This window comes from Pedobacter frigidisoli, assembly GCF_004331675.1.
GTDB classification, from domain to species: Bacteria; Bacteroidota; Bacteroidia; order Sphingobacteriales; family Sphingobacteriaceae; genus Pedobacter; species Pedobacter frigidisoli.
In genome coordinates this window covers 115344-173014 of sequence record NZ_SJSN01000008.1, presented here as the reverse complement: position 1 = coordinate 173014, position 57671 = coordinate 115344, and the positions used below count along the sequence as shown (strand labels likewise).

The following is a 57671-nucleotide window of genomic DNA, read 5'->3' as shown; positions in this document are numbered from 1 at the left end:
CCACATTTTTGGTCAGGTCATTTTCCGTTAATCCATCAATGTCTTTCTCTGAAAAAGTTACGGCATACACGGAATCATCATCTGCTAAAACGGTTATTTTGCCAATAGGCGATTCGAGGGTTGATGCATATTGATTTTTCATTTGTTGGCCGCAGATTCGCAGATTTCCTTTTACAATTATTTAAAAATTAATATTATAAATAATCTGCGAATCTGCGGCTAAAACTTTAAACAAAATTACAACAATCCAACAATTTACCCTCGCAATATTTATCAATAAAAGTATCTTTGCGGTTATGCAACTGGCCAAAGAGGTTAAATATTTAATCCACAAGGAAGTACTGTTAGAGTGGCGTTCCAAATATACCATCAACGGTGTATTGTTATATGTGGTTTCAACAATTTTTACCTGCTACCTTTCTTTTGTAAGCCTTGGCGATAAGCTAGCTTGGAATGCCTTATTTTGGATAATCATCCTTTTTGCTTCAATTAATGGCGTATCTAAAAGCTTTTTGCAAGAAACCAAAGGGCAGCAATTATACAGTTATATTTTGACAAGTCCTGCTGCGGTACTTATCTCGAAAACAGTTTATAATACCATTTTGATGCTCGTTTTAACCACGATAGCATTGGGATTTTACACTTTGGTTTTCGATTCTTTTACGCCGCCCGATTTACTTTTGTATTATGTTGCCGTTGTAATGGGTAGCATCAGTTTTTCAACAGTTTTTACAATGGTTTCGGCTATTGCCAGTAAAGCGGGTAATGGCGGAATGTTGATGGCAATTTTGAGCTTTCCAATCATCATTCCTGTGCTTATTCTGTTAATAAAATTAGCTAAAAATGCTGTTGATGGCTTGCCATGGGAGAATAGTTACGATGAAATTGGGATGTTGGTGCTTGTGAATATACTTACCGTTGCAACCTCTTTATTGTTATTTCCTTACCTTTGGAGAGATTAAATAGAATGATAGAATGAGTGAATGATATAATGAGAGGGAAAAATTCTCTAATTCAAAATTCGCTCATTCAATAATTATAACTTATGAATAAAACTTGGTGGAAAATTTTAGGGTCAGTGCTGGTAATTTATACTGCAATTGCAGGTTTATTGCTTGGCGTACCTCGTTTGCCTATTTTAAATGAATCAATCAGGAATTTATATTTCCACGTTCCGATGTGGTTTGCCATGATTGTATTGTTCTCGATTTCTGTTTTTTACAGCATCAAATCGCTAAGTTCTAAAAGTGAGATTGATGATATGAAAGCAGTAGAAAGCGTAAATGCAGGCATCATTTTCGGTCTTTTAGGTTTAGTAACGGGTGCCATCTGGGCGAAATATACTTGGGGTCAGTTCTGGAGTTTCGACCCGAAACAAAACTTTGCAGCCATTTCCGTTTTACTATATTTTGCTTATTTAATTCTTCGCAATGCGATAGATGAAGAACAAAAAAGAGCTAAAATTTCAGCCATTTACAATATTTTTGCTTTCCCAATGATGGTAGTTTTACTTTTCGTTTTACCACGTTTAAAAGATTCATTACATCCTGGCAACGGCGGTAATCCTGGTTTTAACAGTTACGATTTAGATAGTCGGATGCGCATGGTGTTTTACCCTGCATGTTTAGGCTGGATATTAATTGGTTATTGGGTTTACACCATCCGTTTCAGATTACGTTCAATTGAGAACAAACAACAACATAATTAAGGCGTAAAGCTAAAAGACCAAAGCTGAAAGCTAAAAGCTACCCAATAGCAACTGGCTAAACATTTCAACATCAAAACATTTCAACACACAACAGAATCAAAATGAAAAAGATATTATTCTCATTGATATTAATGCTTACTACCGTACAATTATTTGCTCAAGATAATGGTGTAGAAATGGCTGATAAATTGCGCAGCGATGGTAAAATTTACGTTGTTGTTGCTTGCATAGTCATCATTTTGCTTGGTTTGTTGGCTTATCTATTTTCTATAGATAAAAGATTAAAAAAAATAGAAAAAGAAAACCTACCTAAAAACTAACTTTAAACAGTTTAAACCTATTTTTCTTATCAAAACTGATTGGTGTTGGCTGTACACTAAGTGTTTTTTCATTTGGATATATGCGGTTTTTTTAGGCAATTTTGCGGCATACTAAATTCATAAAAAATAAATAATGGCTAATCTAGCAGACGAGAACAAGTTTTTTGCAGATGTATGCAAGAACTTTGACAGTGCGGCTCAATTCACCAATCATCCGGAGGGTTTATTGAACCAGATTAAAGCGTGTAACAGTGTGTATCGTTTCCAATTCCCAATTCGTCGTGGAAATGGTTTCGAAGTAATCGATGCCTGGCGTGTAGAACACTCGCATCACATGAGCCCAACCAAAGGTGGTATTCGTTATAGCGAAATGGTTAACGAAGATGAAGTTATGGCACTTGCAGCCCTAATGACATACAAATGTGCCATCGTAAACGTTCCTTTCGGTGGTGCAAAAGGCGGTATTAAAATCAACACCAAACAATATAGCGTTGCCGAGTTAGAAACCATCACTCGTCGTTATACTACAGAATTAATTAAGAAAAATTTTATCGGTCCCGGTATCGATGTTCCTGCTCCTGATTATGGTTCTGGTGAACGGGAAATGAGCTGGATTGCAGATACTTACATGACTATGAACCCTGGTCAGCTGGATGCTTTGGGTTGCGTAACTGGTAAACCAATTGCGTTACACGGTATCCGCGGACGAAAAGAGGCTACCGGTCGCGGTGTTGCTTATGCCGTGCGTGAGTGTGTGGATGTTGCTGAAGATATGGCTAAAATTGGCTTGAAAGCTGGTTTGGGTGATAAACGAGTAATCGTTCAAGGTTTAGGTAACGTAGGTTACCATTCTGCTAAATTCTTGGCTGAATTCGGTGCAACCATTGTTGGTCTTTGCGAATTTGAAGGAGCAATTTACAATCCTAACGGCTTAAACGTTGATGAGGTTTTTGCTCACCGTAAAAATACTGGTTCAATTTTAGGTTTCCCTGGTGCAACTGATTTCAAAAACTCGATGGAGGGTTTAGAGCAAGAGTGCGATATCCTGGTTCCAGCAGCTTTAGAAAATCAGTTTACAGAGTTGAATATCCGTAACATTAAGGCAAAAATTATTGCTGAGGGTGCAAACGGACCAACTACGCCAGAGGCAGAAGCCATTTTTACCGAAATGGGTGGTATGATTATTCCGGATATGTATTGCAACGCCGGTGGTGTTACGGTTTCGTATTTCGAATGGTTAAAAAACCTTTCTCACGTAGCTTTTGGTCGTATGGAAAACCGTTACGCGGCTAATTCGAATGCGAATTTAATCAACACTTTAGAGAATTTAACAGGTAAAACTATTCTTCCAGAGCATCGCTTAATGATTGTTAAAGGTGCATCAGAAATGGAATTGGTAAACTCAGGTTTGGAAGATACCATGATTCATTCTTACCACGAAATTCGTGAAACACTAAAAAATAAACCAGCCACTCAGACTTTGAGAACTGCAGCTTTTGTTAATTCAATTGATAAAATCGCCGTTTCTTATATGAATTTGGGAGTTTGGCCTTAGTCGATTAGTCGTCATTGCGAATCTCGATTTTTCTTCGAGATGTAGCAATCTTATTAGAAAGCGTTGTGGAGATATCTACAACGCTTTTTTGTTTTGGAAATGTACGGCTCTGTGTTTTGTAGGGTTGGCTTAGCCCCGCTTTCGTTCCAATCTTTTTAAACTTCTGTCATTCTGAGGAACGAAGAATCTGTTTCATCGGTTGCAGATGCTTCGTTCCTCAGCAAGACAATAATAATCAGGGTTGCTGCAAGAAAAGTATTTCCACATTAATCGGGTTTAGAAACAATGGTCAGCTTAGCAATGTTCCTTAAAATGGCCATCGTTTTGGCCCTAGTGGAGAAATATTCGGATTAACTTCAAACGCCGACAAAAGATTTCCTGCAAATAAAAGGTTCTATTTCAGCATTTTTTATCGATTAAAGCCCTGAAATAAATTCAGCCTAACGGCTCTTCAGCATCAAAACCCTTTCAGCAACTGATAAAGTGAATTGATATCCTTATTAACCAATTCAAGCTTTCCATCAACCTTGATTTTGCCATTTTCAATAACTTTTCCTTTTATATCTAACCGGGATAAACTCTTGAAAGAGTTGGTAAAAAAGGGTAGGCTAATTTGTTTGTTTACCTTAATAAAATCGATGTTTATGGAAAGGAAATCATTGCTAGGTAAATTATTCTTATCGGTCTTATCGTATTTTTTTGTGCTTAAAGTAAGTTGCTTAGTATCACCTCCTACAAAAACTTTATAAAGCGGAAATACTGCTTTATTTACCAATGCAGTGTCTTGTTTGATAATATTTTTTTGATTGAGGTAATTTTTCAATCCTACCGCATCGGCGCTGATGTTCAGTATGAATTTTGGAACCGCCCGTTTCTGCAGACTTATTTTTTCGACCTTTTCGAAATCGTCATTGTATTCGTAAGTTATAACAGAATCTGTTTGCTGAGTAGTATTTATCCATTCAAAATCGAGGTAACCCTTGTAATATTTCAATAAACTATCACGTTCTAAACTGGCATTTTTGAGTTTGTAGGTTTTATTATCAGCTTTTGCGAAATTGGCATTTAACCAAAAACTCACTGCGCTTTCGGTATTGAATTTTCTATAAAACGGTTTTTTTGCTGGAATAATAGTCTTTGATAAGAATTCATTATCAAAGTTGATTTCTCCGTTCTCGAAATTAATATATCCTTTATTATCCTTATCTATAAATGCCAAATGGTCGGTCGATTTTTTTATCACATTAAACTTGCTATCGCCAACTTTAATAAAATTCCTTTCATTTAAAATGTCCTTGAGAACAGTTTCAAATTCATCTCTTTGTGCGGTTATTACGATGGCTGCATATTCATCATTAAAAAGGATGGTGAAATTTTTAAGGTTATTTTGCGCCAGGTTTAATCCCGATGCTTTAGTGATATTAAGCTTTAAGGTATTCCTGATAAAATTTGAGAATTCTTGAAAATCACTAATCGCTAACCTCGAAAATATAGCGGTTTTAGGTTTTCCTTCAATGGTGTAGCAGTAAATACTTGCTGGGATTTTAAGACCTGTATCAAATTTGTTTTCTTTGTTTTCAGCGGTGGCTTTTTTATCCAATTGGAAATAAAAACCAGGGTTTGAAATCATGTTAGCTGCCAAACTCTTGTAAATTTCATCAATACTAATTTTTACCAAGGAAGTAGCGTTTTTAGGAATGGAAACTTCATTGGCTTGATATTGCCTGTATTTAAAAGTTCCTACAAAAAAAATAAGCAGCAATAAAACTATCACTGCTGTTATTTTTAAAAATTTCTTCATCAAAACCTAAATATTACTTTTTTATTTGAACCACCCCCAACCCCTCCTTGAAAATAAGGAGGGGAGTAGCGTAGTTATTATGCTTTTTTCTGCAAATATTTATGAATTAGGGTTCAAACCACAACACATAATTTTAACTCCACATTTTCTATTTCACTGTTCTACTCCCCTCCTAATTTAGGATGGGCAGGGGTGGTTAGCTTTTGGAATTCTTTAATAGGTTAATAAATTTCTATTTCGCTGCGTTCTCAATTAAAGAGAACAAATACTTCAATGCATTTTCATGCCCATTTGGGATTTCTGCACAAATATCTGCTGATACCATATTTCCTTTAATCGGGTTCGATATCATATACACATTACCCATTTTGCCTAAAGTTTCATTAAACTTTTTAGCCGTTTCTTCGCCGCCAATTTCTTCAGTTGGTACTTTGCCGACTAAATTTTTTGCATTAAACAAAAAGCTAAAATTGTTTTTAGCCAATAAAGTTTTGTGGGCTTTGCTAATTGAAGTGTTAAAACTATTGTTGCTAATGCTTTGCATTTCAGTTAGTGAGTTGCCAAAAAATACAATTCCATCTTTTATCATAAAGTAAATATCAACTGGACTTTTCTTCTCCTCAATTTTGTAAATGTTATTGTTAACCGTTACGTAATTTTTGTTGATTCCGTATTTTATCAACTTGTTCATCAGTCGGTTATCTTCAGAAGAAAACATGAAAAGGAAATCAGGCAAAGTTTCTTTTTTTGTTTTGGTTACCTCTTTTTGTTTATAATCATCATCGTATTCGTAAGTTGTGTAGGTAACATCTTTTGTGTTTAAACCATTGATAACGAATAAAGCATCGCCTTTAATTACTTTGCTTACAGCCTCTTCATCTAATAAAAGAGAAAATAAATCAGTTCCTAACTCAATTTCCTCTTCCATGTTTTTTCCTAAAAATGAGCCATAAGTTTGTTTCATCAGTTTAGGAAACTCTTCCAAATAAGCCTTGGTATCAATTGAATAGCCCATAAAGCCGATTGCTTTTTCGCTGTTTACATATTTTAGAAAGTTTTTGTTCAACTTTCTATTCATAATTTTCTTGTAAGCATCAGCTTGTTCCTTGGCTAATTCTAATCCTGTCGAAATACGGAAACTCTTATCATCCATAAAAAGCTTTGCATTTAAGCTGCCGTAACCTTGCATTAAACCAGCTTTTCCATAAGTGCCAAACTCTGGTGCAATAGAATTATAAACCTCCTGCAAACTCGATACCCAAAGTTCTGCAATGGCTTTATTATCTAAACTTGCGGTGTAAGATTTATTGGTTTCAATAGATTCGTAAGTCGAATTGAAAATTTTATCAGCCTGTGCAGTCATCCATACAAAAGCCAATTGCTTTTTCTTGGCATCTTGCTCGGCTCTTTCTTTTTGATATTCGTCGTATTGATCATCTGGTTTCCCAGTTTGAGTCATTTCCATGGTGCTGTCAATAGCATCTTGATCTCCCATTATGGGCGAATCAGTTATTTCCACTTCAGTTACTTCCTCTGTTTTTTTAGGTTTGATGATAACTTTTTTCTTCGCGGACTTCTTTTTGGCTGGTTTTTTCTTGGTTGATTTTGTTGCTTTAGTCTTACTCTTATTAATTGTTTGCTTTTTTAGCGGAGGATGAACTTTCCAGCCTTCAGCTACAGGCGGAGCTACAACTTCCACAACAGGTTCGGTTGTGCTAACCATAGCAGAATCTGTAACCATAACCGCACTATCAGCCATGGCAACATCATCATAATTGTTTTGATACCTAATTTCCTTTATTCCATAACGGGCAGAATTTATAGAATCGGCAAAAAAAGAACTTTTAATGCTTCCGGTAACAAAGTACATCATGCTATTATTCCACTTAATAATGCTTGAGCTATCAGGTAAAATCATTGTTCTCACATCGCCCTCTGTTTTGATTTTCTTATCCTTATCGTTAATGAGTTTTTCAAATTTTGTAGCATCTTTCAACGGAATCAGAAAGCAGTTGTAAGTAATACTATCGCTTAACTGATTGAAGTAATACATGTTTTTCTCTAAGTTTATTCCGAAATCTTCAATGCTGGTGAAGTTTTTATCGAGCGATTTAGAAGTTTCGGTTAGTAGTTTTTTGCCCACAAATGATTCATTAAAATCTTTAACAAACATCAGTTTGAAAACATTATCGCCTTTAATTGTGGCAACAGTGAATGCGTTGGCAGGAATTTTTTTAGCTAAATCCTGAGCGTAATTTAGCTTGGCAAGAAATAGGAGGGAGATTGCAATTAGAATTTTCTTCATGTTATTTAGATAGTTGTATTTGATTGGAAACGTTAATTTTCCCGTTTATTAAATCCATAATGCTGCTTTTAAACATCACGGCTTTTTTCGATTTTGATAGGTTTGATGCCGGATTGGTGGTACTTGTTACAGGAGATTCGAACCGATAAACGCTGGTGTAAGTTGCGCCATTAAAAACAGCCTTATCCTTGCTTTTTAATTTATTGAATTCTGTTTTTGTTGTATTGGTCGCTTGGTATTTTCTGCTAAAGGTTTTTGTAGCCTTATTATAACTGTAAGATGAAGTATTGGTCGCCTTTATTTTTTGCTGGGCTAAAATGTTTTTGGTGATGTTATTGATATTGGAGACATCTTTAAAAGTGAAACCAATTGTGGCAATGTAATTATTGAAATCGCTGGTGCTTTTTACGTTTGTAATTCCTGGTGATTTTTTGAGATAAGCAACTGCTTCGTTCAACTCTTGCTGAATTTTCTGCTTACTGGGCACTTTGTAACCTTGCACACTATCTAAAAGCATTACTGATGCAACTTTGGTTTTGCTCTGACTCAAATTTATAGTAAGTACCACATCGCCAGTGCCATCGTTTCGCATGGTAATTTCCTCAATAACCTCAAAACAAGAGCTTAAAATGGGTATTAAAACTATCAATAATAAAAGCTTGTAGAACTGCTTAAGGTTCATATTAATCTAATTTATGTTTTACTTGGGATGTAAATGAGGAATGATTATCTGATGTTTCAAACATAATAATTTAAGGTTGAATTTTGATATTTTTATGTTGAACATTTAGTTTTTAATGCTGTGACTGCGTTAACGATAGAAGTGACATCTCCCGATATCTAGAATCGGGAATACAGCTTTGATAGATTTTTTTTAAAACGCCCAAAATTAATTTATAAAAGTCTTTTGTTTTCCCTCCTAATCATCAGCTAATTGTCAATATAAAGACAAGAAAAATGTTAATAGGCGTTCGCTAAGTCGATTTTTCTATCTTTGTTGCCAGCTTTTACAACAACATATAAAATGAAAAAAAGTGCAATTATTGGGCTCATCACCATTGCGATTTGCGTAGGAATCTTATTTAGCTTAAATGCAAATACCGATACTTATTCTAATTTCAAAGAGGCTACCGCTTCTCAAAAAGAAGAACACGTAATGGGTTATTGGGATAAATCTCAAGGTACTTATTATGATGCCGTTAAGGATGCCAATCATTTCTCTTTCCACATGAAAGATGAAAAGGGCGAAGTTCGTGAAGTAGTTTACAGCGGAACTAAACCTCAAGATTTCGAAAAATCGGAAAAGCTGGTTCTTATCGGAAAAATGGATAAGGATAAATTCTATGCCTCGAAAATTTTAATGAAATGCCCATCTAAATACAACGATAACCTTGTCGAAATTAATAAAGATGGTAAAGTTGATGAAGTAGGTAAGTACGGCGAGAAAAAATATAATTAATTTAATGGATATTCAATTTGTAGGCGAAAACCTGTTACCGGGTAAAATCGGACAGTTTTTTATTGTGTTGGCGTTTAGTGCATCGTTACTTTCAACTATTGCATATTTTTTTGCCAGTCGCAAAGAAAATTTAGAAGATAAAACTTGGAGAAACCTCGGTCGAATTGGATTTCTGGTGAATTGGGCCAGTATTTTTGGTATCGGTATTACCTTATTTTATTTAATTCTTGGTCATTATAACGAATATAGTTACGTTTATTGGCACTCCTCAAAAGAATTACCTGTTTATTATATTGTTTCTGCTTTTTGGGAGGGACAAGAGGGTAGTTTCTGGCTTTGGGCATTTTGGCAATCTTTTTTAGGTGCGCTTTTAATTTGGAAAGCCAAAACTTGGGAGCGCCCGGTGATGACAGTTGTGGCATTTTCGCAAGTGTTTTTAACATCGATGTTATTAGGTGTAGAAATTTTCGGCGAAAGAATTGGTAGTTCACCATTCATTTTATTAAGAGATTCTCTTGATTTAAAATCGATGGCGCCCGTGGTTTTTGCTAACCCAGAAAATTTCTCTCACTATTTAAAATTTATTACCGATGGAAGAGGCTTAAATCCATTATTGCAAAACTATTGGATGGTTATTCACCCGCCAACATTGTTTTTAGGGTTCGCCAGTATGGTTGTTCCTTTTGCTTATGGCATTGCTGCCCTTTGGCAAAAACGATATAAAGAATGGATTAAACCTGCAATGCCTTGGACGCTTTTTGCGGTTATGGTTTTAGGAACCGGAATTATTATGGGTTCGTTTTGGGCTTATGAGGCACTAAATTTTGGTGGTTTCTGGGCATGGGACCCTGTAGAAAATGCATCGCTAATTCCCTGGTTAACCTTAATAGGCGCTGTCCACGTTATGATTGCTTATAAAAATACTGGTCATGCTTATTTTACTGCAATCGCATTGGTTTTCTTAAGTTTCTTATTGGTACTTTATGCATCATTTTTAACTAGAAGCGGAATTTTAGGCGATACATCCGTTCACTCATTCACCGATATGGGAATGTTTGGTCACTTGATATTGTACAACGTCGTATTTGCCATTTTAGCCATCTTCTTAATTGTTAAAAGATGGAAAGAATTACCGATTACAACTAAAGATGAGGAAACTTATTCACGCGAATTTTGGATGTTTATTGGTGCTTTAGTCGTTACCATTGCTTGTATTCAAGTCATTTTTTCAACTTCTGTTCCGGTATTTAACAAAGCTTTTGGTACGAAATTTTCGCCACCAATTGATGCCGTTAAGTATTACAATCAGTGGCAGGCACCATTTGCAGTTTTGATTACGTTGATTTCTGGTTTCTCTCAATACTTAAAATACAAAAGAACTGATCCAAGGAAATTTTACAGCAGCCTAGTTTCGGCAATCTTATTTGCTATTGTTTTAACAGCAGGTTTAGTATATGTTACTGGTATTTACACCAACACCATGTATATTTTAATTACATTTAGTTGTTTGTTTGCCGTGCTTTCCAATGCTGCAGTTTTATATCAGGCTTTCGGTGGTAAAGCAAAGTTGGCTGGTTCGGCTGTTGCACACATTGGTTTTGCTTTCTTGCTTTTGGGTGCATTAATTTCAGCAGCTACTAACAAGCCAATATCTATTAATGCGAATAATTTTATTCCCGTTAAGGATTTTGAAAAAACTGAAAAGCCTGGTGAAAACATCATGTTATACAAAAACGAACCTAAAATAATGGGCAAGTACACCGTAACTTATGTAGCCGATACCACTGAAGCGCCAAATACTATTTATACACTTAATTTTAAGGTTGTTGATAAAGAGGGTAAGGTAAAAGAAGATTTTAACTTGCATCCACACGTTCAGGATAATGAGAAAATGGGCTTAATTGCCTCTCCAGATACTAAACATTATTTAACTTATGATGTGTACACTCACATTACAAGTGCCGCAATAAAGCAAGAATCACATGATGATCATGAAGGTCATTCTGATGATGAAAACTACAAAGCACCAAGAATTGTTAAAGTTGCAGTAGGAGATACGATCCATACATCAAGCGGAATTGTAACAGTAAAGGCATTGAACAATAAACCGGTTGCTAAAGATTTAGCGCTTGGTCAAGGAGATTACGCTGTAGGTTTACCTATAGAAATTAACGCTGCTGGAAAAATTTATAATACAGAGCCTATCTTTTTAATCAAAGGAAATAACACTTTCGATTTTGCCCGTAAGTTAGATGAGCTGGATTTGAAATTCCGTTTCTCGAGAGTTTTACCTGATGAGAAAAAAGTGGAGCTTCAAATTTTTGAGAAACCGCAACAAGCTAAAGATTGGGTAGTTTTCAAGGCGATCGAATTTCCATTCATCAACTTATATTGGGCGGGTACGATTGTGATGGTGATAGGTTTCTTAATCTCGATTTTTAGAAGAAGAAAAGAGGCGAAAGTAGCTTAACAATGGATATCGTTTTATTAGGTTCGGGAAACGTTGCTACACATTTAGCTAAGGCATTAAAAGCCAAAAGTGAAAATGTAATGCAGGTTTATAGTCGTAATTTAATAAATGCCAATTTACTTGCCGATGCTATTGAAGCACAAGCGATTGATGATGTATCGAAAGTTGATCAAAATGCAGATTTGTATATTATCGCTGTTAAGGATGATGCGATTGAAAGCTTAGCCTCGGCATTGAAAAATGTAAAAGGGTTAGTTGTTCATACTTCAGGCACAACCGATATTAAGGTGATTTCTGCTCACGTAAAAAACGCTGGAGTATTTTATCCTCTGCAAACTTTCTCTAAAGCTAAGGCTGTTTCATTTGATCACTTACCAATTTGCATTGAGGCTGAAGATGAAAAACAATTGGAAGTTTTAAGAAATTTAGCGACCAAATTAAGCAATCAGGTTTATGAATTGGGTGGCGATAAACGTAAAGTATTACATTTGGCTGCAGTTTTTGCCTGTAATTTCCCCAATCATTTATATGCTTTGGCAAACCAGATTCTTGTAGAAAACGATTTGGATTTTAATATCATCAGACCATTAATAGCTGAAACTGCAGATAAGGTAATGAGCAATCTGCCTGAAAATGTGCAGACTGGTCCAGCAATTCGGAACGATGAAACCACTTTAAATAAGCATTTAGGTCTGTTGAATAACATGCCTGAATTGCAAAACATTTATCAAACATTAAGCGATAGCATAAAATTAACGCTGAAATAGCGTAACTACGGCTTTTGCTTATTACTTTTGCAACACAAATTATGAGTATTTTTAAACTGAAAATAAATTTCGAGGAAGCAGATCACGAAGCTATAGAATTACCAATAGCTGCTGGAGAATCTGTTTTGGATGTTTGTCTGGATAATGGAATAGACCTTCAACACAACTGTGGCGGCGTTTGCGGTTGTAGCACATGCCATGTTTACGTAACTAAAGGCATGGATAATATCGAGGAAATTTCTGATAAGGAAGAAGATTTTATAGATAGGGCAGTGCGACCTAAAATAACTTCCCGCTTAGGATGCCAATGCGTGGTAATTAACGGCGATATAGAAGTGACCATTCCAGATCAATCTGGCTTCATGGGACACTAATTAGTAGGGAGTTCGGAGTCTTTAGTCAATTAACCAATTACAACTGTTAACCAAAAATAACAATACATGAATAACGATAAATTTGCTTTACCCTTTTACTGGAACGATTATGAAGATATTGCAATGTCTTTATATGAAAAGTTTGGTGATGATTTTAATGAAACAAAAATTTACCGTATCCGTTTTACCGAACTTTTAGAATGGGTTTTAGAGTTGCCAAACTTTAAGGGTACTCGCGAAGAAAGTAGCGAGGGACATTTAGAGCAAATTCAAACTGCTTGGTGTTATGAGTGGAGAGATAATCAGGATTAGTCTTGAGTTCAGAGTCTTGAGTCGTTAGTCGGCTAAACCAAACTCCAAACCCTCAACCCCAAACTAGGTATGTTTCTCCAAAATCTTAAAGATATAACCACTTTCATTTTTGATGTGGATGGTGTGCTAACAGATGGATCTGTTCAGGTTACTGATAATGGACAATCGTTGCGCACTTTTAATATTAAGGATGGTTATGCCATGCAATTGGCTGTAAAACGAGGCTATAATGTTTGCATCATTTCTGGTGGAGATGGGATAGCAATGGGCAAACGTTTCTTTAATCTTGGTGTTACAGATGTATTTTTAGGTACAGGCGATAAGGTTTCTATTTTTAATCAATATCTTTTAGATAAAAACATTACCGCAGAAGAGGTACTCTATATGGGCGACGATATTCCCGATTTAAAGGTGATGAAATTGGTTGGGCTTCCAACTTGCCCAGCAGATGCCGTTGAAGAAATAAAAACCATTTCTAAATTTATTTCTCCTTACAATGGCGGTAAAACTGCTGTTAGGGATATCATGGAGAAAGTGATGAAAATACAAGGTAAATGGCACGATGAAAACTCTAACGCTGCCGATTCTGGTAAGTAATTTCTGTGTATATAAGCCAGATTAAATTTTCGCAACAGCGAAGTTACAATTTGGCAATTAAACTTCTGGATGTAGCTGCACTCCAATAGGTCTAAATTCAAAACAAAAAACAACAACATGAAAAAATTAATGATGATTTGTGCACTGTTATTCGCGGTAGTAACTTTTGCAAATGCGCAGCAAGGTGGCGGTCAAGGTAGAGGCGGTATGATGATGAAACCTGAGGACAGGGTAAAACAACTAGATGAAAAATTAAAGTTAAGCGATGATCAAAAAACCAAATTGACTGTAGTTTTTACTGAACAAGCAGATGCGATGAAGAAAATGCGTGAAGAAGCTCAAGGTGGCGACAGAGATGCAATGAGAGAGAAAATGATGAAAATGCGTACTGATAATGACACTAAGGTAAACGCTGTTTTAACTGAAGATCAGAAAAAATTGTACAAAACTTGGCAAGATGAGCAACGTGCTGAAATGCAGAAACGTATGCAGGAGCGTCAAGGTGGTGGTGCAAATAACTAATTTTGAACCAAAAATAATTCAATAGAAGCGGCTTATCGGCCGCTTTTGTTATTTTAGCACTTTCTAATTTACCATGCTAAAACATTTACCTATCATACTTGCATCCAAGTCTCCACGCAGGCAAGAACTTCTTACTTTAATGGGCTTAAATTTTAAAGTCGAACTTAAAGATGTAGATGAAAGTTACCCAGAAGAATTGTCACCTGCAGCAATCGCCGTTTATATTTCCGAAAAAAAGGCAAAGGCATTTTCTGCTGATAAAAATGAAATTATTATAACCGCTGATACAATTGTTGCCTTAAATGGAGAAATTTTAGGCAAGCCAAACGATAAGGCACATGCTCAAGAAATGCTACGTAAACTTTCAGGACAAAAACATGAGGTTTTTACAGGCGTGACCATAGTTAAAGGCAATAAAATTGAATCTTTTTTTGATAGCACTGTAGTTTACTGCAGAATAGTGACAGAACAGGAAATTAATTTCTACATCGATAATTATCATCCCTTTGATAAAGCAGGAAGCTACGGCGTACAAGATTGGTGGGGGAATACTGTTGTTCAGCGCATTGAGGGTTCTTATACCAACGTAATGGGCTTGCCAACGGAGAAGTTGTATAGAGCGCTAGAAAACCTGGTAGGCTTATAAACATACGAGGTTTTTTCAAATCATTTATGGAATCATAAAAGCTTTTTCATCATGTAAGCAAATACTGAAACATGAAAAACCCACAACCTCAAATTAGCATTGCCGAACCTTGTTCTCAAAATTGGGAAGAAATGGAAAAGCGAGATGGTTATAATTTCTGCGAAGCCTGTAGTAAATGTGTAGTTGATTTTACGGGTTACAGCAACGCTGAAATTATTAAAACATTAGCTAATGCATCAACAGAAGTTTGTGGAAGATTAACCAAAACCCAATTAAATCAGCTTAATTACCATTTAGTGGTTGCTCCAGTTAATAGAAATTGGATGAAATACTTAGGGGTTTTGGCATTAGGCGCATCTATTTTTATGCAAAACGCGAATGCATCAATTCCAAAAGCGACATTAGAAATTTCAAAAAACATTGATGACCAAAAGGATAATAAGAAACCAAAAACTGTTAATAAGGTTAATGGATATGTTTTAGGTCAAGATAAAAAACCTTTGATTGGAATTAGGTTAGTAATTCCGAATACTAAATATTATGCCACTACCGATAAGGATGGCAAGTATGAGATTGTTTTTAAAAATGGATTAAATGTTAAACATAATGCATTAACGGTACAAAGTGCCCGTTATTCGGCCACAATGATATTGGATTTTTCGAAAGAAAAGCAAAAAGATTTGATTTTAAAAATGGAAGAATTTATGATTGTTGGCAAGATCGCTTACACGCCAAAACAAGGAAATAAATTTTTATAAATGACTTGCCAAAACGCCCATTTTCAAATCGTAAGTGGATAGCATTAGTTTATTTATTTTTGTTCTGCCTAAAATATAATTTGTGATTAAGGCTGCAATTACAATCAAATCTACCCTTAAAGGAATGATCCCTGGCATTTCCGATCTTTCGCGGTGAGTGGAATTAATCAGCTTTAGCGTAACGGCAATGTATTCATCGAAATCGAATTGGTAAGCTTTAATAGATGATAAATCGAAATCAGCATTAGTTTTCCTCGAAATTAGTTCAGCGAAAGTTTCAAATGCACCTGCAGAACCAATTAAAACTTCGGGTTTATATTTTTCGCACATATCAAACAAATCAATTAATTGATTTTGAACGTGAAATAGGATGGCATTTTTATCATCATCAGAAATCGGATCAGATTTGAAAAACTGCTGCATTAATCTTGCGGCTCCTATATTATAGCTTTTTTTCCAAATTAATTTTTCCGTATCACAGAGAATAAATTCAACGCTTCCACCGCCAATATCCATAATGAGCGATAGTTCTTTCACAGCTCCACTTAGCTTTACACCTTGGTAAATCAGTTCGGCTTCTTCATCTCCAGTAATGGTTTCAATAATAATATCAGCCTGCGCCTTAGCTGCATTAACAAAAGCCTGCCCATTTTCTGCACTTCTAACGGCCGATGTTGCCGTTGCCCGAGTTTGATCTACCTTATAGTCTTTAATTGTTTGGCTAAAGTTCTTAAGACAATTAAGCCCTCTTTCAAAAGCGGTTGGAATAATAATATTTTCATTAATTCTTCCCTCACCAAGCTTTACTGGAACATTGGTCTTGAATAAAACTTCAAATTGATTGCCTTTGGTTTCAGCGATTAATAAATGAAAAGTATTGGTTCCTAAGTCGATAATGGCAAAGCGCATATTTATTTTTTTAATCAATCAAAAAGTATGAAATTTTAAGGTTTTTGGAAAGCAATTTCAGTAATTCTTTTGTTATTTTAGTCCTGCTGTTCCTCCAAGCCCGAACTCGATGAAAAATCGGTTCGGGGCTTTTCGTGCCATCAGGTTTATTTTATTTGTACCTGTTCGGATTGGCTAGATCGCATTTGCCACAAAATGCCCGTCAGTTTGGATCTGCAATTTGCCGAAAATAGTAGTAAGATGCATCTTTTATAAACGGGATAGAAGCGGCAGCCTCTGGTTTTTTCTACCAGAGCTACAGCGCATAGCCCGACTAGCTTTAAAATAAATTACCGCAACTGCTTTTCAAACACTTCTTAAACAAAAAAACCGATGCTTTTGACATCGGTTTCTGTGTATGTTAAAGTTTCGATTACTCGAAATATTCTTTCATTCTTTCGAAGAAACTCTTATCGTTTTTACCTGGTTGAGGTTTAAAGTTTGGAGATTCACGTAATTTCTCCAATGCATCACGCTCATCGCTACTTAAAGCTTTTGGCGTCCAAATGTTAATGTGAATAATTTCATCACCTCTGTGGTATGAATTTACTTCTGGTAAACCCTTACCTTTCAAACGCAATAACTTGCCACTTTGCGTTCCTGGATCGATTTTGATTTTTGCCTTACCATCAATGGTTGGCACTTCAATGCTCATCCCTAAAGCGGCATCAACAAAGCTTAAATGCAAATCGTAAACAATGTTATTTCCTTCGCGTTTTAAGGTTTCGTGAGCGGTTTCTTCAATTAAGATAATTAAATCTCCAGGGATACCGCCGTTTGGTGCTGCATTACCTTTTCCACTCATGCTCAATTGCATGCCTTCGCTTACACCTGCAGGAATATTAATGGTAATGGTTTCTTCGCCACGAACAACTCCATCGCCATGGCAAACCGTACATTTCGAAGTAATTTGTTGTCCGCTACCATTACAGATAGGGCAGGTAGAGGCAGTTTGCATTTGCCCTAAAATTGTATTGGTTACTCTACGAACTTGGCCACTACCACCGCAAGTACCACAAGTACTTACCGATGATTTATCTTTTGCGCCAGAGCCATCGCAGGTTTTACAAACGATTAATTTGTTAACCTTAATTTTTTTCTCTGCACCGTGAGCAATTTCCTCGAGTGTTAATTTAACTTTTATACGCAAGTTAGAGCCTTTAGCTACTCGTCTGCCGCCACGTTGCTGACCACCACCGCCACCACCAAAAAAGCTTTCGAAAGGATTATGACCACCGAATACATCTCCGAAATTACTGAAGATATCATCCATGTTCATGCCGCCACCGCCATAACCACCACCAGCTGCACCGCCAACACCGGCATGACCATATTGATCATAACGTTGTTTTTTTTCAGGGCTACTTAAAACTTCATAAGCTTCTGCAGCTTCCTTAAATTTATCTTCAGAAGCCTTGTCGCCTGGGTTTTTATCTGGGTGATACTTAATCGCCATCTTGCGATAAGCTTTCTTTATCTCATCGGCTGCTGCACTTTTGCTAACACCTAATATGTCGTAATAATCTCTTTTACTCATCTCTGTTTTAATGATTGAATGGTTGAATGACTGAATGAGTGAATGGTTTTAATATTCCATCATTCAAAATTCTTATCATTCAAAATTATTTTTATGCTCCTACTACAACTTTAGCAAAGCGGATAACATTATCGTTTAATGTATATCCTTTTTCTACCTCATCAATTACCTTACCTTTTAAATCTGCAGTTGGTGCAGGAATATTGGTAATCGCTTCATGGAAATCGGTATCAAAAGGTTGGTTGATGCTTTCTACATCTTTCAATCCCTTTTGCGATAAGGTATTTTTTAACTTAGTGCTAACCAAAATTATTCCTTCCTTAACTGGTGCTACATCTGCTGCAGTATCCATTGCTTTTAAAGCACGATCAAAATCATCTAAAACCGGCAATAGAGATACAATTACATCTTTACCTGCAGTTTGTAACAACTCAACACGTTCTTTTTGTGTACGACGTTTGTAATTATCGAACTCAGCATATAAACGTAAATATTTATCATTAAGGTGTTGAACCTCTACTTGCAATTTCTCTTCAGCAGATAATTCTGGCGCTTGTTCAGTCTCATTGGTAGAGGCATCAGTATTTTCTACATTTTCAGCAGCATTTTCTGATGTGTTTTCAGGATTCATTATATTTTCTTCTTTGTCGTTATTTTTCTTCTTATTAAACATAATACTAGGCTGAATTTTTTGTGTTATTCTCAACTATTTTGCCATAAACGGAAATCAGCCAAGCTGGCAGATTTATTTGAATATATCTGACCAGATTGGCTGATTGACTGACGGGTGTCAGAATTTTATGCTATTTGTGCACCCTCTAGTACCACACCATTTTCGCATTTTATAATGCGTGATGGGAAAGTACGGATGATGTGATAATCGTGTGTAGCCATTAAAACCGCAGTTCCGGCTTGGCTAATTTGCTTTAAAAGCGTTACAATTTCTTCTGATGTTTCAGGGTCTAAATTTCCAGTAGGCTCATCGGCAAGGATAATTTCTGGATCGTTAAGTAATGCCCTTGCAATTACAATTCGCTGTTGCTCGCCGCCAGAAATTTCATGAGGCATTTTCTTTATTTTCGAGCGCAAACCAACCTTGTCCAGTACGTCTTTTATGCGTTCATTAATCAGTTTCGCATCTTTCCAGCCTGTTGCTTTTAATACAAACTCTAGGTTTTTCTCAATGGTTCTATCTGTTAGCAGTTGAAAATCTTGAAACACAACACCCAGTTTTCTGCGTAAAAAGGGAACCTGACTTTCCTTAAGATTTTTAAGGTCAAAACCAGCAATGTTTCCTTCGCCATTGCCAATATGTAAATCGCCATATAATATTTTAAGCAAGCTACTTTTACCCGAACCTGTTTGACCGATTAAGAAGATAAATTCGTCTTTTTCGATGTGTAAATTTACGTTTGAGAGTACTAAGTGTTTCTGTTGAAAAACATCAACATTGCTTAAATGAATTACTGCGTTGCCTGCCATTTTATATTTCTAATTTAGCAATTTGCCCAAAAGGCAAATCTTTAACCATTTCCATAATGTAATCTTGTTTGTCGCCTAATCCTAACTTTTGCAAAGATTTATCTGGTCTATCAACCCTAAAATAAGCTAGGAGCGTAAACTTATCATCCCTTAATTGTACGTAATCCGGAATTTTGGCGATGCCTTTAACTTTAACGATATACATTGTGTTCAAAAATAGCATTTCCAAACGATAAGCGAAAGCAAGAACTGGTTTTTATCTGATTAGCATAACCCACCCGGAGTAAGTTTGAAAATCTTCATTCAAATAAATGGTGTAATAATAAGCGGCGGGTGGCAATTCCTTACCATTAAATTTGCCATCCCAAGGTTTAAAAGTCCCTTTGCTTTCATAAACCAATTGGCCATACCTGTTAGTTACCTTGATTATAGGATTTGTAAAACTTATTGCTGCAGGAATATTCCAAGTATCATTTACTGAATCGCCATTTGGAGAAAACGAATTAGGGATTATAACTTTTGGATAAACTTTTATAAAAACATCATCGGTAGTGCTTGTACAGCCTAAATTGGAAATGGCATGCAAGGTATAAGTGATATCTTCTGTTGGTGTTGCAATCGGATTCAGTTTTGATGGATCATCAAGATAATCACTTGCTGTCCAGAAATAGGTAAAATCATCACCTGTTACTTTTCCATTGAGGGTTATTGTTTGTCCCGATAGAATTTTTTGATCTCCACCAGCATCAGCGATTGCATTTTTATTAACATTCACTGTTATCTCTGCGGTTTCTGAACAAGCACCATTTGATACCCGAACGGTATAAATCGTGGTTTCAGTAGGCGAGGCGATTGGATTAGGACCTTGCGAATCTGAAAGGCCTTTTGCAGGAGACCATAGATATGCTGTTCCTCCAGAAGCTTCTAACTGAACAGATTTTCCCTCGCAAATGGTAGCAGATTGAACGTTTGTGGTTACAATTACCGGATCTAAAATTTGAACATTGGTTGATGCTACAGCATCGCATCCTCTGGCTGTAACCGTAACAGAATAAGCGCCGGCCATAGCTTTGGTTGCATTCCGTATGATGGGATTTTGATCATCAGAGGTAAATAGATTAGGGCCACTCCATTTATAACTTGTTCCACCCGAAGCCCTGAGTTGAATGGGATCTCCCACACAAACAGGTGCGGCAGTGGTTATATTGGCTATTGGCCTTGGGTTTACCTCAACAGTTAAAGGAGAACCGCTTACTCTGCAATTTGGAGAATTAATGTTATCTCCATCGGCCACCACAAGGCGATATTGATAAACCCCTCGTGCAGCATTTACAAATGAAACTTGAATTTCTTCATTGGTTTCGCCTGGTATATCTGTAAAACCACCAGTGCCCGTATTTTTCTGCCATTGGAATCTAGGATCTTGATAAACCCCAGGAGTTGTTGCTGTTTTAAATTTAAAATTAGCATTATCACCTTCACATAAAGTAGTAAAAGTTGAATTACCGCCCTCAATTGATGGAGTTAGCTCTGGCCCGCAGGCACGAAAAACAATATCATCCAAAGCTAAATCATTCCCGCCGATACCATTATTATTGTTTACAGTATTAGTCATTTTAAGGGTAATTGTGCCTAAATTTAATGGTGTAGTAAAAGTAGTTCCATATTTTACCCAACTGTTGGCATTTCCTGCTGGAATACTACCTGTTGGAATATCTTTAATAATAGTCCCATCATTTTCTATAGTGAATTTGATATTTGGCTCTACTCCGCTACGAGAAATTAATATGTTAATGATATATGCCGAAAACTCGTACGTGGTATTAGGGCAGAGCCCATTTATAGTTGCTTGATAGAATATATCGGGATTGTGACTGGCATTAACCAACATCATATATCCATTTGGATCATTTGGAGTATGGTTGACTATGTTCTGTATCCAACCGCTATTTAAACCCGAAACGGTTTTTACCAAAGTATATTGACCATCTTTAGGAGATACGGTAACATAATTATAGTTGGTTATGCCACTATTTAATGCAGGACCGAATCTACTTGTACCAGAACCAAAATCTATATTAATAATGGGATCGCCCAATGCACCACTGCATTGCGCAAATAATTTGCCATTGTAAAATAAAATTAGAAGAATAATTAAGAATATACTTGGATAGCGCATTGCCTAAAAGCCATTTAGCGAATATCTAAATAAAATTTTAGAAAAAACCAAGATTTAATTGAAACCAAGTTGAATAAGATTATTAATCTCTGTATGGAAATTTTCATAATTTGCATCTCTTAATTAATGAAAAAAAACATATTTCTTTTCTTCTTTATTATTGCAGTTCAATTGGCTTATGCTCAGGTAAGGGATGAATCTACTGCATTGTATAAATTTATGCAAGTTAATGCTGATAGCACCATTATTGTTCAATACACAGGAGGATGGATCGACCCGCCAAATTTATATTTATTGAGTAAAAAAGGGGATACGCTTACCTGTTACATGTATAAAGATGTAAGAAAATATTCTAGCATTAACAAAGTTCCAAGAAGGATTGCCGCCACTATTTCTTCAAGATTGATGATGGAGATTTATAAAACGCCAATAGATGTAAATCAGTTCTTTAATGTTTTTGATATTAAGCCCGATACTTTGATTAAATTCTGGAGAGAAGTTTCAGCTCTTAAGCCTTGGGACATTAAAGACGATTCTGTAGATGGCGGAGGTTGTCCGTTAAATAAAAATGTAAATTCGATTTCAATTGAAGATGGTTTAGGGATATGGGTTCATCTCATCACAAAAAATAATATTAAATCTTTAGTTTTTTATGAACCAGATAGTTTTGAGAAATATTGTCCTGGTAGGAAAGGTAGACAATCAATTATCAAGTTTACTAAATTGTTTCATTCATATTTCAAATAACTTATAAGCTATTCAAAAACTCAGCTGTGTTTACATTATCAGCATAATCCCAAAGTTTAGGGTGTTGACTTTCGCTAAAGGCAAAAGTGTTCATCTTTAAACCTAATTTGGTAATTACACACTGTATGCTATCTGCTTTTTCGTTAAGTTCTGTTTCTATATCACTCAAATTTTCATACTCTTCATAAAAAAGAACAGCCAATGGTGATGTTAAACTTTCATCTTCCTTGAGGAGTAAAAAGCCGTTATCAAAATGTTTTGCGGCATTTACCAAGTAAATCGACTTATTGTAATCGTAGTTATTGTTGTATTTAAAATGATTGATAATGGGCTGAAAACTTTCTATTCCCTCGTATAAATTGGCAATGTCATAACCTTTTGGGAAATAAATTTTAGAAACATTTCTGCAGCCTAAACCAAAGTAATCGAAAATATCTGATCCTAAATTCTGAATATCCTCAAAAGTTTCTGACCCATCTAAAACGGCTACACTATTTCTGTTTTTGCGGATAATATTAGGCACTTTTGAAAAGTAAAAATCAAAGTACCTTGACGAATTGTTGCTTCCTGTTGCGATAACGGCATCGAAATCTTTTAATCGTTCTACATATTCGATCTTATCCTGAAACGCAGGTTCAATATTAATTAGTTCTGCAATTACGGTTTTAATCAATTTATCATCAGCTGAGGAAAGTTTTATTAAGGCAATGTTTCCCGTGGCTAAAACGCATAGAACATCATGAAAACCAACCATTGGAATGTTGCCAGCTAAAATTAATCCTACTTTTTTTGGCGATGAGCTGAACATAATGGATTGAAACCATGTTTCTATATCTGTATCATTCAGCATTTCTGAAAAGGATAAAATAGATTTTTTTACGTTTTCTATAGTGAACCAAGCATTGCTATTTTGGGCCGAAAGAATTGTATTTTCCAGTAAACCAGTAGGAGTGGCAAGAAATTTGCCTAGTTTTTTATAGGCGATTATTACTTTTTCTTGAGTTAATACTGACATATTTAGAATTATTATTAAGTGATTAAGTGCTATATTTGCAGCGCAAAGGTAAACTAAGCAAAAGAATTAGACGAAAACATGGCGATTAAAATAACAGATGAGTGTATAAATTGTGGGGCATGCGAACCAGAATGTCCTAATAACGCAATTTACGATGCCGGTACTGCTTGGCGTTTTTCTGATGGTACTAACTTGAATGGTATCATTGATTTTGGTAATCAACAAATCGAAGCTGATTCCTCACAGGAGGCGGTTTCTGACGAAGTTTATTACATAGTATCTGATAAATGTACAGAATGTAAAGGTTTCCATGATGAGCCTCAATGTGCTGCGGTTTGTCCGGTAGATTGTTGCGTAGATGATGAAGATGTACGCGAAACCGAAGAAGAATTGTTAGCTAAAAAAGCTTGGTTACACCAAGAGAATTAAGATTGTACATAAACGATCTTCGCATATAAATATCAGTCTCGATGCAAATCGGGACTTTTTTTTGCGAATAAATTTATTTTAAGGCTTGATAAATCAATGATTTAAATTTATTAGCTACATCTCCATGAGAGAGCGGCCATTGCTGAACATAGATCTGCGCTACCATTTTCTTCTTCGGATCTACCCAATATGTGGAGCCAAAAAAACCACCCCAACCATAAGAACCTGCACTTTGGCCAAGTTTTTTGCTGCCTTTATCGGTAGTGATCTCGAATCCTAAACCAAAAGAATTATCTCCAAAAGGAATTTTACCAATTTGGTTAATAGTCATTAAATCTACACTTCGCTTAGAAAGTATCCTCTTGCCATTTAATTCTCCATCATTTAAAAGCATTTGGAGAAATATTCCATAGTCTTTTGAGGTAGAAACCAAACCCGCTCCACCAGCGAAATATCCATTGTTATTTATTGGATAGTTAATGGTTGCACCAGGAAATGCTCCATCTTTCCATGGTTTAACTACGTGATTTTTTTCATCCTCTGTGTAAACAGTGGCCAACCTATTTTGCTTATCTTTTGGTAATGCAAAATAAGTATCGGTCATTCCCAATGGATTAAAAATTCTTTCTTTAAAAAATCGATCTAAACTTAATCCAGATGTTACTTCTACCAATCTGCCTAAAACATCCATGCCCAGGCTATATTGCCATTTTTGACCTGGATTGATTTCAAGGGGCAATTTTCCTAATTTGTTAATTTCGGTTTTCAATAGCTTTTTATTGATCACAAATCCAGCCTCAATGCCAGATTTGGCATAAATCGCATTCATTTCGGGCGATCCAATTTGTGCATAACCAAGTCCAGAGGTGTGGGTTAATAAATCTCGAATGGTAATTTCTCTTTTAGCCGGTTTCGTGGTGTAGGTAGAATCTGTTGGATTGAATTTATCTAAGACCTTTGGGTTTTTAAAAGCAACAATATATTTGGAGATTGGATCATCGAGTGTAAACTGTCCCTCATCAAATAACATCATGACTGCAACGCTGGTTACTGCTTTAGTTTGCGAAGCTATTCTCAAAATATCATCAGTTCTAAAAGGTCGATCAATTTGATTTCCAAATGCTTTATTGTAAACGGTTTTTCCATCAATTGCGATATTTGCTGTGATGCCTTTTATCCAGCCGCTATCAAGGTATTGTTTAAAAAGATTATCAATTTTTGTAAATTTATTAACAGTGATTATTGTTTTGCCAGATTGTGCAAAAGCTGAGCTACCAATAAGAAGAATAAATAAAATAGGGTTGATAATTACTTTTTTCATGCGCCGTAAATTCGGTTAATCTAAGTCACATTTGTTTGGAATAATCAAAACCGGACAAGCAGATTTTCGAGCAACATGTTCTGCTACACTTCCCATCAAAAAGTGATATAATCCTGTTCTACCATAAGTACCAATCACAATTAAATCAGATCCCCATTCATCAGATTGTTGGATTATGCCATGAGCCGCAGTATCAACAACACTTAAATAGGTAGTTTTAATTCCATTACCATATTTTGTTTCCATCTCTTTCAGTAAGATGTGACTGTTTTCTTCACTATTATCATAAGTTTCCAGAAACACTGGCGCCAAAGTTAAATCAGGATTTACATTTGTCGGGATAGGCTCGATAATATTTACCAAGGCAACCTCGGCCTGAAACTTTTCGGCCATGTCATATCCTGCCTTTGCAGCTTTTTCTGAGCAAGTGCTGTTATCAACTGCAATTAATATTTTCTTAAAATTCATAGTGAGCAGGTTTAAAGGTGATCATCATAAAATTAACAAATTTGTGCGCAAAATGTTAGCGAATGGATGTATTTTATTAGTTTTACTTCATCTTTTACGAGCATATTTAAATGGAAAATCAATACGGAATTTGTAGAGTCGCTGTAGCACCTTTACGAGCAGAACCATCAGACAAAGCAGAAATTGTGTCGCAGCTATTATTTGGTGAACATGTAGAAATTATTCAGAAAGAAGAGCGTTGGTGGTTAATTCAAAATGGTTACGATGGCTACGAAGGTTGGATGGATTTTAGACAATTGGCTCCAATTACGCAAAGTCAGTTTGCCGAAATGCATGATTGTAAATTGCTTGCCCCATTAAGTTTTAACAGTGTTTTAACTGCTGCGGATGGGAGTTTTTATCATTTAAGTCCGGCGAGTAATTTGCCTTATTTAACAGATGGTTATTGTTATGCTGGTGAAGAAAAGTTTAAACTGGGTTTTGAGGCTCATGACAGTTCAAAAGCTAATTTTAAATCTGAAATAGAATCTACCGCAAAATTTTTCCAAAATGTTCCTTATTTATGGGGAGGAAAACATTTATTCGGATTAGACTGCTCGGGTTTCGTTCAAACTGTTTTCAAAATGTTGAACATTAAATTACACCGCGATGCCTCTCAACAGGCTGAACAAGGAGAATTAGTCGGCTTTCTTGCAGAATGTAAACCAGGTGATGTTGCTTTTTTTGATAATGCTGAAGGTAAAATTACCCACGTTGGAATTATGTTAAGCCCTAACGAGATTATCCATTCTTCGGCAAAAGTAAAAATTGATCCCATTGATGATCAAGGGATTTTTAATAAGGAGCTAGGAAAATATTCACATAAATTAAGGATTATCAAACGCTTTGTGGAATAAGGATTAAAGTTGCATCTTCATATAAAACCAAATTTATGAAGATACCTTTAATGCTCATCGTTCTACTCATTTTTTCTTTCAAAGGATTTGGCCAAAAAAAACTGTCACAAAGTAAAGATTCGGGTTACTTTACTTACATCTATAAAATAACGGATAAAGAAACCACCGAAATTGCCGATAAGGGCAAGCTCGGTTTCAGTGAAGATTTTCTGCATACGCTTGTTGATAGTTTTTACACCGATAAAGGCTATAAAAAGAATCTTCCATTCGGTAATTATATTTATTTGAATACCTATAGAGGGAAAATCAACTATCATTACAAGCCCGAAAAAAATGTTGATCTGCAATTTATCAACAACTTAAAAGAGTTTCAATTTTACCTCACAGATCAAAAAGGGAATTACATTAAGGCAGATAAAGTTGAGATTGGCCACGGCAAAGTGGTGCATTTTGATAATAAGGCTCAACTTTATAAAGCGTCTTTACCAAAATCTGAAACCTACATCAAGGTAGATTATCAAGGCATTTCTAACTTTTTTACTTTCGAATTGGATGAAGATAAACCTTATAATTATAAAAAGGATTGGTCTTTTTTCCGAAAACTTGCCTATTCATCACCAATTAAATATACTTGGACACCCTTTAAAAAACTTTTTACCAAGCACCGTGAAAATGGCAATGCAAAATCGAAATATATAGGTTTTATGGTATTTAGTAAGCCCAAATACAAGCCGTTGGATACCGTAAAATTCAAGGCTTACGTATTAACGGATAGAGGGAAAACCATTAGCAATAAATTATTACAGGTAAAACTTTTTAACGATAAGGATATTCTTTTGGCAACGATAAAGCCTTATCGTGATGGTGGTTACGAATATCAGTTTGTATTAGCCGATAGTTTAAATCTTAGGTTGGATAGAAGTTACCGAATTTCACTATCAGAAAAAGTTAAAAATGAAGATCAAATAGTCATTTCCAGCAATTTTAACTACGAAGATTATGAGCTTAAATCTTTAAGTTTTGCGGTGCGTACCGATAAACAGAAACACCAGATAGGATCGCCAATTACGGTCTTTATGAAAGCTACCGATGAAAACGAGCTGGCCGTGCCTGATGGTAGGGTGCGAATTACTATGTTAACCAATAATGTAAGTGGATACGGCGATAAAAAGGTTTTTGTACCAGATACTTTATGGAAAAAGGAAATGAATTTGGATCCCGTGGGTGAAACAAAATTGGTGTTACCAGATAGTATTTTCCCAAAAGCAAATTTGAATTTTTCCATGAGATTCGATTTTCGAAATAGCAATAACGAAAGCCGATCTGATAATAAATATTTGTCTTTCGATTATAAAAAGGAGCAAAAGCCTTTGACTCAAATTATTTCATCATTAAAAAAAGATAGCATTTACATTGATTATCGCGTTAATGATCAATCTGAAAAAAGGAAAGCTAAAATTATTTCTTTCTCCAAAGAGGGTATCAAATTAGATAGTGTTAATGTAGAATTGCCGCTGGCCGTAAAAATAAACTTCCAAGCAGATAATTATTTGGTGGAGACAGATAACGGATCCAAAGAATATATTTCTCTATCGGATTTTGATCCAAAACTAAGCATAGGTGCGACGCAAAATCGAGATTCGCTGCGGGTCGTAATTGATAACGAACATAAGGTGCCGTTTTGGTACACCATTTTTTCTGGTAACAAAATATTTTATAAAGGCTTCACCAACGCTTTAGATACCACTTTTAAACATACAAATGCTCAAGCAGCCCATATTAGAATAAACTATTATTGGGATGATGAAGAAATTAATCAAGAAAGCAGTGCCTTTTACAATCCAAATCTGCTGAATGTAAAACTGTTTGCGCCAGATATGGTTTATCCTGGGCAAAAAGTTAATGTTTTGATTAAGGTAAGCGATTTGGAAAATAAACCGGTTTCCAATACAGATTTAACGGCATTTGCCACGACCTCAAAATTCAAGAACGATTATTTTCCTGCTATACCTGGTTTCGGAAAAAATTATTTTGCCAGAAAAAAGAAGAATATTCAGTTAGAATCAGAAAGTGTTTCTTTAAGTGAAAATACTGATATCAATTGGCAAAAATGGGGCAAAAAACTAGGGCTTGATACCATTGAATATTATAAGTTTACCCATCCGAAGAATGTTTATTATACACAGGAATCAACAAATGATACTACCACACAAATTGCACCATTTGTAGTTGCCAACGGTGCAATAGAACCTGTAAATATTGTTTATATAGATGAGGTTCCTGTGTTCTTTAATCAATCAGATCAGCTTTCCCGCTACTCTTTTAAAGTAAAACCCGGCAAACATTTGATAAGATTACGTACCTATAATAAAATGGTAACCATTCCAGAATTTGAGATTCCAAAAGGCAAGAAGACAATTTTAAGTATTAACGCTTTTCTTCCTTTTGTGCCCGATCTTTTTAATGATTATAAACCTGAAGTTGTTAAAATGGAAAGTATTTTAACCGCACAAGAAAGCGATTTGCTGAATAGGTATATGCTCAAGATTAAAAATAATTTTGATGGAGAGAAAACTATCGTGCGGGCAGATACCACTAATGTCTTAATTAATTATCCTCCTAATGTATCAAACGGTAAGGATTTATTAATCGGCCCGCTAAAAGAAAATTACCTCGAACTTAAAACTGAAGAATTTAATCAGGATTTTATTAAGGAGCCAGGTTATACCTATACTTTTACAAAGGGTTTAATTAAGCAAAAATCTAACGATAGCCCTTTCGCCTTTAATACAAGTTTATCATCATCTGCAGGCATAAATGTTAATTACAAACAGTATGCTTTAAAGAAAAGCGAAATTGATAGCATTTGGAACGATTATCTGGATTTAAGAAGCCACACCACTCAGCTGTTTAAAAATCAAAACGTAACTTCGAGAAATAACGGCAAATTGATTTTTAGTATCGACACGGCATTTACAAATCACTTGCCGTACATCAAAAATATTATAATTTACAAGCCAGATGAGCCTGATTTTGTTCAAATCTATGCAGGTAACAATACCTATTGGCCGCCGTTTGTAAAAGGTAATTATAAGATCATGTTTTTACTAAAAGATAATAGATATTTTACCGCAGAGGATATTAAAATCAAGATTAATGGTGTCAATTATTATAAATGGGATAAGTTTAAAATTGCTGCAGCAGATAATTTTAGCATTAATTTGGATCACTACATCAAAACAGTAAAAGGCACTAACAATTATTACCCATCGGTAAAAATATCTAATGAAGTAGTTGAAATTTTTAACGAAAAAAACTTCGATCTCAGCTCGTTAATTGGCGTAATGGAAGGGAGGATTATTGCGGAAGATGATCAATCGGCAATACCAGGCGTTACTGTTAAAATCGTCGGACTGAATGTTTTCACTTCGAGTAATAGCGATGGCAAATTTAAAATCAAAATCCCATCAAATGGAAAAGTAATAATTTCTTTTATCGGTTACGAAACAATAACCCTATCTGCTAAAAATGGAAACATTGGCGATATAAAACTGAAATCAGATTCTCATTCTTTAAACGAAGTAGTTGTTGTAGGTTATGGAGCGGTGAGAAAACAAAGTTTAACGGCTAGTGCATCTAATGTAGTTAGTCAATCCTTATCTGGCCGTGCAGCTGGCGTAAGCATTACCAATGGAGATATGATTCGCATTAGAGGTTCGGCATCTTTAACTGGAACACAAAAACCAATTATAATTGTTGATGGTGTGCCTTTTTCTGGAGATTTGGCTTCGTTAAGCGCTGATGATATCGCTAATATGGAAGTATTAAATGCCACAGATGCAACTGCTATTTATGGCTCTAAAGCTGCAAACGGGGTAATTATCATCAAAACAAAAAAAGGCAGTTCTGCTATAAATTTGGCTGGAGAATTGGTTTCGCAGCAACAAACCATGAGGACTAATTTCTCTGACGAGGGATTTTGGCAACCAAAATTGATTACTGATGATACGGGAACGGCAAAGTTTTCAGTAAAGTTTCCTGATGATATTACGAATTGGAAAGTTAGAGTAATCGCTATAAACGGCAGAAAGCAATCGGGTATAACGGAAACATTTATAAAATCTTTTAAATCGCTGAGCGCCAACTTTGTATCCCCATTGTTTGCTGTAAATGGCGATAGCATTAATGTGATTGGTAAATTGATGAATTATACGCCTTTCGAAGAAATCGTAAACCGTAAGTTCAGTTATAATGGAAAGGAAATGAGAAATACAAATGTTAAATTTAAAAATGCTCATATCGATACCATTTCTATTGCTGTTAAAGGCAGAGATAGTTTGAATTTTGAATATACACTTAAGCAGGAAAATGGATATTTTGATGGTGAGGTTAGGAAAATTCCTGTTTTTGAACAAGGAGTAAAGGAGACAAAAGGATATTTTTCAGCCTTGCTTCGCGATACTTCCATTAATTATTCTTTTGATAAAAATTTGGGTAAGGTTACTTTAAGAGCGGAATCCTCGGTGTTCCCAACCTTGTTGGATGAGATGACCAAATTGCGCAACTACGAGTATTTGTGTAACGAACAACTGGCTTCCAAGTTGAAATCCTTACTGTTAGAAAAGCGTGTTCGTCAATTTTTAACTGAGCCTTTTACTCGTGAAAAAGATATTGTGTTCATCCTTAAAAAATTACAGCAAACCAAAAAACCGCAAGGAACCTGGGGTTGGTGGCAAAACAGTGATGAACAGATTTGGATCAGCTTACATGTGGTTGAGGCGTTGCTACAAGCAGAAAAACAAGGCTATAAAGTTGATTTGAACAAGCAAACTTTATATACCTATTTAATCAGCAAATTAACTGATGATACCAGCTACAACCAAGTGCAAACGATTAAGCTTTTACATTTACTGAATGATAAGTATTACGTAAAAGATTGGGTTTTAGCTTTTGCAAAAAGAAAGACGGAGAACAAACCAAGCTTATATGAGCGATTGGAATTGATGGAATTAAAGCAACTTGCTGGAATTAAAATCGATGTTGATTCTTTATTGGCTATTAAAAAACAAACCATGTTTGGCAATATTTATTGGGGTGAAGAAAGTATTCGTTTCTGGGATAACAGCATACAAAACACGTTATTGGCTTACAAGGTGTTAAAAAATGCAGGGAACAATAAAAATGAATTGGAAAAAATTGCACTATATTTTCTTGAGCAACGTAGAGATGGGCAATGGCGAAATACTTTTGAATCCTCCTTAATTTTGGAGACAATTTTGCCTGAAATGCTAACAGAAAACAAAAAGGCAGAACCCGCATATTTAAAATTAAACGACGAAACCATTTCTACTTTTCCTTATGATATGGTTATAGAAAATATTGATGACGTTAAGCTAACGAAAAATGGAAAAATGCCAATTTACTTTACAGCCTATCAGCAGTTTCAAAACCCAAAACCAGAAAAAGTTAATAAAGATTTTACGGTGAGTAGCTCTTTCGTTCAAAACAGAAATACGGTAAATAAACTCAAGGCAGGAACATTAACAACCTTAAAGGTTGAAGTTAATGTTCGAGCAGATGCCGATTATGTGATGATAGAGATCCCTATTCCTGCAGGTTGCTCTTATGAAAACAAGGTTCAAAATTTTTGGGGCATAGAAACACATCGTGAATATTATAAGAATAAAACTTCCATCTTCTGCACTAAATTGAAGAAAGGGAAATATACTTTTGAAATTGATTTAATGCCTAGATATTCAGGCTCATACGTCTTAAATCCAGCTAAAGCAGAAATGATGTATTTTCCAGTATTTTATGGTAGGGAGGGAATGAAGAAAGTGGGGATTAACTAGTTATTATGAGAGTTGGAATTTAACCCTCCATCTCCCAAACCATCACCTGCCTATCATCTCCCGTAGAAATTAAATACTTTCCATCGTTACTCCAAATAATTTTATTAATGGAATGTGTATGACCAATTCCAGCTTTCTCCAAGCTTAGAATTTTGTAGAGTTTGAAGTTTTCGGCATCCCAAATTTTAATGCTTTTGTCTTGACTGCTCGTTGCAAAATACGGTAGAGTAGGATGGAAAGCAATGTCATAAACCGTAAATAGGTGTGCTGGAATGGTTTCCCTAAGTTCATAATTAGATAAATTCCAGATTTTTAGTTGTGCATCTCTACTGCCTGAAATTAGATATTTCCCTGTTGGATGATAAGCTAATGAGGTAACAGGTAAGGAATGACTTTCTAATTTTGATTTCAAGCTATAATCAGAAAGATTGTAAATTCTGATTAGATGGTCTTTGCAACCGAAAGCGACTTCAGTTTCATCGGGCGAAATTGCGATTGCCCGGACTGTATCGTAAGCTGCCTGAAAACGGTAAATTTCTGTGAAATCGTTAAGCGACCAAACCGCTACAGAACCATCTTCACCTGTTGTTAAAAGTTCGTTCTTGCTTTTAACGGTTTGAATATTGAAAATGGGTTTGGTATGGGCGTTGACTCTGGCAATTACTTTCTGCTCATTAAAATCGTAAACACTAAAAGCACCGCTTCTTTCGCCAATAAATAATTGATTATTATAGTTATGAAGACAATAAACAGAACTTTGCACAGGCATTTTTACCATTACAAATGCCATTTTCTTTAATGACCATTCTACAACTCCTTTATCATTACCGGCACTAAAAAATATTCCATCCTTATCAGAATTGGCTAAAGCATAAACAGGGTTTTGGTGGCCTGAAAGGGTTTTTAAATGATTCAGCATTTTTGCATGATTTAGGTTTAGGACAAGGTTGTCGACCCACGTTTTTTCACTTTCTACCTTATTGATGTCTCTTCTCTAAATTTTTAGCAATATCTTGAATAGATAAACCTTTCTCTTTCAATAAAAACAGCAAGTGAAAAATTAAATCTGAGGCTTCTCCAATAAGTTCTTCTTCGGTTTCAGCAAGTGCTGCGATAACCGTTTCAACGCCCTCTTCGCCAACTTTTTGAGCAATTTTGTTTAAGCCTTTGCTGCGCATTTTGTTGATGTAAGAACCCTCAACTGGGTTTTCGTATCTATCAGTTATGATGTTTTCTAGCTCAAAAATAAAATTCTGATTGTAATCTGTTTTAAAACAACTTCTACTACCGGTGTGGCAAGTTGGTCCAACGGCATCGGCTTTTATCAAGATGGTGTCGTTATCACAATCAATATGAATAGATTTAACAAAAAGAAAATTACCACTCTCTTCACCTTTAGTCCAAAGGCGATTTTTAGAGCGAGAATAGAACGTTACTTTCCTTTCAGTTTGTGTTTTCTCAAATGCTTCAGCATTCATGTAACCAAGCATTAAAACCTCTAAAGTTTTGTGGTCTTGGATGATTATAGGAAGTAAGCCAGCTGTTTTATCCCAATCAAGAGATGATGTTTCAATATTCATTTTCGTTTCTTTTTCGTCATTGCAAGGCACGAAGCAATCTTAAAGCATATGCTATAAAAACCCATTGTAGTAAGATTGCTTCGTGCCTCGCAATGACGAGTTAATTATTGTACTGCAAATAAATGGACTCACGACTAAAGACTCACGATTCCGGACTTATTTATATCCTAACAGGAATATTATTCCTTTTCAATTCCTGTTTCAAATCTGGGATTAAAATTTCTCCGTAGTGAAATACCGATGCAGCTAGTGCAGCATCAACATTTGCTTTTTGAAAAACATCTGTAAAATGTTGCATGTTTCCGGCGCCACCTGATGCAATAATGGGGATGTTTATCATTTGGTTTACTTTATACAGTAAATCACAGTCGAAACCTGCTTTTGTGCCGTCGTGGTCCATTGAAGTTAGCAGAATTTCTCCTGCACCTAAATCCTCCGCTTGTTTAATCCAAATTTCAGTTTCTAGTTCGGTAATTAATCTTCCACCATTTAGGTGAACCATGTTTCTGCCATCAACAAATTTAGTGTCAACTGCTAAAACCACAAATTGAACACCAAAAGCTTTTGCCAATTCTTCAATTAGCTTCGGATTTCTAACTGCTGCAGAATTGATGCTGATTTTATCTGCGCCAGCATTTAACAAAGCCTCTGCGTCTGCAAGTTCTGTTATCCCACCGCCAATGGTGAAAGGAATATTCAGCTGACGAGCAACTGATTTAACCATTTCAATCATTGTTTTTCTACGCTCGTGAGTTGCAGTAATGTCTAAAAAAACCAATTCATCGGCACCTTGCTGTGCATATTGGGCAGCCAATTCTACAGGGTCGCCAGCATCACGTAAATCTACAAAGTTGATTCCTTTAACTGTGCGGCCATCTTTTACGTCAAGACAAGGGATTATTCTTTTACTCAAACCCCCTCCGCCCCCTAAAGGGGGAACTGCAGTACGTTCTTGTATGGTTTGCTTTATTTTTTCCAAAACTTGATTTAAATTTTTATAGAGTTCGTTGTTTTTAAATCTGATTACTTTTATTCCAAGGCTTTCTAATAATTTTTGTCTTTCAAAATCGTTCTCAATATTTTCTCTTAGGTTATGAATACTTCCATCAAGTTCGATTATAAGCTTAACTTCATGGCAATAAAAATCAGCAATGTAAAATGAAATTGGATGTTGGCGTCTAAATTTAACACCTAGCTTCTTCTCATTTAAATGCTCCCAGAGTAATTTTTCAGATTCCGTTAATCGGTTTCTTAATTGCTTAGCATTTTCGAAAATAATATTCGATTCGCCATAAAACATTTTAGGTTCGTTGAATTGCAAAAACTCAAAATCATCATCAAGGCTGTAAGTCATCTTAACTATGCTTTTCCATCATGTTATTAGCTCCCCCTTTAGGGGGCTGGGGGGTTATATGCTTGTCAAAGCTTTCAAATTCCATTCTTTAATCTCTTCAATAGTAATTCTATCCTCATAAATCGCTTTTCCAACCACAACACTTCTAATTGGAAACTTAGCTAATTCGTAAATATCTTCCATTGAGCTTACACCACCAGAGGCAATTAATTTAATCATAGGCGAATGTTCCAACAGTTTTTTATATAAATCAATTGCCGCACCACCCAATTTGCCATCTTTGCTGATATCCGTACATAAGAAACGGAAAAAACCAAGTGCTAAACATTTGTCAACGTAATCCATTAGCTTAATTGGCGAACTTTCCATCCAGCCTGAATATTTAATCACTTCATCCAAAACATCAATGGCAATAACAATACGATTAGCGTAGTTATCTTTTTTTGCAAAAGCCTCACTTAATTGCTGTAAGAAATCGGGATTGGTAATCGCTTGAGTACCCACAATAACACGATGAATTCCCGCATCAAGTAAATTTGTTACTTGCTCAATTGTACGGATTCCCCCTCCGTATTGCACTTTCATTTCGGTTTTTTTAATGATTTCGAAAAGTGATTTCTGGTTACTGAAATCACCTTTAGCGCCATTCAAATCAATAATATGGATGAAGTCTGTTCCATTTGAGCGGTATTTTTCTATCATGTCAGCAATAGAAACATCGTATTCAGTTTTCTGGTTATAATCACCCTCACGTAGGCGAACAACTTTTCCATCCAAAATATCAATAGCAGGAATTATGTACATTTTATAAGCTTAAGTTTGAAAAATTTTTTAATATCTGTTCGCCAGCTTTGCCCGATTTTTCGGGGTGGAACTGAACGCCGTAAAAGTTGTCTTTTTGTACCGCTGCCGAAAATTTTATTCCGTAATTGGCAGAGGCGATGTCAAAAGTAGGGTTATATTCAATAAAGTACGAATGAACAAAGTAAAATTGTGCATTATCTTCAACACCCTCGAATAGTGAATTGTTTTTATGCTGAATCGCATTCCATCCCATGTGTGGGATTTTGATATTCAGCGACTTATCGAATTTCTTTGTCTTCACTGGAACGATATCTAATAAAGCTGCGTCACCCTCTTCCGAATGCTCAGTAATTAATTGCATGCCCACGCAGATTCCTAAAACTGGTTTCTGAAGGGCTTTAATTGCATGAATTAATCCAGTATGTTTCAGTTTTTCCATTGCGGAACCTGCATGACCAACGCCTGGGATGATAATGTGACTATATTTCTCTAAATCAGCCTCGGTGTTTACCATGCCGTATTGTAAATTTAAACGCTCTAAAGCGGAAGTTAAGGAGAAAATATTGCCAGCGCCGTAGTTTACTATTCCAATCATAATTAGTATCAAGTATTTAGTATCGAGTATCAAGACACGATGCTTTTTAATAAATTTGAAAACGAATGTCAGTTTTTCAATGCCTCTGTAGTCCCGCTATTCGTTCCAAGTTTTTTAATTTGCAGCAACCCTGTAAATGCTGTCATGCTGAGGTACGAAGCATCTGCCACCGATGAAACAGATTCTTCGTGCCTCAGAATGACAGAGATTAAAAACTTTCCACTGCTATCGGGTTTATTTAACAACAGTTTTCTTTACCTGTTCAAAGATTTCTCCGCTTCGGTCGAAATGACGATGAGCTCCTGAAACAAGTTCCATCATCCATTTTTCTCTTAAATCTTACAAAACACCCTTTGTACTCGGCAACACCATTTTCTCCGCATCACGTTTTATCGCCATTTTTATCGCCTTGGCGAAAGCCTTAAAGATAGCCTCAATTTTATGATGTTCATTATCGCCCTCGGCTTTAATATTCAAATTGCATTTTGCAGCATCACTGAAAGATTTGAAGAAGTGATAAAACATTTCAGTAGGCATATCACCAACTTTTTCGCGTTTAAATCCAGCATCCCAAACTATCCAGTTTCTACCTCCGAAATCGATAGCAACTTGGGCTAAACAATCGTCCATTGGTAAGCAAAAACCATAACGCTCAATACCTAACTTGTTACCTAAACCTTTGGCAAATGCCTCGCCAAGCGCAATTCCGGTATCTTCAATGGTGTGATGTTCATCAATATCTAAATCGCCTTTGGCAATGATTTCTAAATCTACACTTCCATGTCTGGCGATTTGGTCGAGCATGTGGTCGAAGAAATTTAAACCTGTTTCGATTTTAGCTTTTCCTGTTCCATCTAAATCTATATTGATGGTGATATCCGTTTCATTGGTTTTACGAACATGATGAATTTTTCTACTACCAGCCTTGAGCAGGTTGTAAATATCTTCCCATTTTTGTGTTTCCAGAATGATTATATCCAACAAAGTTTCATGTTTATCTAAAGCTTCGGTAGAACCAAGTGCATCATTCTGACGAAGAAAAATTGCTTTTGCACCTAAATTTTTAGCCAATACTACATCGTTTAATCTATCGCCAATAACGTATGAGTTTTTCAAGTCGTAATCTCCGCTAAAATATTTTGTTAGCAAACCCGTGCCAGGCTTGCGGGTTGGTGCGTTGTCTTTTGCAAAAGTTCTGTCGATTATGATTTCGCTAAAATTTACACCCTCACCAGTAAAAGTATCTAACATGAAATTATGAATTGGCCAAAAATTTTCTTCAGGATTTGATGGTGTTCCCAATCCATCCTGATTGGTGACCATTACCAATTCATAATCCATTTCCGCCGCAATTTTCGAAAGGTAATAAATGGAACGGGGATAAAATTTTAGTTTCGCAAAGCTATCTACCTGCTCATCATCCGGCTCAATATTTAAAGTTCCGTCGCGATCTATAAATAATACTTTCTTCATCTTTTAAAAATTTTTCAGAATGGTTAACAGTTTATCATTTTCTTCTTTGGTACCCACAGTTATTCTTAAGCAACCCTCACACAAAGTAACTTTCGAACGGTCGCGAACAATGATTCCCTCATCAACCAAAGTGTCGTAAATTTTAGTAGAATCGGTAACTTCGGCTAATATAAAATTCGCATCTGATGGATAAACTTTTGTAACGATATCCAATGCATTTAAATCGATAGAAAGTCGTTCTCTTTCGGCAACAGATTCTTTAATCCAATCATTAACTTGTGCGATGTTTTTTAGCGCCTCAAAAGCTAAATCTTGTGTAGCCTGATTGATGTTATAAGGTGGCTTAATTTTGTTCAAAACATCAATAACTTTTCTCGAAGAAAAAGCCATGCCCAAACGCAAAGCAGCAAGCCCCCAAGCCTTAGAAAAAGTTTGCAAAACAACCAGGTTTGCGTACTCGGTTAACTCCTGAATAAAGGTCTTCTGACGGGCGTAATTTATGTAGGCCTCATCAACCACAACGATGCCTTTAAAGTTGGCCAAAATCGTTTCAATATCTTCACGATTTATCGAATTTCCTGTCGGGTTATTCGGCGAACAAATGAATATTAATTTCGTGTTTTTATCAATCGTTTCTGCAATTTTTTCCATGTCTAATTGGAAGTTCGGCAGCAAGCTAACTTTGCGAATTTCAACATCGTTAATATTGGCTGAAACCTCATACATTCCATACGTTGGCGGTAGCACAATTACGTTGTCTTTTCCGGGGTTACAAAAAGCACGAAATAACAAATCGATTGCCTCATCACTACCGTTACCTAAAAAGGTATTTTCAATCGGAACACCTTTAATTTTGCTGATAGCATCTTTCAAATCCAATTGCAAAGGGTCGGGATAGCGGTTATAATTTGCAGGTAGGGGGGAACCATAACTGTTCTCGTTCGCATCTAAAAATACAGACGCTTGTCCCTTAAACTCATCTCTGGCTGTAGAGTACGGTTTAAGGTTTTTTATATTTTCTCTAACTAAATCGTTAATATCCATGTTCAAAGGGTAAAAGTCCGATGTCGGCAGTCCGAAAGTCGGATGATATTATTTATTATTATATTGTTATAGACTACTTTTTATCATCGGTCTTCAGACTTTCGGACTTCCAGCTTCTTCTAATCGTAATTGCATTTTTGTGTGCCTGCAAGCCCTCTGCTGCTGCAAGCGTTTCAACAGTATTGCCGATGTTTTTTAATCCTTTGGATGATAGGTGTTGAAAGGTTATTTTTTTAAGGAAAGCATCAGTTGAAACACCTGAATAAGCTTTAGCAAAGCCACTTGTGGGTAAAGTATGGTTCGTTCCTGAGGCATAATCTCCCACGCCCTCTGGAGTAAGATTTCCTAAGAATACCGAACCAGCGTTGATTATCATTGGGATAAGGCTTTCGAAATTTTCCGTTGCCAAAATTAGGTGTTCAGGAGCATATTCGTTCGAAAAATCCATTGCAGAAGTCAAATTCTCAACTAAAATAGCGTAAGAATTTTCGATTGCTTTTGCCGCAATTTCCCTTCTTGGTAAGATAGCTATCTGATTTTCAATTTCTAAAAGTGTTTTTTCTAAAATTTCTTTAGAGGTAGAAACCAAAATTGCCTGACTATCAGTTCCGTGTTCTGCTTGGGCAAGTAAATCTGCAGCCACAAATGACGGATTAGCAGTCTCATCAGCGATCACTAAAACCTCTGATGGACCAGCAGGCATGTCAATTGCAACCTTGTTTTGAACCATTGTTTTAGCAGTGGTTACATAACGGTTGCCTGGGCCAAAAATCTTGTAAACTTGAGGGACGGTTTCAGTTCCAAAAGCCATGGCTGCTATGGCTTGTGCACCTCCGATCAGGTAAATTTTCTCAATGCCCAAAAGCACTGCACAATAAGCCAAATAGCAGTTAGTTTTTCCATCACTTTGAGGCGGAGAACATACAACTATTTCTTTGCAGCCGGCAATAATTGCAGGCGTCGCAAGCATTAAAAAAGTGCTTGGTAACACTGCTGTACCGCCTGGAATATAGAGTCCAACCTTTTCAATTGCCCTTGATTCTCGCCAGCAAACTACACCCGGCATAGTTTCTACCTTATCTTCAGTTTTTAATTGAGATTGGTGGAATGTTTTGATGTTCTGGTATGCAGTTTCGATAGCTTTTTTGGCATCAGCAGGAATAGTTGACGCAATCTCCTTTAAATCCTGAGCATCTAAAAAAAGTTTTTCTAACTCTACTTTATCAAATGCTTTTGCGAAATCAAAGAGTGCTTTATCACCATCATTTTTTACAGTTTCGATGATGCCTGCAACACGCTCTTCAACCAATTTATCGTCCTCAATTTGTCTCGAACACAGTTCTTCAATTTTTGATTTAGATAAATCTTTGTATTTATAGATTTTCAATGTGTTATAATTTGAAATTAACTAATAGTTAATATGAATTTCTACGTCTTGAGCAATTTTTAGGTGATGATTTTCTCTATTGGCATCACTAAAATTCCTTCAGCACCTGCAGCTTTCAAGCTGTTAATTTTATCCCAGAAATCTTCCTCTGCAATAACAGAATGAACAGCAACCCAGTTCGGTTCGAACAATGGAACTACCGTTGGACTTTTAACACCCGGCAACAAATCAACAACTTTTTGCAGGTTATCTTTTGATACATTTAGTACCACATATTTGTTTGACTTGGCGCTTAAAACCGAACGAATTCTTTGTAGTAATTCTGCAACTTCGGGGTTATCCAATATCGATTTATTTCCAATCAATATTGCCTCCGATTGCATCACATCTGCAAACGGTTTTAGTCCATTGCTCTTTAATGTTCCGCCAGTAGAAACGATATCAAAAATGGCATCACTTAAGCCTAAACCTGGACCAATTTCTACAGAACCAGAAATGGTTCTGATATCAGAATTTATTCCTTTTTCAGTTAAGAATTTTTCGAGAATTACAGGGTAAGATGTAGCAATTGCCTTGCCATTTAAATCCTCTAATTTTTGGATATCACTGCCTGTTTGAACGGCGATTTTTAGCGTGCATTTTCCAAAGCCCAAACGTTGTAGATATTCTACCCCAGCTTGGGTTTCGGTAATCACGTTTTCCCCAACAATTCCCAAGTCAGCAATGCCATCCTGAACGTATTCAGGAATATCATCATCCCGAAGAAAAAGAATTTCTAATGGAAAATTTTGAACGGTTGATATTAAAGAACTCTTGTAGTTTTCGAAAGAAAGACCACAATTTTTTAATATTTCAACGGATTTTTCGTTTAACCTACCCGATTTCTGGATAGCAATTTTAAGTGTTTTCAAAGTATTGAATATAGAATGAACAAGAAATAATTTTACGGAAAAAAAGTTTTGAAGTACAAAACAAACATATCATATCGCCTATTGGCGATGGTGCAAATGTAAGTGATGGTTCAAAGTTAATTTCATAAATTATTTATGCCAGTATCAATACGTTAGCTGATAAGCGTTGGCAAATATAGTGTTTGAATTGGGAAATCAAAAAATAATGGCACTTAATTTGCCTTTATCGTGTTTTAAAATTGCATTATTTTATTTTGTATTAAATTTTAACGTGTTGAAGAACTTACGCTTTCTAATAATCCCTGTTGTTTTGTGTGTTGCTGGCTGTGGTTGGTTTAAAACTCCTCCTGAGATTGGAAAGGTTTTATCAGAACATTTCAAAAATAAAATTTATAAAGATTTCGATACAGCTGCTTACGACAGCGTTTTCGTTAAATCGATGGACAGTTTGTCGAAAGACTTTATCAATCCAAAAACAATTAAGGCATTTTACAAATCGAATGTTAACGAGCCAAAGCTTGTAACAAAATTCTACACCATTGGTGAGTTAGATTCTCTGGCTAACTATCTCCAAAATAGTACGGTACATGGTATTAATCCTAAAATTTTTAAGGTTGATGAAATAAAAAGCCTTTTGTCTACCTTATCTTCCAACAAATTCAAAAATGTTAACGAAAGTTATTCGGTGATAGCAAAGCTTGAATTATTAACTGCAAATGCCTACTTAAATTACAATAATTATTTAAAATATGGTGTCGTAAATCCTCGCAATATCTTTTCTAGATATTATATCAAGGTAAAACGTCCGGATAGTGTTGGGATGGTGAGCTTATTGGCATCATCCAGTTTAATCGATACCTTAAGAGCTGTTCAACCCAAATCTACCCAATACAAAGCGCTGCAAGCAGCATATTTAGCTACGGATGCTGTTGATGAAAAACGCATCTTATTATTGAATATGGAACGTTTTCGATGGAAAATGCCAGAAACTGGCGAAAATTATGTTCAGGTAAATATTCCCGATTTCAAATTAACTTGGTTTGATAAACAGGATACTGTGATTTCGATGAAAGTTTGCGTTGGAGGTAAACGCGAAAATGGTTACGAAGAAAAGTTAAAGGCTTTTGCTAAATCTGGAAATCTAGATGATAAACCCAAAAACCACGAAACACCGCTGTTGTTCAGCAAAATTAATTCGATTCAAGCCAATCCAGTATGGAATATTCCGGTAAGTATTGCGCAAAGCGAAATTTATTGGATGGCCAGAAAAGATCGTTATTATCTATCTAATAGTAATATAAACGTGTATTACAAGGATAAACTAGTTGGAGAGCCCGATACGATAAACTGGAATAAATATTCGAGAGATAAACTACCTTTCAAATTTAAACAAGGCTCTGGCGGTGGTAATGCACTAGGTAAATTCAAGTTTATTTTTGATAATAGTTCAAGCATTTATCTTCACGATACCAACAATAAAAATGGTTTTAATTTAACCAATAGAGCGATTAGTCATGGTTGTGTACGTGTCGAAAAACCGCTGGAATTTGCTGAGAAATTAGTGGGCGATACTTACACTTACGATAAATTAAGGGCCGAAGTAGATTTGCCGCCAGTGGATAGCACGCACAATAAATGGTATAAAAAGCGCATGGCTGCAAAGGCAGATACTACAAAATCATTCCAATTGAAACCAGCTTGGTTTGGTCCAAAGAAAGCTGTTCCACTAATTATTACCTATTTTACCGCTTGGTCGCAAAACGACAAAATAGAATATCGCCCTGACGTTTACCAAATGGATGATAAACTTTGGGTGGCTATGAAAAAATTTAGATTATAAAAATTATGATTCGCTTTGATTGGCCTACGATAGTTACGGCCACATATCAAATTTATAGAAATCAAATTTGGATTTAAATTCCAAAATAATATATTTGTTAATAAACATTTAAACAAATAAAACGGGTTGCAGGATATAAAATTAACGCTCAATCCTGATCGCTGTAGCCATTCACATATCCCTATTATTTAAGATAAAAATTGCCTGCATTTCTTTATGGATTGCTGTTGCAGCTTTTGTCTGTCTTTTATTTGCGTTGTAAATGCAATACAGGAATTTCTACATCTCATTTTTTTTAAACAATATATTTAAAAATTAATTTTAACAATGGCTATTAATCTACAAAAAGGGCAAAAAATCGATATTGGATTATCCAAAATTACTGTTGGTTTGGGCTGGGATCCGAATGAGGGAACGGGCTTTGATTTCGACTTAGATGCTTCAGCATTTATGATCGATTCTAATCGCTTAATTCCAGTTGAAGAATATTTTATTTTCTATGGCAATACAGATTCTCCAGATCAGGCCCTACACCACACGGGCGATGATCCAACTGGTGGAAATAGCGCTACCGGAGATGATGAAAGCATTCAGGTTGATTTATCGAAGGTTGATGCCAATATTCAAGAAATTCTTTTTGTGGTAACCATTCATGATGCCATTACACGCAAACAAAATTATGGACAGGTAAGAAATTCTTACATCCGTATTGTGGATGACAATAGTGGCGAGGAAGTAGCAAAATACGAGCTTGGAGAAGATTTTTCTATAGAAACAGGCGTTGAATTCGGCAGACTGTACAAACGCGAAGGCAAATGGAAATTTGAAGCCTCAGGCATTGGCTACCGCGAAGATTTATCTTTTTTCCTCTCTAAATATTTCAAAGGTCAAATTATAAAATAACTAATAACGCTCTGTATGGCAATAAATTTAGTAAAAGGTCAAACTATTGATCTTCGTAAAAATGATAAAGGTGAATCTTTCGATTTATCAAAAGTTACCATGGGTTTGGGATGGGATGTTCGACAAGCAAAAACTGGGTTTTTAGGTAAGCTTTTTGGTGCTAAAGAAGAAGAGTTTGATCTCGATGCCATTGCTTTCTTGCTTGATGGTAATGATAAAATCATGAATTTAGGCAGAACGGTAAATCAAAACGGGCGACAAATCGGTCTCTTTGAGGGCGATGTTATTTTCTTCAATTCCATGCGCCATCCATCGGGAAATATTTGGCTAACTGGCGACAATAGAACTGGCGCAGGTGATGGAGACGATGAGCAGATTATCGTGAAATTAGATGCGCTGGACAACATTTATCAAAAGATCATTTTTGTAGTCTCCATTTATCAGGGAAGACAAAATAACCAACATTTTAGCATGGTAGAAAACGCTTTCATTCGTGCTGTAGATGCCAATGGAAAGGAAATAACACGTTATAGCCTTTCTGGCGATGCCTCTTTAAATGGCATGTGTACCATGGTTTTCGCTGAGGCTTATCGTAAAGATGGGGGTTGGAAATTCAGGGCAATTGGAGAACCTCATCAAACTGATAGTTTCTTAGAGGTTTTGAAGAAATACGCAAACTAAAACATTAATATAAATGGATGTTATTGATTTAAAAGAGAATATCATCCATTAAAAAAAATAACCAAATATGGCAATTAACCTGCAAAAAGGACAAAGGGAGGCAATTAGTGCCCCACAATTTACAATAGGACTCGGTTGGGATACCAACAGCGCATCTACAGGCAGCAGCTTCGATTTAGACACTTCAATTTTTGTTTTAGGAGAGAATAAAAGATTATTGTCTGATGCACACTTTGTGTTCTACAACAACCTAAAAACACCAGATGGCGCAGTAGAACATACTGGTGATAATTTAACTGGTGATGGCGATGGAGATGATGAGCAAATTAAGGTAGATCTTTCAAAAATTGGTGCTGGAGCAGCAGAAATATGTATTGTGGTAACTGTTCACGATGCAGAAAATAGAAGACAAAACTTCGGACAAATCAGAAATTCTTACATCAGAATATTCGATGGTACTAAAAATGAAATCCTTAAATATGAACTGGAGGAAGATTTCTCTATAGAAACGGCGGTAGAGTTTGGAAGAATTTACAAACGCAATAATGAATGGAAATTTGAGGCTGTTGGCGTAGGAATGAAAGACGGACTTGAATTTTTCTTGAATAAGTATAACTAAAACTGAACTAAATAATGGCAATTAATTTATCAAAAGGGCAAAAAATCGATCTTCGTAAAGAGACTGGAGCAACTTTAACCAGTTTTTGTGTAGGTGTAAATTGGGGTGCGATAGAAACCAAGGGTTTTTTGGGATTATCAACCAACAAACAAAGTGTGGATTTAGATCTAAGTTGCATTTTAATTGATGAGAACAATAACCTGTGCGATCACATTTATTCGCCACTTTATAATATCGATTTTTTGCAACAATTTGGTTTGCCAAAAGGAAAGTTAGTTTCTTTAGATGGTGCTTTAAGGCATACAGGAGATGATTTGCAAGGCGATTCTGGCGGTGATGATGGATTAGACAATGAGATTATTACAGTTGATTTATCGAAAATTGATCCAAAGGTCTCTAAAATCTTCTTCTTTTTAAATAACGTGGGTAAAGAAGATTTTTCTCAAATTCCTTATTCCAAAATTAGAATGTACGAGGGAACGCCAACGCAGGTAAAAGAAGTTTTTGCATCTTATAATGTATCTTCAGAATCGAGTTATGCGGGTAAAAAAGCCATAATTATGGGTAAGCTTTACAAACGTAATGATGAATGGAAATTCGATGCCATTGGCGATCCAACGGCTGATACTTTTTTAGGGCAAACTATTCATTTGATCATTAAATCCTATCTATAATGAACATTCAAAATATAGAGGGTTTATCTGGCGATCAAATTAGAAGTTTGGTAGCACAAGGTGGAAAATTTGTGATGTATAAATATTGCATATCCATAATCTTAATGACCTTTAATAATCCATCTGATTTTCATTTTATTCATCCCGGAAAAAGCAGAATTACACCAGGTTTGGGGCATTTATTTACCAACTTTTTTCTAGGTTGGTGGGGCATTCCATGGGGCCCCGTGTACACTATTGGAAATATTTACACTATTTTGAGTGGTGGAAAAGATTATACAGCAGAAATTTTGGCCCACATTAATCAGAACGATCCAACTTACGGAACGGGTACGAGCTATAACATTCCAGGGCAAAATAACGGCGGAAGTCCTTACAATATTCCAGCCTCAAATAACGAAAATACCAACACTTATAATATTCCTCAATAAAAATATGAGAAGATTACCAGTTTACCTTTTGTTAGATACATCGGGTTCGATGAGTGGAGAGCCCATTGAGGCTGTAAAAAACGGTGTTCAGGTAATGATCAGTTCCTTGAGGCAAAACCCGCAGGCTATTGAAACCGCTTTTTTAAGCGTAATTACTTTTGATAATGTGGCGCAGCAAATTATTCCATTAACCGATCTGGCATCATTTCAAATGGTCGATATTAAGGCCACGGGCGTTACCGCTTTGGGCGAGGCGCTAAAGTTGGTTTCCAATAGAATTGAGAATGAGGTAATGAAAACCACAACCGAACAAAAAGGCGATTGGAAGCCTTTGGTTTTTATTATGACGGATGGTGTACCCACCGATGATTGGTTGCCTGGGTTGAACGAATTTAAGCGTCAAAAAGTTGCTTTTACAGTTGCTTGTGCAGCAGGATCTGGAGCTGATACGGCCGTTCTAAAGCAAATAACTGAGAATGTGGTGAGCTTAGATACCGCGGATTCGGCAAGTATTGGCAAGTTTTTTCAATGGGTAACAGCATCAATTGGTGTAACTTCTACCAAGGTTGAGGATGCAGGCAAAGAAATCAGTTTACTTAAAGAACTTCCACCACCACCATCTGAATTAAATATTGTAGTTTAATAATTATGAGAAGATTACCGGTTTATTTTTTAATTGATACCTCTGGTTCTATGTATGGAGAACCCATTCAAGCTTTAAACAATGCCTTGAGTGGGATGATCAATACGTTGAGAGCTGATGCGCAAGCCTTGGATTCGCTATGGTTAAGTATGGTAACGTTCGATCGGGAGGTTAAGGAAATTGTTTCACTAACAGAACTGGCCTCATTTCAACTTCCAGAAATAACCTGCCCACAAAGCGGACCAACACATACAGGCCAAGCTTTAGAGATGTTGTACGAAAAAGTGCAGGCTGATGTAATTAAAGGGAATCCAAACCAAAAAGGAGATTGGAAACCCTTATTGTTTTTGTTTACCGATGGAAAACCAAGTGATTTGCAGTTGTACCGAGAGATGATACCGAAAATTAAATCGCTAAATTTTGGTGCAATTGTGGGCTGTGCTGCTGGTCATTCTGCAAATGATGCACTCTTAAAAGAACTTACGCCCGATGTTGTGCATTTGGATACTGCCGATAGTTCTACTTTGAAGCAGTTTTTTAAATGGGTTTCAGAAACCATCGAACAGGGAAATAAAAGCCAAGGAACGGGCGAGAGCGTTGCCTTACCGCCACCACCAAGTGAAATTACTATGGTTATATAATATGGGATTTTTTGGAGCAGTAAGTTTAATTATTTCCATAATTAGCTTAATCGTTAAATTCTCATCGAGTGGAAACGATGAGAACACTTATCAAGATCATGAATCAGCAAGAGAAATAGATCTTTTTCCGGAAACTACTTTAGATGGAATTTTGAACTGTTACGAAACTTTCAGGGTGCCTAATTTTAACATCCGCCACCTAGAATTGGATTTACGAAATGCCAATAGTAGAAAGTTTACGGTAAAGGCAAGTCAATTAAAAGGGAATTGCTTATACCTTAATGTTCAGTTTTTCGACGTGTTTGATAAAAAAAGTAGAGGTGGAGAAATTCAGGAGTTTCAAAATAGCGTTAACACCTACTTTTCTGTAAACTATTTGGAAGATACCAATAATGTGATTATTTATGGCGGTGCTAATTTCAATCAAAGAATAAAAGAGGGTTATAAAACCGTTGCAGCAGAAATTCGTAAAGTAATTTCTCTATGATATTAGCCTTTAAAATTTTTGTAAACGTTTTGATAGTCGGATTATTCCTATACTCAAAATTATTACCGCACCAAGATAAACTAAACAAGCCATACCAAAGTGCCTTTAATTTCTTTCAAAGCATTTTTCAGCCTATACTAAATTTGCTAAAATCTTTAATAAAACCATTTCAAGTGGGGCAGGGGTTGGCTGTGGATATGACACAGATCGCATTACTCGTTATGTTCTTACTGTTAAACAATTATTTATAATATGAGAAGATTACCAATTTACTTTTTAATAGATATTTCTGAATCAATGGTTGGAGATCAAATTCAGCAAGTTGAGGAGGGAATGGCAACCATCATAAAAGCCATTAAAACAGATCCTTACGCTATAGAAACGGTGTGGATTTCGATAATAGTTTTCGCCGGACAAGCTAAAACATTGGTTCCGTTGCAAGAGGTGGTGAGTTTTTATCCCCCAAAATTTCCCATTGGTGGCGGTACCTCTTTGAGTAAGGGTTTGGGGCATTTAATGTTCCAAATGAGAAAGGATATTGTTAAAACAACCATGGAGCAAAAAGGCGATTGGAAACCAATTGTGTTTTTATTTACAGATGGTGTTCCTACTGATGATACGAAAACTGCTATTTCAGAGTGGAAACAAAATTGGCAACGAACCGCAAACATGGTTGCCATTTCTTTTGGTGATAGTACCGATACTCGAGTATTATCAGAGCTTACCGAAAATGTTCTTCAGTTTAAAAATGCAGGAACAGAAGATTATAACAAGTTTTTTAAGTGGGTAACCGATTCCATTAAAACCAGCAGCATTAGTGTAGAAAATAATGAATCGGGTTTTGAATTGGCCAAATTAGATGGCGATACACTTTCTAAGATCGATATTTCGAAAGCACCAATAAACAATCAATATACCGATAACAATTACGTGGTTTTATCGGCCAAATGCCAAAATACTAAGCGACCGTATTTAATGAAATACCGAAAGGTAATGAATGAATCCGGTTTTGAGGGGTTGAATTTACAAACGCAGGCTTATCGATTAGTGGGTGGTTTTCAGGTTGATAATTCTTATTATGAATTCTGCGATGAAAATGCAAAGCAGCAAAAAGTGAACAGCGAGGAGCTGATTGGGGCACCTGCTTGTCCTTGTTGTGGTAACCAATTTGGTTTAGCGGTTTGTGTTTGTCATAAAATTCATTGTATTGGCAATGAAACGACCAGCACTTGCCCTTGGTGTGGCAATGTAGGTAGCTATGGTTATGGCGAGGGTGGTTTTGATGTAGGAAGAGCTCAAGGCTAAGGTTATCAGCATGTTCGAAACCAAGCAATATATAGAAAGCCTGCTTCATGAAAATAATATTAACGTATTATCGATTAGGGAAAAACTTTTTGAGGAATATGTTAATGAGGAATTTAATATTGAGGCCGTTAAACAGATTAAGGAAAAGCAGAAAATTATGATGGATAAATGGCTTTTGAAAAATAAGATAGAGGATATTTTAGCCAAGCAAATTATTATTCCGAATGCTACCGTGGGAAAACCTTATCAAGCAATTTTGGATTTTAATCAGCCGGATTTGCAAGATATTTCTGGTATTGAGTTTGAAAATTTAGCGCAATACGGATTAAATTTCAACTCTGAATTGAAGATAATCGAGGGAAATCCAAGTCATAGTGGCGATTTTAAGGTTAAAATGAAATTTAGTGTTTTAGGAGAAGAGGAAAATACCGAGCCACATGAAAAATGGCTTTCACTTGTCATTAACGCCAACCCTAAATCTTTATGGAAAAACATAGCCAGTGATGAAGGGAGAGATGAGGATTGGAAAGCTAAAAATTTTTGGAAAGCAGATAATGTTTCAGATTTTCAGCCGATTGGCGATAAAAATATTGTAGTTGCTTCCAAACGAGGAAGAAGCCATGCCAATGTTGGGTCTTTTAGGGATGATGATTTCGGCTTTAAACACTATAAGGATAACGGTTGGAGCGTAGTTTGCGTTGCGGATGGTGCAGGAAGTGCAAAGCTGGCCAGACAAGGATCTAAAATTGCTTGCGATGCGGTAATCGAGTATTTTGCTGAAAATTTTAATGATGAAAACTTAATAGCCTTTGATGAATTGCTCTTAGATCATCACCATAAAAAAGGAGTAGATACTCAAAAAAAGATCAGCCATTTTGTTTACTACAACCTTTCTAAAGCGGCATTTTATGCACACCATAAAATTGAGGAATTTGCAACAAAGGCAGAATCATCATTAAAAGATTTTCACAGCACACTAATTTTTGCCCTATTTAAAAAGTACGATTTTGGTTATGCTATTTTAACTTTCGGTGTGGGCGATTGTCCAATAGGTTTGCTAAACAAAGATTTAACCAATATTAAGCTGATGAATTGGCTTGATGTTGGCGAGTTTGGCGGCGGAACAAGATTCATCACCATGCCCGAAATTTTTAGTAGTGATAAGTTTTCTACTCGTCTTGGATTCACATTAATTGAAGATTTTTCTTACCTCATGCTCATGACTGATGGAATTTACGATGCAAAATTCGTGGTGGAAGCAAATTTGGAAAAACTCGAAAAATGGAAAGATTTTGTGGAAGATTTACAAGGAAACAATGAAGATAAGGTTGCAGTTTCGATAGATTCATCAAACGACGAAATTGCCAATCAATTATCTACTTGGATGGATTTTTGGAGTTCTGGAAACCACGATGATAGAACTTTAGCTATAATTTTTTAGAACGAAACTATGTCTATAATTACAGTAAAATCAGCATTAACGGGTAACTCTTACCAATATATAGAAAATGGCGATCCTAAAAGTGGCACTGCCAAGAATGTGTATTTTAGTCCGGATAGGAAATACGTTGTAGCTATTTTTAAAGAGAAACAAGACTTCAATCAAAAGGAACGTTTAACAAAGATCGTAACAAAATACCTCAACCAAATTCAAACCAAAGAAGCAGGGCAATACTATTTGGATGAAATTTATCGTTGGCCCACCGATATTATCGAAACTAAGGATAAGATTGGGATCATCGTTCCTATCTATAATTCAAAATTTTTCTTTTCAAAAGGATATTCATCAAGCGATCTCATTAAAGGTGAAGAAAAAAATGGAAAATGGTTTGCTGGAGCTAAATTTAGAAACAGGCAGTTTCCATTAAGCTTAGATCAAGCTGAATTAGGGAAGTGGTTAAATTATTTCCAAATCGGTGTTAACTTGTCACGTGGGGTGAAAAAAATGCACCAAATGGGGCTTTCCCATTCCGATTTATCTTACAACAATGTTTTAATCGATCCATCTACTGGTTCTGCCTGCATGATCGACTTGGATGGTTTGGTTGTTCCAGGTTTATTTCAGGCAGAAGTAATTGGAACCGCCGATTTTATCGCTCCAGAAGTATTGGCTACCAAACATTTAAACAAAACCGATCCTGCAAGAAAGTTACCAAATCGATTGACAGATTTGCATGCTTTGGCCTGTTTAATTTATATGTACTTATTACATCGCCACCCGTTAAAAGGCGGAAAAGTACACGATTTGGATACCGAAAAAGACGATTTGTTGAGCATGGGAGAAAAAGCCTTATTTATTGAGCACCCAACAAACGCTGCCAATCGCCCAAAAATGAATCAAATTTCAAAGTGGGATACTTATTGGGCCGACGTAAATAAAATACCTTACACCATTACTGGACCTTACTTAAAAGCATTGTTTGATAAGGCTTTTATAGATGGATTGCACAACCCGATGCAACGGCCAACTGCAGAGGAATGGGAGATAGGCTTGCTAAAAACTACCGATTTGATGCAGCAGTGCAGTAATATTTACTGCGAACAGAAATGGTATGTTTTTGATAACACTTCAATACCAAAATGCCCGTTTTGTGGCACAAGTCATAAAGGAACATTGCCAATTTTAGATCTATATTATCAATTTCAACCTGGAGTTTGGAAACCAGAAAACCATCGATTAATGGTTTACAATAACCAATATCTTTTCCAATGGCATGTAAACAGAAATGTGGTGAGGAATGAAAAATTAACTGACGAACAAAAAATACCTGTAGGTTATTTCACATTTCATGAGGGAAAATGGGTTTTGGTCAATCAAAAACTCACCTCGTTAGTGGATAAAACCGAAGAAAAAGAAATTCCCATTGGCTCAATGGTAGAATTAACTGATGGAAAGAAATTATTACTATCAAAAGAAGATGGTGGAAGAGTCATTTTGGTCACCTTGACAAACAAATAACTTACCACTCAAAATTTGTTTTGATTGCTGGTAAAGAAATTCCTTACTTTGTGTTGATTTTACACAAATAGAAGAATGATCGATCAAAATATCAAAATTGCTGTAGATGCCATCGTGTTTGGCTATGAAAAGGGAACATTATACGTTCTCGCTATTCAGCAACGCTTTGGTAAACTCGCTGACAGCTGGGTTTTGCCAGGTGGGTTTATTTTGAATGATGAACCGTTGATTAACGCAGTGGAACGAGAGCTTAAGGAAGAAGCTGGCATAGCTGTGAATTACTTGGAGCAGTTGGGTACTTTTGGCGATAATGTTAATCGCGATGATCGTTTCAGGGTAATTTCAGTAGCATATTTTGCTTTAGTAAATCCCAAAAACTTTGTTTTAAAAGCCGATACAGATGCCAAGGATGCAAAATGGTTTCCGATAAATGAAATCCCAAAGTTAGGTTTTGATCATGATGATATGGTTAAATTGGCTCATCAAAGGTTAAAGAGCAAGCTCACTTATCAACCCATCGGCTTTGATCTTTTAGATGCTGAATTTTTGTTCTCTGATTTGGAAAATTTGTATTGTACCATACTCGAACAAGATATTGATAGAAGAAATTTTAGAAAAAAAATTCTAAGTTTTGGAATAGTGAAAGAAACCAACAAAGTGGTGAAAATAGGCGTTAGCGGTCGCCCAGGCAAGCTTTTCAGTTTCGATAAACCTAAGTACAATCAACTTTTAAAGGAAAATTTCCAATTTGATATTAGGTTTGCGTAAAATAAACGCAAATTAATTTTTGAATTGTGAAAATCATTTTTATATTTGTGTAAATAATACGCAAATATATGTTAAATTTAAATCAGGGTTTCACTCCGCTAGGCGAAAATAACCAAATCGAATACAAATCTTTCTTGTTTGCAGGTGGCGAACCACACATTAAAATTTCAAATAATTTTGATTCAAATGTTCCACTCACCATTACGCAAAGAATAAACTCTTTTAATGATCTAGGCATGATCTGCATAACAGTCGATTCCTTAAAAAGGATGGGTGTAAAGCAGATTAATCTTTTCATTCCATACTTTCCGGCGGCAAGGCAAGATCGGGTAATGATTCCAGGCGAGCCTTTATCGGTTAAGGTTTATGCCGATATTATCAACGCAATGGGCTTTGAAAGTGTTACCGTTTTCGATCCACACAGCGAAGTTACACCAGCGCTTTTAAATAACTGCATTACCATTTCTAACTACGAATTTATTAAACAGGTTATTGCAAAAATTGGCAACGAAGTACAATTAATTTCTCCTGATGGCGGCGCTTTGAAGAAAATTTATAAAGTTTCTGAATTTTTAGGCGGTGCAGAAGTGGTAGAATGCTCTAAAAGTAGAGATGTAAAAACCGGAAAACTTTCGGGCTTTAAAGTATATGCTGATGATTTGAACGGAGCCGATTGCTTAATTGTAGATGATATTTGCGATGGCGGCGGAACTTTTATCGGTCTTGCCGAAGAGCTGAAAAACAAAAATGCTGGCAAATTATTCTTGGCCATTAGTCACGGAATTTTTAGCAAGGGCTTTGATGAATTGAGTAAATACTTCGAGCAAATCTTCACAACCGACTCTATTAAGGAGGTTGAGCATGCGGGTGTGACTCAAATTAAATTACAGAACATTTTATCTTAAGAAAATGAATACGATACTTCCTCCACAAAATATTCCATCGAATGGGATTTCTATATTTTTAGCTGGTACGATTGATATGGGAAATTCAATTGACTGGCAGCAACAAGTTGTGGAAGAATTGATGGCAGAACAGGCTTTAAGCGGGCTAAATATATTTAATCCACGGCGAAAAGATTGGGAATAGCTGGACTCAAAGTATTGATAATGAGAAATTTTGTGAAAAGGTGAACTGGGAATTGGATGCTATGGAAAAGGCAGATATCATTTTACTTTTCTTGTCTGGCGAATCGAAATCTCCAATATCGATGATGGAACTCGGGTTGTTTGCCGATTCTGGCAAATTAATGGTTTGCTGTGAGGCTGGTTTTTGGAGAAAAGGTAATATAGATATTGTTTGCAAACGTAAGGGAATTTCACAATTTCAAACCCTATCTGACTTGACTTCGGCAGTAATTTCTGATTTGAAGAGTAGGGTAATTCGTTAACTTAAATATAAAGAATGATGAAATACGATATAGAATGGTTAATTCAAGAGAGCAAAACTAACGAATTAGATTTCTTGATGTTTTTGGGGCACCAGAAAAGCAAGGATGATTCTATCATTAAAACTTGCTTGAGCCAATGGTGGGAGGCCACTTTTATAGAAAATGGCGTAAGCTATTTAACTGCTGAACATTACATGATGGCCCAAAAAGCAAGGTTATTTAACGATGAGGAAGTTTTTGAGAAAATACTAACCGAAAAATCGCCTAGAGATGTAAAGGATTTAGGGAGACAAATTAAAAATTTTGATGCCTCAAAATGGGATGCTCATAAATTTGAAATCGTAAGTCAAGGTAATTTTCTTAAATTTTCTCAAAATGAAGATTTGAAGTCGTTCTTACTACAAACAAAAAATAAGGTTCTGGTAGAGGCAAGTCCTGTAGATTTGATTTGGGGAATAGGTTTAGCGGAGGACCATATCAATGCAAAAGTTCCTAAGAATTGGAAAGGCGAAAATTTGCTAGGCTTTGCCTTGATGGAAGTAAGGAATGAGATAAAACTTAGCTTATGATAATAGAACTCATAAAAGGGGACATTACAGAAATTCAAGCAGATGCAATTGTTAATGCAGCAAATAGTTCTTTATTGGGTGGTGGTGGAGTAGATGGTGCAATCCACAGAAAAGGCGGAAACGCAATTTTGGAAGCATGTAAGGAAATCAGAAATAGGCAAGGAAGTTGCAAAATTGGTGAAGCTGTAATTACTACAGCAGGGAATTTACCAGCAAAATTTGTTATTCATACAGTCGGGCCAAGATGGTATAATAACAGTATGGAAAAAGCACCTTTATTGGCCAATTGCTATTTAAATACTTTAAAATTAGCAGTGGAGAATAATATAAAAATTATTGCTTTTCCTAATATCAGTACAGGTATTTATCATTTCCCAAAAGATGAGGCGGCAGATATTGCAATAGAAGCAGTTAGAAATTTTGGAGAGATTGAAAAATTAGATAAAATAATTTTCGTCTGTTTTGATGATGAAAATTATAATCTCTATCTACAAAAAATTAAATAAATGAGTGCTTTTTTAAGAGCTCTAGAAATAATATTAAATACGATGAACGAGAAAATAGCAAAAGAGATTAGCAAACTGCTTAGCTTAGTTTTGAGGCATTCTCCAGAGACCATTCAAATAAAATTAGACGAAAATGGCTGGACTGATGTTGATAAGCTGATCACTCAATGCAACAAAAGCCATAAGAATATCAATCTGGGCACACTAGAATATGTAGTGGAGAATAATGATAAGAAGAGATTTTCATTTAATAATGATAAAACGAAAATTAGAGCAAATCAAGGCCACTCCATTCAAGTAGAACTAAACCTAAAAGAAGTAAAGCCATTAGAATATCTCTACCACGGAACGGTTGCAAAGTTTTTACCAAATATTAAGTCAGAGGGAATACAAAAAATGAGTAGGCAACACGTTCACTTAAGTGCTGATAAAGAAACGGCAACCAAAGTTGGAGGTAGGCGGGGCGTTCCAATAATATTGACCGTTAGAAGTGGCGACATGTATGAGGACGGATACGAATTTTATCTCTCGGATAATAATGTTTGGCTTACGGATGCTGTTCCGGTAAATTATATAGAATTTCAATCATGAGAACAATAGTTATCGGAGATATTCACGGCGGTTTGAAGGGTTTAATCCAGTTATTTCAAAGGGCCGACATAACGCCAAATGATAAATTAATTTTTCTTGGCGATTATGTTGATGGTTGGAGTGAGGCTGCACAAACGATAGATTACCTTTTAACGTTGGAAAAACAAAATCAATGCGTTTTTATTCGGGGAAACCACGATGTTTGGTGTTACGATTGGCTGAAGAAAGCAACTATTGATGATGTTTGGTATCTCCACGGTGGCAAAGAAACCATACAGAGTTATCACAATTTAGAAGCCTCGGCAAAGCAACAGCATTTAGATTTCTTTAAACGGATGGAAGATTTCTACATTGATGAACAAAATAACTTATTCATTCATGCAGGGTTTTCTTCCATGCACGGCCCTGAAACAGAACGTTACTCTTCAAATTATTCTTGGGATAGAACCCTTTGGGAAATGGCGATTACCATGGACACCAGAATTAAGAAAGATTCTGCCTTGTACCCGAAGAGGTTACTGCTTTTTAACGAAATATACATTGGCCACACACCAACACTTTATTACAATGAAGATATTCCGATGAATGGATGTAATGTTTGGAACATTGATACAGGTGCTGCATTTACTGGAAAATTAACTGGCTTAGATATTAAAACAAAACAGTTTTGGCAAAGCGATTCACTTCAAAAGCTTTATCCAAACGAAAAAGGAAGAAATAAAAATTAAAACATAAAACCATGAATCCATTATTATTAACTGATGGCTATAAAGTAGATCATCGCAGGCAATACCCAGACAACACAACCTTAGTTTATTCTAACTGGACACCAAGAAAAAGCCGATTGGAAAATGTAAGCCATGTCGTTTTATTTGGCTTGCAATATTTTATTAAGAAATATATTATTGAAGATTTCAATCAGAATTTCTTTGCGCAACCAAAAGAAGAAATCCTTAGAAAATATGCTCGTAGAATAAATAATTATTTAGGCGAAAATTTGGTTGGAACAGAACATATTGGCGATTTGCACGATTTAGGCTATATCCCG

At 35.9% G+C, this 57671-nt stretch carries 58 protein-coding genes and 2 pseudogenes (2 of these 60 cut by a window edge); 37 read left to right on the top strand and 23 right to left on the bottom strand.

Annotated features, from left to right (window positions below; genetic code table 11):
* A protein-coding gene (locus EZ449_RS11860) for a methylated-DNA--[protein]-cysteine S-methyltransferase (protein ID WP_131558952.1) crosses the window boundary here: on the bottom strand, window positions 1-142 show its 5' portion. Its footprint begins 344 nt before the window's first position; the window shows 142 of its 486 coding nt (coding positions 1-142); it begins with the start codon at window positions 140-142; its stop codon lies beyond the left edge, outside the window.
* A gap of 154 nt (window positions 143-296) precedes the next feature.
* On the opposite strand from EZ449_RS11860, the gene EZ449_RS11855 reads away from it, so the two are divergent.
* From EZ449_RS11855 to EZ449_RS11840, 4 genes are all read left to right on the top strand, one after another.
* On the top strand, window positions 297-962 hold the full coding sequence (locus tag EZ449_RS11855) for a heme exporter protein CcmB (protein ID WP_131558950.1): 666 nt from the start codon (window positions 297-299) through the stop codon (window positions 960-962).
* An 83-nt stretch (window positions 963-1045) separates the two neighbouring features.
* Complete coding sequence (ccsA, locus tag EZ449_RS11850; protein ID WP_131558948.1) at window positions 1046-1708, top strand: cytochrome c biogenesis protein CcsA; 663 nt, start codon at window positions 1046-1048, stop codon at window positions 1706-1708.
* A gap of 101 nt (window positions 1709-1809) precedes the next feature.
* Entirely contained in the window at window positions 1810-2028 is a 219-nt protein-coding gene (locus EZ449_RS11845) for a CcmD family protein (protein ID WP_165499744.1), read from the top strand.
* Window positions 2029-2161: 133 nt separating this feature from the next.
* Window positions 2162-3583 (top strand): Glu/Leu/Phe/Val family dehydrogenase, encoded by a 1422-nt coding sequence (locus EZ449_RS11840; protein ID WP_131558946.1) that lies wholly within the window; start codon window positions 2162-2164, stop codon window positions 3581-3583.
* Between the two features lie 457 nt (window positions 3584-4040).
* On the opposite strand, the gene EZ449_RS11835 is transcribed toward EZ449_RS11840, so the two are convergent.
* The 3 genes from EZ449_RS11835 to EZ449_RS11825 all read right to left on the bottom strand — a co-directional run bounded on the left by EZ449_RS11835 (window position 4041) and on the right by EZ449_RS11825 (window position 8371).
* A complete protein-coding gene (locus tag EZ449_RS11835; protein ID WP_131558944.1) occupies window positions 4041-5384 on the bottom strand; it encodes a hypothetical protein in 1344 nt (447 codons plus the stop codon).
* 232 nt (window positions 5385-5616) lie between these two features.
* Complete coding sequence (locus tag EZ449_RS11830; RefSeq protein WP_131558942.1) at window positions 5617-7689, bottom strand: hypothetical protein; 2073 nt, start codon at window positions 7687-7689, stop codon at window positions 5617-5619.
* A gap of 1 nt (window position 7690) precedes the next feature.
* Window positions 7691-8371: a hypothetical protein gene (locus tag EZ449_RS11825; protein WP_131558940.1), complete on the bottom strand. Its 681-nt coding sequence runs from the start codon at window positions 8369-8371 to the stop codon at window positions 7691-7693.
* 342 nt (window positions 8372-8713) lie between these two features.
* On the opposite strand from EZ449_RS11825, the gene EZ449_RS11820 reads away from it, so the two are divergent.
* The 9 genes from EZ449_RS11820 to EZ449_RS11780 all read left to right on the top strand — a co-directional run bounded on the left by EZ449_RS11820 (window position 8714) and on the right by EZ449_RS11780 (window position 15594).
* A complete protein-coding gene (locus EZ449_RS11820) occupies window positions 8714-9148 on the top strand; it encodes a cytochrome c maturation protein CcmE domain-containing protein (RefSeq protein ID WP_131558938.1) in 435 nt (144 codons plus the stop codon).
* Window positions 9149-9152: 4 nt separating this feature from the next.
* Window positions 9153-11618: a heme lyase CcmF/NrfE family subunit gene (locus EZ449_RS11815; RefSeq protein WP_131558936.1), complete on the top strand. Its 2466-nt coding sequence runs from the start codon at window positions 9153-9155 to the stop codon at window positions 11616-11618.
* A gap of 2 nt (window positions 11619-11620) precedes the next feature.
* Entirely contained in the window at window positions 11621-12385 is a 765-nt protein-coding gene (locus EZ449_RS11810) for a Rossmann-like and DUF2520 domain-containing protein (RefSeq protein ID WP_131558934.1), read from the top strand.
* Window positions 12386-12426: 41 nt separating this feature from the next.
* On the top strand, window positions 12427-12759 hold the full coding sequence (locus EZ449_RS11805) for a 2Fe-2S iron-sulfur cluster-binding protein (RefSeq protein ID WP_131558931.1): 333 nt from the start codon (window positions 12427-12429) through the stop codon (window positions 12757-12759).
* Window positions 12760-12825: 66 nt separating this feature from the next.
* The gene (iscX, locus tag EZ449_RS11800) at window positions 12826-13071 is read left to right on the top strand and encodes a Fe-S cluster assembly protein IscX (protein ID WP_131558929.1); all 246 of its coding nucleotides are present in this window, start codon (window positions 12826-12828) and stop codon (window positions 13069-13071) included.
* A 69-nt stretch (window positions 13072-13140) separates the two neighbouring features.
* Entirely contained in the window at window positions 13141-13668 is a 528-nt protein-coding gene (locus tag EZ449_RS11795; protein ID WP_131558927.1) for a KdsC family phosphatase, read from the top strand.
* Window positions 13669-13785: 117 nt separating this feature from the next.
* Window positions 13786-14190 carry a hypothetical protein gene (locus tag EZ449_RS11790; RefSeq protein WP_131558925.1) on the top strand — a complete coding sequence of 135 codons (405 nt, stop codon included), beginning with the start codon at window positions 13786-13788 and terminating at the stop codon, window positions 14188-14190.
* A gap of 73 nt (window positions 14191-14263) precedes the next feature.
* Complete coding sequence (locus EZ449_RS11785; protein ID WP_131558923.1) at window positions 14264-14836, top strand: Maf family protein; 573 nt, start codon at window positions 14264-14266, stop codon at window positions 14834-14836.
* A 71-nt stretch (window positions 14837-14907) separates the two neighbouring features.
* On the top strand, window positions 14908-15594 hold the full coding sequence (locus tag EZ449_RS11780) for a hypothetical protein (protein WP_131558921.1): 687 nt from the start codon (window positions 14908-14910) through the stop codon (window positions 15592-15594).
* Here the strand turns inward: EZ449_RS11780 and EZ449_RS11775 are convergent.
* The 6 genes from EZ449_RS11775 to EZ449_RS11750 form a co-directional block, all read right to left on the bottom strand.
* Window positions 15589-16521, bottom strand: coding sequence for a Ppx/GppA phosphatase family protein (locus EZ449_RS11775; RefSeq protein WP_225872296.1), 933 nt, complete (start codon window positions 16519-16521; stop codon window positions 15589-15591). The genes EZ449_RS11780 and EZ449_RS11775 overlap by 6 nt on opposite strands.
* Window positions 16522-16915: 394 nt before the next feature.
* A complete protein-coding gene (gene dnaJ, locus EZ449_RS11770) occupies window positions 16916-18079 on the bottom strand; it encodes a molecular chaperone DnaJ (protein ID WP_131558919.1) in 1164 nt (387 codons plus the stop codon).
* 91 nt (window positions 18080-18170) lie between these two features.
* Window positions 18171-18752, bottom strand: coding sequence for a nucleotide exchange factor GrpE (locus EZ449_RS11765; RefSeq protein ID WP_131558917.1), 582 nt, complete (start codon window positions 18750-18752; stop codon window positions 18171-18173).
* 125 nt (window positions 18753-18877) lie between these two features.
* Window positions 18878-19561, bottom strand: a complete 684-nt coding sequence (locus tag EZ449_RS11760; protein WP_131558915.1) for a cell division ATP-binding protein FtsE — start codon at window positions 19559-19561, stop codon at window positions 18878-18880.
* Between the two features lies 1 nt (window position 19562).
* The gene (locus EZ449_RS11755; protein WP_131559147.1) at window positions 19563-19766 is read right to left on the bottom strand and encodes a fructose-6-phosphate aldolase; all 204 of its coding nucleotides are present in this window, start codon (window positions 19764-19766) and stop codon (window positions 19563-19565) included.
* A 51-nt stretch (window positions 19767-19817) separates the two neighbouring features.
* On the bottom strand, window positions 19818-21740 hold the full coding sequence (locus tag EZ449_RS11750) for a gliding motility-associated C-terminal domain-containing protein (protein ID WP_131558913.1): 1923 nt from the start codon (window positions 21738-21740) through the stop codon (window positions 19818-19820).
* Between the two features lie 126 nt (window positions 21741-21866).
* On the opposite strand from EZ449_RS11750, the gene EZ449_RS11745 reads away from it, so the two are divergent.
* On the top strand, window positions 21867-22487 hold the full coding sequence (locus EZ449_RS11745) for a hypothetical protein (RefSeq protein WP_131558911.1): 621 nt from the start codon (window positions 21867-21869) through the stop codon (window positions 22485-22487).
* Window position 22488: 1 nt separating this feature from the next.
* Here EZ449_RS11745 and EZ449_RS11740 read toward each other — a convergent pair whose 3' ends face one another.
* Window positions 22489-23502, bottom strand: a complete 1014-nt coding sequence (locus EZ449_RS11740) for an acyl-CoA reductase (RefSeq protein ID WP_131558909.1) — start codon at window positions 23500-23502, stop codon at window positions 22489-22491.
* Between the two features lie 78 nt (window positions 23503-23580).
* Here EZ449_RS11740 and EZ449_RS11735 point away from each other — a divergent pair, with 78 nt between their 5' ends.
* Complete coding sequence (locus tag EZ449_RS11735; protein ID WP_131558907.1) at window positions 23581-23931, top strand: 4Fe-4S dicluster domain-containing protein; 351 nt, start codon at window positions 23581-23583, stop codon at window positions 23929-23931.
* Between the two features lie 73 nt (window positions 23932-24004).
* Here EZ449_RS11735 and EZ449_RS11730 read toward each other — a convergent pair whose 3' ends face one another.
* Complete coding sequence (locus EZ449_RS11730; protein ID WP_131558905.1) at window positions 24005-25252, bottom strand: serine hydrolase domain-containing protein; 1248 nt, start codon at window positions 25250-25252, stop codon at window positions 24005-24007.
* Window positions 25253-25267: 15 nt separating this feature from the next.
* Window positions 25268-25720: a universal stress protein gene (locus EZ449_RS11725; RefSeq protein WP_131558903.1), complete on the bottom strand. Its 453-nt coding sequence runs from the start codon at window positions 25718-25720 to the stop codon at window positions 25268-25270.
* 110 nt (window positions 25721-25830) lie between these two features.
* On the opposite strand from EZ449_RS11725, the gene EZ449_RS11720 reads away from it, so the two are divergent.
* Window positions 25831-26616, top strand: a complete 786-nt coding sequence (locus EZ449_RS11720) for a C40 family peptidase (RefSeq protein WP_131558901.1) — start codon at window positions 25831-25833, stop codon at window positions 26614-26616.
* Window positions 26617-26651: 35 nt separating this feature from the next.
* On the top strand, window positions 26652-32468 hold the full coding sequence (locus tag EZ449_RS11715) for an alpha-2-macroglobulin family protein (RefSeq protein WP_131558899.1): 5817 nt from the start codon (window positions 26652-26654) through the stop codon (window positions 32466-32468).
* A 19-nt stretch (window positions 32469-32487) separates the two neighbouring features.
* Here the strand turns inward: EZ449_RS11715 and EZ449_RS11710 are convergent, their stop codons facing one another.
* The 10 genes and pseudogenes from EZ449_RS11710 to hisG form a co-directional block, all read right to left on the bottom strand.
* On the bottom strand, window positions 32488-33387 hold the full coding sequence (locus EZ449_RS11710; RefSeq protein WP_131558896.1) for a WD40 repeat domain-containing protein: 900 nt from the start codon (window positions 33385-33387) through the stop codon (window positions 32488-32490).
* A gap of 58 nt (window positions 33388-33445) precedes the next feature.
* A complete protein-coding gene (hisIE, locus tag EZ449_RS11705; protein WP_131558894.1) occupies window positions 33446-34048 on the bottom strand; it encodes a bifunctional phosphoribosyl-AMP cyclohydrolase/phosphoribosyl-ATP diphosphatase HisIE in 603 nt (200 codons plus the stop codon).
* 160 nt (window positions 34049-34208) lie between these two features.
* A complete protein-coding gene (gene hisF, locus EZ449_RS11700) occupies window positions 34209-34961 on the bottom strand; it encodes an imidazole glycerol phosphate synthase subunit HisF (RefSeq protein ID WP_225872302.1) in 753 nt (250 codons plus the stop codon).
* Window positions 34962-35015: 54 nt separating this feature from the next.
* Window positions 35016-35348, bottom strand: a pseudogene (locus EZ449_RS23070) (endonuclease domain-containing protein); the annotation flags it as partial.
* Between the two features lie 108 nt (window positions 35349-35456).
* Window positions 35457-36206: a 1-(5-phosphoribosyl)-5-[(5-phosphoribosylamino)methylideneamino]imidazole-4-carboxamide isomerase gene (hisA, locus tag EZ449_RS11695; RefSeq protein WP_131558892.1), complete on the bottom strand. Its 750-nt coding sequence runs from the start codon at window positions 36204-36206 to the stop codon at window positions 35457-35459.
* 1 nt (window position 36207) lies between these two features.
* Window positions 36208-36801, bottom strand: a complete 594-nt coding sequence (gene hisH, locus EZ449_RS11690) for an imidazole glycerol phosphate synthase subunit HisH (protein ID WP_131558890.1) — start codon at window positions 36799-36801, stop codon at window positions 36208-36210.
* Window positions 36802-37140: 339 nt separating this feature from the next.
* Window positions 37141-38274, bottom strand: coding sequence for a bifunctional histidinol-phosphatase/imidazoleglycerol-phosphate dehydratase HisB (hisB, locus tag EZ449_RS11685; protein ID WP_131558888.1), 1134 nt, complete (start codon window positions 38272-38274; stop codon window positions 37141-37143).
* Window positions 38275-38277: 3 nt separating this feature from the next.
* Window positions 38278-39318, bottom strand: coding sequence for a histidinol-phosphate transaminase (hisC, locus tag EZ449_RS11680; protein ID WP_131558886.1), 1041 nt, complete (start codon window positions 39316-39318; stop codon window positions 38278-38280).
* A 73-nt stretch (window positions 39319-39391) separates the two neighbouring features.
* On the bottom strand, window positions 39392-40705 hold the full coding sequence (hisD, locus tag EZ449_RS11675) for a histidinol dehydrogenase (RefSeq protein WP_131558884.1): 1314 nt from the start codon (window positions 40703-40705) through the stop codon (window positions 39392-39394).
* Between the two features lie 59 nt (window positions 40706-40764).
* Window positions 40765-41616 (bottom strand): ATP phosphoribosyltransferase, encoded by an 852-nt coding sequence (hisG, locus tag EZ449_RS11670; RefSeq protein ID WP_131558881.1) that lies wholly within the window; start codon window positions 41614-41616, stop codon window positions 40765-40767.
* A gap of 271 nt (window positions 41617-41887) precedes the next feature.
* Between hisG and EZ449_RS11665 the strand changes: the two genes are divergently transcribed.
* From EZ449_RS11665 to EZ449_RS11565, 20 genes and pseudogenes are all read left to right on the top strand, one after another.
* A complete protein-coding gene (locus tag EZ449_RS11665) occupies window positions 41888-43456 on the top strand; it encodes a L,D-transpeptidase family protein (RefSeq protein ID WP_394347139.1) in 1569 nt (522 codons plus the stop codon).
* A gap of 327 nt (window positions 43457-43783) precedes the next feature.
* Window positions 43784-44359 carry a TerD family protein gene (locus EZ449_RS11660; protein WP_131558877.1) on the top strand — a complete coding sequence of 192 codons (576 nt, stop codon included), beginning with the start codon at window positions 43784-43786 and terminating at the stop codon, window positions 44357-44359.
* A gap of 15 nt (window positions 44360-44374) precedes the next feature.
* A complete protein-coding gene (locus EZ449_RS11655; RefSeq protein ID WP_131558875.1) occupies window positions 44375-45040 on the top strand; it encodes a TerD family protein in 666 nt (221 codons plus the stop codon).
* A 67-nt stretch (window positions 45041-45107) separates the two neighbouring features.
* Window positions 45108-45659, top strand: a complete 552-nt coding sequence (locus EZ449_RS11650) for a TerD family protein (RefSeq protein WP_131558873.1) — start codon at window positions 45108-45110, stop codon at window positions 45657-45659.
* A 14-nt stretch (window positions 45660-45673) separates the two neighbouring features.
* Window positions 45674-46333 carry a TerD family protein gene (locus EZ449_RS11645; protein ID WP_131558871.1) on the top strand — a complete coding sequence of 220 codons (660 nt, stop codon included), beginning with the start codon at window positions 45674-45676 and terminating at the stop codon, window positions 46331-46333.
* Window positions 46333-46764 (top strand): hypothetical protein, encoded by a 432-nt coding sequence (locus EZ449_RS11640; RefSeq protein ID WP_131558869.1) that lies wholly within the window; start codon window positions 46333-46335, stop codon window positions 46762-46764. The genes EZ449_RS11645 and EZ449_RS11640 overlap by 1 nt, the downstream gene beginning before the upstream one ends.
* A gap of 4 nt (window positions 46765-46768) precedes the next feature.
* Window positions 46769-47407, top strand: coding sequence for a vWA domain-containing protein (locus EZ449_RS11635; protein ID WP_131558867.1), 639 nt, complete (start codon window positions 46769-46771; stop codon window positions 47405-47407).
* Between the two features lie 5 nt (window positions 47408-47412).
* The gene (locus EZ449_RS11630; protein ID WP_131558865.1) at window positions 47413-48048 is read left to right on the top strand and encodes a vWA domain-containing protein; all 636 of its coding nucleotides are present in this window, start codon (window positions 47413-47415) and stop codon (window positions 48046-48048) included.
* A gap of 1 nt (window position 48049) precedes the next feature.
* Entirely contained in the window at window positions 48050-48535 is a 486-nt protein-coding gene (locus tag EZ449_RS11625) for a hypothetical protein (protein WP_131558863.1), read from the top strand.
* Window positions 48536-48787: 252 nt separating this feature from the next.
* Window positions 48788-49840 (top strand): TerY-C metal binding domain-containing protein, encoded by a 1053-nt coding sequence (locus tag EZ449_RS11615; RefSeq protein WP_131558859.1) that lies wholly within the window; start codon window positions 48788-48790, stop codon window positions 49838-49840.
* Window positions 49841-49850: 10 nt separating this feature from the next.
* Window positions 49851-51281, top strand: a complete 1431-nt coding sequence (locus tag EZ449_RS11610; RefSeq protein ID WP_131558857.1) for a PP2C family serine/threonine-protein phosphatase — start codon at window positions 49851-49853, stop codon at window positions 51279-51281.
* Between the two features lie 9 nt (window positions 51282-51290).
* Entirely contained in the window at window positions 51291-52799 is a 1509-nt protein-coding gene (locus EZ449_RS11605) for a helix-hairpin-helix domain-containing protein (protein ID WP_131558855.1), read from the top strand.
* A gap of 75 nt (window positions 52800-52874) precedes the next feature.
* On the top strand, window positions 52875-53567 hold the full coding sequence (locus EZ449_RS11600; RefSeq protein ID WP_205942996.1) for an NUDIX hydrolase: 693 nt from the start codon (window positions 52875-52877) through the stop codon (window positions 53565-53567).
* Window positions 53568-53635: 68 nt separating this feature from the next.
* A complete protein-coding gene (gene prs, locus EZ449_RS11595) occupies window positions 53636-54472 on the top strand; it encodes a ribose-phosphate diphosphokinase (RefSeq protein WP_131558853.1) in 837 nt (278 codons plus the stop codon).
* 4 nt (window positions 54473-54476) lie between these two features.
* Window positions 54477-54957: pseudogene (locus tag EZ449_RS23495) on the top strand (nucleoside 2-deoxyribosyltransferase domain-containing protein).
* 14 nt (window positions 54958-54971) lie between these two features.
* Entirely contained in the window at window positions 54972-55526 is a 555-nt protein-coding gene (locus tag EZ449_RS11585) for an NADAR family protein (protein ID WP_225872295.1), read from the top strand.
* On the top strand, window positions 55523-56032 hold the full coding sequence (locus tag EZ449_RS11580; RefSeq protein ID WP_131558851.1) for an O-acetyl-ADP-ribose deacetylase: 510 nt from the start codon (window positions 55523-55525) through the stop codon (window positions 56030-56032). The genes EZ449_RS11585 and EZ449_RS11580 overlap by 4 nt, the downstream gene beginning before the upstream one ends.
* A gap of 42 nt (window positions 56033-56074) precedes the next feature.
* Window positions 56075-56623, top strand: a complete 549-nt coding sequence (locus EZ449_RS11575; RefSeq protein WP_131558849.1) for an RNA 2'-phosphotransferase — start codon at window positions 56075-56077, stop codon at window positions 56621-56623.
* Window positions 56620-57351 (top strand): metallophosphoesterase family protein, encoded by a 732-nt coding sequence (locus EZ449_RS11570; RefSeq protein ID WP_225872294.1) that lies wholly within the window; start codon window positions 56620-56622, stop codon window positions 57349-57351. Before EZ449_RS11575 ends, EZ449_RS11570 begins: the two co-directional genes overlap by 4 nt.
* Window positions 57352-57362: 11 nt before the next feature.
* A protein-coding gene (locus EZ449_RS11565; protein WP_131558847.1) for a nicotinate phosphoribosyltransferase crosses the window boundary here: on the top strand, window positions 57363-57671 show its start. It continues 1149 nt past the right edge of the window; 309 of the gene's 1458 nt are visible here — the first part of the coding sequence; its start codon is at window positions 57363-57365; its stop codon lies off the right edge, out of view.

Bases quoted from the DNA above. Each gene is read 5' to 3' on its own strand.
- hisIE (WP_131558894.1), bottom strand. From the start codon at position 34,048: ATGAATATTGAAACATCATCTCTTGATTGGGATAAAACAGCTGGCTTA.
- EZ449_RS11630 (WP_131558865.1), top strand. From the start codon at position 47,413: ATGAGAAGATTACCGGTTTATTTTTTAATTGATACCTCTGGTTCTATG.
- iscX (WP_131558929.1), top strand. From the start codon at position 12,826: ATGAATAACGATAAATTTGCTTTACCCTTTTACTGGAACGATTATGAA.
- EZ449_RS11790 (WP_131558925.1), top strand. From the start codon at position 13,786: ATGAAAAAATTAATGATGATTTGTGCACTGTTATTCGCGGTAGTAACT.
- EZ449_RS11650 (WP_131558873.1), top strand. From the start codon at position 45,108: ATGGCAATTAACCTGCAAAAAGGACAAAGGGAGGCAATTAGTGCCCCA.
- EZ449_RS11615 (WP_131558859.1), top strand. From the start codon at position 48,788: ATGAGAAGATTACCAATTTACTTTTTAATAGATATTTCTGAATCAATG.
- EZ449_RS11760 (WP_131558915.1), bottom strand. From the start codon at position 19,561: ATGGCAGGCAACGCAGTAATTCATTTAAGCAATGTTGATGTTTTTCAA.
- EZ449_RS11750 (WP_131558913.1), bottom strand. From the start codon at position 21,740: ATGCGCTATCCAAGTATATTCTTAATTATTCTTCTAATTTTATTTTAC.
- EZ449_RS11745 (WP_131558911.1), top strand. From the start codon at position 21,867: ATGAAAAAAAACATATTTCTTTTCTTCTTTATTATTGCAGTTCAATTG.
- EZ449_RS11635 (WP_131558867.1), top strand. From the start codon at position 46,769: ATGAGAAGATTACCAGTTTACCTTTTGTTAGATACATCGGGTTCGATG.
- EZ449_RS11720 (WP_131558901.1), top strand. From the start codon at position 25,831: ATGGAAAATCAATACGGAATTTGTAGAGTCGCTGTAGCACCTTTACGA.
- EZ449_RS11640 (WP_131558869.1), top strand. From the start codon at position 46,333: ATGAACATTCAAAATATAGAGGGTTTATCTGGCGATCAAATTAGAAGT.
- EZ449_RS11810 (WP_131558934.1), top strand. From the start codon at position 11,621: ATGGATATCGTTTTATTAGGTTCGGGAAACGTTGCTACACATTTAGCT.
- EZ449_RS11805 (WP_131558931.1), top strand. From the start codon at position 12,427: ATGAGTATTTTTAAACTGAAAATAAATTTCGAGGAAGCAGATCACGAA.
- EZ449_RS11740 (WP_131558909.1), bottom strand. From the start codon at position 23,502: ATGTCAGTATTAACTCAAGAAAAAGTAATAATCGCCTATAAAAAACTA.
- EZ449_RS11580 (WP_131558851.1), top strand. From the start codon at position 55,523: ATGATAATAGAACTCATAAAAGGGGACATTACAGAAATTCAAGCAGAT.
- EZ449_RS11710 (WP_131558896.1), bottom strand. From the start codon at position 33,387: ATGCTGAATCATTTAAAAACCCTTTCAGGCCACCAAAACCCTGTTTAT.
- EZ449_RS11610 (WP_131558857.1), top strand. From the start codon at position 49,851: ATGTTCGAAACCAAGCAATATATAGAAAGCCTGCTTCATGAAAATAAT.
- EZ449_RS11570 (WP_225872294.1), top strand. From the start codon at position 56,620: ATGAGAACAATAGTTATCGGAGATATTCACGGCGGTTTGAAGGGTTTA.
- EZ449_RS11715 (WP_131558899.1), top strand. From the start codon at position 26,652: ATGAAGATACCTTTAATGCTCATCGTTCTACTCATTTTTTCTTTCAAA.
- hisB (WP_131558888.1), bottom strand. From the start codon at position 38,274: ATGAAGAAAGTATTATTTATAGATCGCGACGGAACTTTAAATATTGAG.
- EZ449_RS11845 (WP_165499744.1), top strand. From the start codon at position 1,810: ATGAAAAAGATATTATTCTCATTGATATTAATGCTTACTACCGTACAA.
- EZ449_RS11855 (WP_131558950.1), top strand. From the start codon at position 297: ATGCAACTGGCCAAAGAGGTTAAATATTTAATCCACAAGGAAGTACTG.
- EZ449_RS11585 (WP_225872295.1), top strand. From the start codon at position 54,972: ATGATGAAATACGATATAGAATGGTTAATTCAAGAGAGCAAAACTAAC.
- hisA (WP_131558892.1), bottom strand. From the start codon at position 36,206: ATGTACATAATTCCTGCTATTGATATTTTGGATGGAAAAGTTGTTCGC.
- hisH (WP_131558890.1), bottom strand. From the start codon at position 36,801: ATGATTGGAATAGTAAACTACGGCGCTGGCAATATTTTCTCCTTAACT.
- EZ449_RS11820 (WP_131558938.1), top strand. From the start codon at position 8,714: ATGAAAAAAAGTGCAATTATTGGGCTCATCACCATTGCGATTTGCGTA.
- EZ449_RS11625 (WP_131558863.1), top strand. From the start codon at position 48,050: ATGGGATTTTTTGGAGCAGTAAGTTTAATTATTTCCATAATTAGCTTA.
- EZ449_RS11575 (WP_131558849.1), top strand. From the start codon at position 56,075: ATGAACGAGAAAATAGCAAAAGAGATTAGCAAACTGCTTAGCTTAGTT.
- EZ449_RS11765 (WP_131558917.1), bottom strand. From the start codon at position 18,752: ATGTTTAATAAGAAGAAAAATAACGACAAAGAAGAAAATATAATGAAT.
- EZ449_RS11840 (WP_131558946.1), top strand. From the start codon at position 2,162: ATGGCTAATCTAGCAGACGAGAACAAGTTTTTTGCAGATGTATGCAAG.
- EZ449_RS11730 (WP_131558905.1), bottom strand. From the start codon at position 25,252: ATGAAAAAAGTAATTATCAACCCTATTTTATTTATTCTTCTTATTGGT.
- EZ449_RS11725 (WP_131558903.1), bottom strand. From the start codon at position 25,720: ATGAATTTTAAGAAAATATTAATTGCAGTTGATAACAGCACTTGCTCA.
- EZ449_RS11655 (WP_131558875.1), top strand. From the start codon at position 44,375: ATGGCAATAAATTTAGTAAAAGGTCAAACTATTGATCTTCGTAAAAAT.
- EZ449_RS11795 (WP_131558927.1), top strand. From the start codon at position 13,141: ATGTTTCTCCAAAATCTTAAAGATATAACCACTTTCATTTTTGATGTG.
- EZ449_RS11645 (WP_131558871.1), top strand. From the start codon at position 45,674: ATGGCAATTAATTTATCAAAAGGGCAAAAAATCGATCTTCGTAAAGAG.
- EZ449_RS11835 (WP_131558944.1), bottom strand. From the start codon at position 5,384: ATGAAGAAATTTTTAAAAATAACAGCAGTGATAGTTTTATTGCTGCTT.
- prs (WP_131558853.1), top strand. From the start codon at position 53,636: ATGTTAAATTTAAATCAGGGTTTCACTCCGCTAGGCGAAAATAACCAA.
- EZ449_RS11605 (WP_131558855.1), top strand. From the start codon at position 51,291: ATGTCTATAATTACAGTAAAATCAGCATTAACGGGTAACTCTTACCAA.
- EZ449_RS11600 (WP_205942996.1), top strand. From the start codon at position 52,875: ATGATCGATCAAAATATCAAAATTGCTGTAGATGCCATCGTGTTTGGC.
- ccsA (WP_131558948.1), top strand. From the start codon at position 1,046: ATGAATAAAACTTGGTGGAAAATTTTAGGGTCAGTGCTGGTAATTTAT.
- EZ449_RS11830 (WP_131558942.1), bottom strand. From the start codon at position 7,689: ATGAAGAAAATTCTAATTGCAATCTCCCTCCTATTTCTTGCCAAGCTA.
- EZ449_RS11735 (WP_131558907.1), top strand. From the start codon at position 23,581: ATGGCGATTAAAATAACAGATGAGTGTATAAATTGTGGGGCATGCGAA.
- EZ449_RS11785 (WP_131558923.1), top strand. From the start codon at position 14,264: ATGCTAAAACATTTACCTATCATACTTGCATCCAAGTCTCCACGCAGG.
- EZ449_RS11660 (WP_131558877.1), top strand. From the start codon at position 43,784: ATGGCTATTAATCTACAAAAAGGGCAAAAAATCGATATTGGATTATCC.
- EZ449_RS11780 (WP_131558921.1), top strand. From the start codon at position 14,908: ATGAAAAACCCACAACCTCAAATTAGCATTGCCGAACCTTGTTCTCAA.
- EZ449_RS11815 (WP_131558936.1), top strand. From the start codon at position 9,153: ATGGATATTCAATTTGTAGGCGAAAACCTGTTACCGGGTAAAATCGGA.
- dnaJ (WP_131558919.1), bottom strand. From the start codon at position 18,079: ATGAGTAAAAGAGATTATTACGACATATTAGGTGTTAGCAAAAGTGCA.
- hisC (WP_131558886.1), bottom strand. From the start codon at position 39,318: ATGGATATTAACGATTTAGTTAGAGAAAATATAAAAAACCTTAAACCG.
- EZ449_RS11825 (WP_131558940.1), bottom strand. From the start codon at position 8,371: ATGAACCTTAAGCAGTTCTACAAGCTTTTATTATTGATAGTTTTAATA.
- EZ449_RS11755 (WP_131559147.1), bottom strand. From the start codon at position 19,766: ATGTATATCGTTAAAGTTAAAGGCATCGCCAAAATTCCGGATTACGTA.